Origin of the sequence: Bradyrhizobium sp. CCBAU 51627, assembly GCF_028128765.1 — a bacterium.
GTDB lineage: Bacteria > Pseudomonadota > Alphaproteobacteria > Rhizobiales > Xanthobacteraceae > Bradyrhizobium.
In genome coordinates, this window is sequence record NZ_LBJG01000088.1 from 1 (window position 1) to 55474 (window position 55474).

Sequence of the window (55474 nt, forward strand, 5' to 3'; positions counted from 1 at the left end):
CAGCCTTCCGGCTATCGCCAGCTGACCTGCCCGGCCCTGGCCGGTGAACGCGGTGACCCGCCGCCAGCTACACCATGCAAGGGGACACGATCTCCGGCGCCTCCACAACTGGGCATGCGCACCCTTTATATAATGAGCGCGAATCAAGCTGGGCTCAGCCGCGCGGGTTCTTGCGCCAGGCTTTCTCAGCCGCGCCTCAACCGCCTCCTGGGGGAGGGAACGCGCAGACCGTGATTCTGCTGGGTGGCGGAGAGAGAGGGATTCGAACCCTCGATACAGCTTGAGACCGTATGACGCTTTAGCAAAGCGTTGCCTTCAGCCACTCGGCCACCTCTCCGGTGCGAGCCTTATGCATCTAATTGCTTGGGCCGGTCAATTTGGAAGCGTGTGTTTTCGTTCAAATATTCCCAACGATTTCCGCCGGCAAGGACGTCCGCCCCCGATTCCCCGGTCTTCCCGGCGGCTTGAACCTTATAGAGTGTCTCTGCCACGCCGGCTGTGCAGCCGCGCGTATCGGCCACCGTTCACAGAGGGTTACCGGGCATTACACGTCCCGTCGAGCCGTCGTGCTGATTCCACGATTCGAGCAACTCGGAGCGGTCCATGCGCGTCAGTCCGCGCGCCGCCCGTCGGACCCGGAACCTCGGGGGCAAATGGAACCGGTCTGAAAAAACAAATGAAAACAATTGGTTGCGAGAGCCCTTCAATCACATCTGCGTGTTATTTGTGCAACACCCGTCGGAAAACACACGCCATCGGCCCGTTTCGGAGCGTTCTGTTGTTGTGTGTGCAAGGACGTTCGGTAATTGTGAACGGGCGACGGAGGGGGGCATCCCAAGGTCGTCCCGTTTAGGTCTTTCGCTTAAGTCCCTCGCGTTCATGCGGGTGTGTCCGAAGACGCGAAGGTGGCCAAGGCGGTGATTTAGAGGGGGTTGGGGAATTGGCCATTCGGGTCAGTGACCTTCCCTGAAGAGCAACTTGGAGGTTTAACATGAAGTTGGTTAAGAGCCTTTTGCTCGGCTCAGCGGCGGGTCTGATCGCCGTGGGCGGAGCTCAGGCAGCCGATCTCCCCGTGAAGGCCAAGGCGGTCGAATACGTGAAGATCTGCTCCCTGTACGGTGCGGGTTTCTACTACATCCCGGGCACCGACACCTGCATCAAGCTGGGTGGTTACCTGCGCGCTGACGCCGCGATCCATGCGACGGACTTCAACCCCTATGCCAGCGGCACGGGCGGTGCCGAAAACCGGCTGTCGAACTACTATTACTTCCGCGCTCGCGAAGACCTCAACATCGATACGCGTACCGCGACCGAATACGGCGTTGTGCGTACGTTCGCCGATCTGACCTTCTCGTGGACGACCGGCGGCTACAGCGGCACGGGGGCCGGCGCGACCGGCTATGACGTCATTTCCGGTACGACGTCGTCTGCGCCGGGCAATGCCTCCGGTGGCAACATCGCTGGCGGTGCGCTTGGCGTGTACTACGCCTTCATCCAGTTCGCTGGCTTCACGATGGGTAAGGCCGTCTCGCAGTTCAGCGCTCCCTGGACCAACTATCCGGCCAATAACTTCGATGGTCTGGTCGGCAACGGTGGTACGGTTACTGGTGTTACCCAGTTCACCTACACTGCGGACTTTGGCCAGGGCATGACCCTCGCGCTGTCGGCCCAGGATCCGACGGTTTATTACCAGGGTGGTGTTGTCAACGCTTCGCTTGCGACGTCGGCGGGCATCGTTGGTGGGTCGCTCGGCGGCTCCGCCTACGGTGGAACGAGATCCCCTGACCTCGTCGCGGCGTTCCGCGCCGATCAGGCTTGGGGTCTGTTCCAAGCGTCGGTTGCCGCCCATGACAACCACGTTGCCTACTACGGCGCTACCGAGACGTCGGGTCACCCCGATGACAAGTGGGGTTGGGCTGGGCAGTTGGCCTTGTCGATCAAGAACATTCCGACTGGTGCGGGCGATACGATCAACATGTCGGGCGTCTACACCAACGGTGCAAGCTTCTACAACTTCCAGGATCTAGCACCGCATGCCTGGTCGATGTTCGGAGGCACCGGCCTGGCTGGCGCATACCAGAGCGTCGGCTTTGCGACCCTGACCGACAGCGTGTTCATTCCCGGTTCCGGCCAGGAGCTGACCACGACCTACGGCTTCAGCGGTGGTTACACCCACAACTGGGATCCCTACTGGAACACGTCGCTCTACGGTTCGTACGGTGCGGTTCGCTACAACAGCACTGCCAAGGGCTTCATCTGCGGCACTGCTGCCATGGGAGCGCTGTTGACGGCGGGTTCGACCTGTAACCCGGACTTCAACTACTGGGTGATCGGCACGAAGACTGGCTGGACTCCGGTCAAGAACCTGACGTTCTCGGCCGACGTCAACTACTCGGAGATCGACACCAAGTATGCAGGCTCGGTCGCGTACGGTGGTTCTACCGTTACCGCCAAGCCGGCTGCGATCTACGAGATCAAGAACCAGGGCACCGTCTCGCTGCTGCTGCGCGCTCAGCGCAACTGGTAAGTTTGGTCTAACGACCTGACGAGAGAGCCCCGGCGGGAAACCGCCGGGGCTTTTCTTTGTGTTGCCCGGATACAGGCCGCGGACCTAGCGGCCGACATGCTCTCGGCTTCGGCAACGAAAGAGGCCGCACAAATGAGACGGCCTTTCGAATTCTCGGTCCCTCATTGTCCGTATCTCAGGTCCAGTGCCTGGCCGCTTTCGCGCCTGGTCCAGCTCTGCTCAATCCTGTTGCTGCGGCTGTCGTCGTCAGACTTGACGTTGAGGGCATTCCCGCGATTCTGCCCGGCGCTCCCGCACACGGGTCAACCGACATCCAGGCGATTGCTTGTCTTGGCGGCTGTCGTGACGGGCGCCGCGCCTGCCGGCGCGATCGACAGGGCGGCAAGCGCCAAAGCGGACGTCGCGAGGGGAGCAGGCATCTGCTGATGGAGAAGCGGCGCTATTCCACGCTGCCGGTGCCGCGGCGCAGATCGGCCTCGATCTGCAACCGCGTGCCGCCGCCGAAGCGGGCGCGGTAGACCTGAAGGTTCTCCATGATCCGCTGCACGTAGTTGCGCGTCTCGGAGAACGGGATCAGCTCCACCCAGTCGACCGCGTCGACTTTCGGATCACGTGGATCACCGTAGCGATCAATCCACTTCTTCACGCTGCCACGGCCCGCGTTGTAGGCGGCAAACGTCATGATGTAGGAGCCGCGATAGTCCTCGAGCAGCCCACCGAGCTCGGCCGCGCCGAGCGTGGCGTTGTAGGACGAATCGTTCTTCAGACGTGACAGGTCATAGGTCGCGCCGTGCCGCTTGCAGACATAGCGCGCGGCGTCGGGCGTCACCTGCATCAGGCCGTAGGCCTGTGCCGGAGAGACCACGGAGGGGTTGAATGCGCTTTCCTGTCGCGCGATCGCGTAGACGATGCTGCGCTCGACCTCGGGGCCGATCTGCTTGAACTGGGGAATGCCGTTGACGGGATAGGCGTAGAAATCGAACGGCAGACCGCGATTGAGCGCGGCCTTGCCGACCAGCAGCATGCCGCGCGCGTCGCTGTAGCGCTGGGTCAACTCGCCGAGGCCGGCAAGCGCTTCGGGATCGCCGTTCTCGCCCATGTCGGCAAGCATCGGCACGGCGAGTGCGCGCTCGTCGAGCTCATAGAGCAGTTGCGCCGCGCGCACGATTTCCAGCCGTTCGGCGCCGCGGCTGCGGGGCTGGCTGTTCAGGCCGATCTGCGGCAGGCCGAGCTTTGCGCGCGCGAGCTGGCCGTAATAGCTGGTCGACTGCTCGGCCGCGCGAGCATAGGCATTGTGCGCCTCCTGCTGGCGGCCGGCAGCCTCGGCCGCGCGGCCCTGCCAGTAACCCGCGCGTGCCAGCGTGGTCGGATTGACGCTGCCGACGCCGATGCGGGCAAAATGCTGGGCGGCCGCCGCGGGATCGCCCAGGAAGCGCAGCGCGATCCAGCCCGCCGTGAACTCCTGCTCGGTCTTGTAGATGTCGCGCGAGGGCAGAGCGGCATCCCGCGCGATCAGATAGGCGCTGCGGAAATCCTCGGTGTCGATCATCTTGCGCGCCAGGAGGCGCCGCTCGATCCACCATTCGTCGAGATTGTAGAGCCGGTTCGGGTCCTTCGGAGCCGACAGCATCAGCTGGGCCGCTTCCGAAAACTTCTCTTCGCGGCGCAGGAGCTGGATCTTGCTGAAGATGAAGCCGGGATCGCTGTGCAGCTCGCGCGGCACTTCTTCGAGCAGCGCGCGCGTGTTGGGCGCCTTCCTGAAGGAGGCAATGCGGGCCTTGGCGAGCGCGACATAGCCGGCACCGAGCCGCCTTGCCGCACGCAGCGCCGCCTCGTGCTCGCTGCCATAGAGCAGCGTGTCCATCCGCGCCTTCTGGTCGCCCGGTGTGAGCAGGGCCCCGAACTGATCGAGCGCGTTGTTCTCGGTCTCCTCCGACATCGGATCATTGCGCCAGGCCTCGCGCACCAGCCGCTCGGCATTGGCGCGGTCGCCACGCGCCAGCATCGCCTTGGCCAGCGCGAAGCGGCCCTTGGCCGAAACCGGCGATTCGTTCTCGAACCATGACCACGCAACGGAATCGTCGCGCCTGTCATCCCACATCGCGGCTTCAAGCCGCCTGCGCAGGAAGGTCTGCGACGGCCAGCTTGGATTGGCGGAGAGAAACGCGCGGTAGCGCTCGACGCTCGCGCCATTGTCCTCGCTGCGCAGGATGACCCATTCCGCGAGTTTTCGCGCAACGGGATCGGAAATCGAATCCGCGTAGCTCGTGGCATCGCCCGGCTTGTGCTTGCGCACGAGCTCGATGACGTTTTCCAGGGTGTCCTTGTCGGCTTGCGACGTCGACGAGGTCGCAGCGATTGCGGCCGGTGTGACGGGTTTGCGCGGCGCCGCGTGCTGGCGGGTCGCAGGCGCCAGCACCGGCGTCGCGACTGGTCTGGCGGCGGCCGGCGCGGAAGGTCTGATGGTGGCCGTCACCGCAGGCGCGGTGTGAGCGGCGCCGCCGGCCGGCGTTGATTTTGGCGCGGGAGCCGCAGCTGCCGGCTTCGCCTTGTCCTTCGCTGCGTCCTTGCCTGCGGGTTTCTTCGCCGTATCCTTGGTCGTGGCGGGAGCGGCTCCCTTACTCGTGCCTTTGCTCATGCCTTTGGCGGACTCTTTGCCCGTGCCCTTGGCTGCCTCCTTGGCCGATCCCTTCGTCGTCTCCTTCGCGGGCGGCTTGGCGGCTGGCTTGGCAGTTCCCTTGGCAGTTCCCTTGGCGGGTTCCTTCGCGGTGGCCTCGGTTGTCTCGTTGGACTTGGCCAAAGCGACGCAGCCGATCGACAGCCCGGCCATCAGGCACAGGGCCAGGCTGACGGATCGCCATGCGGCACGAGGAAAGCTGGTCACGGCGGTTCGTCGCCCCGAATCAGTCAATTGGCTCAAGACCTATCCGTACAAGATCTGGCTGTATTTGATTGAATATGCGGACAAAATACCAACAACCGCTTACCTTCGCCGGGTTTGCACCATCACCGCGGCAAAATCGCGGCTTAAACGGTGCGTCACACGGAAGCGGGTCTTTTACGGGCGGGATAGACCCGATATGAAGGGGGCTTGCTCGAGAGATAGCCGCGTACGGAGGAAGTCCATGGCAGCCAAGACGAAATTCCGGGGATCGTTCACCGCCTTGGTCACGCCGTTCAAGAACGGCTCGCTGGACGAGGCGGCGTTCCGGTCGCTGGTCAACTGGCAGATCTCCGAAGGCACCAACGGCCTGGTCCCGGTCGGCACCACCGGTGAGAGCCCGACGCTCAGTCATGACGAGCACAAGAAGGTCGTCGAGTGGTGCATCGAGGAGGCCAAGGGCCGCGTGCCCGTGATCGCCGGCGCCGGCTCGAATTCGACCAAGGAGGCTGTCGAACTGGCCCAGCACGCCGAGAAGGCGGGCGCCAACGCCGTGCTGGTGGTCACGCCCTACTACAACAAGCCGACCCAGGAGGGCATGTACCAGCACTTCAAGGCGATCAACGATGCGATCGGCATTCCGATCATCATCTACAACATTCCGCCGCGCTCGGTGATCGACATGTCGGTCGATACCATGAAGCGGCTGTGGGAGCTGAAGAACATCGCCGGCGTCAAGGACGCCACCGCCAGCATGGTTCGCGTGTCGCAGCAGCGCGCGGCGATGGGCGAGGATTTCAACCAGCTTTCGGGTGAGGACGCCACCATCATCGGCTATATGGCCCACGGCGGCCATGGCTGCATCTCGGTGACCTCGAATGTCGCTCCGCGCCTGTGCGCCGAGTTCCACGCCGCGTGGGCAAAGGGCGACACCAAAGCGGCGCTCGCGATCCACGACAAGCTGATGCCGCTGCACAACAACCTCTTCATCGAGAGCAATCCGGCGCCGATCAAGTACGCGATGTCGCTGCTCGGAAAGCTCGACGAGGCGCTGCGCCTGCCGATGGTTCCGGTCTCCGAGCCGACGCGGGCGGCCGTACGCAGCGCCATGGTGCACGCCGGCCTGATCAACTGATGGACTAGGCGATCGGGGGAGCCGCTCATGAGCGTCGAGGAGAAAGGCACGCGGATGCTCAGGGAGTTCCGCGAGTTCGCGATGAAGGGCAATGTCGTTGACCTCGCCGTCGGCGTGATCATCGGCGCGGCATTTGGTGCAATCGTCACGTCGCTGGTCGGCGACATCATCATGCCGATCATCGGCGCCGCGACTGGCGGCCTGGACTTCTCAAACTACTTCGTCCCCTTGTCGAAGACGGTCACCGCCACCAACTTAGCGGATGCGAAAAAGCAAGGTGCGGTGCTCGCTTACGGCAACTTCCTGACGCTGGCGATCAACTTTATCATCATCGCCTTCGTGCTGTTCCTGGTGATCCGCGCCATGAATGCGTTGAAGCGCAAGGAAGAGGTCAAGGCCGCGGAGCCGCCGAAGCCGTCGGCGGAGGTCGTGCTGCTGACCGAGATTCGCGATCTCCTCAAGAAGTGACGCGCGCGCTTCATCCAATCTGTTAGCTTACGCGCATCTCGATCAGGTTTCTCTGCCAGGTTCTGAAGATAGATGGCCGATAAGAACGAACGACCCATCAAGGTCATGGCGGAAAATCGCAAGGCCCGGTTCAACTACGCCATCGAGGATACCATCGAGGCGGGCATTGCCCTGACCGGCACCGAGGTGAAGTCGATCCGCAATGGCAAGAGCACGATTGCGGAGTCCTATGCCGACTCCAAGAATGGCGAGATCTGGCTGATCAACGCCACTATTCCCGAATACCTTCAGGGCAACCGCTTCAACCACGAGCCCAAGCGACCGCGAAAGTTGCTGCTGCACCGGCGCCAGATCAACAAGCTGATGGGCGCGGTCGACCGCGAAGGCATGACGCTGATTCCGCTCAAGCTCTATTTCAACGAGCGCGGTCGGGCCAAATTGCAGCTCGCGGTTGCGAAGGGCAAGAAGCTGCACGACAAACGCGAAAGCGAGAAGAAGCGCGACTGGAGCCGGGAGAAGGGCCGGCTGATGCGGGCGAGGGGATAGGGCTGATGTCTCAGAAAAACCTGCTCGAGGTCGATTGGAGCCAGATCCCGGCTCCCACCGATGACGGCGGCGCGGCCCATCTGAAGAGCCTGACGCTGCCCACGACCAGCCTGCGTGCGACCGATGACACCTCGGTCGACCTGTCGGCGCTGTCGGGGCGAACTGTCGTGTTCGCCTATCCGCGCACCGGCGAGCCCGGCAAGATTTCTCTGGTTGACGATTGGGACATGATTCCGGGGGCCCGCGGCTGTACGCCGCAGACCTGTGCGTTCCGCGACCTGTTCGCGGAGCTCAAGGCTGCCGGCGCTGCGCAGGTGTTCGGCCTGTCAACCCAGAGCAACGAATACCAGACCGAGATGGCCTCGCGGCTGCATCTGCCGTTTCCGGTGCTTTCGGACGAGAAGCTGGCGCTCACGCGCGCGCTCAATCTGCCCACCATGGAGGTCGCGGGCCTCACGCTGATCAAGCGCCTCGCGCTTGTTATCGACGATGCCAGGATCACGGATGTGTTCTACCCGGTGTTTCCGCCGGACCGGAACGCCGGCGACGTCCTTGACTGGCTGAAGGCCAATCCGGTCCGGAGATAGGGCGGCGCTAATCCAGATCCGCCTTCACCTTCGCGAACACGCTGCGGAACATGTCCGGCGTCAGCACCCCGGTGTTCGTGTTGTAGCGCGAGCAGTGATAGCTGTCGTAGAGCCTGAACGCACCGGCCTGATGCACCGCGCCGTGGCCGAAGGGCGCTTGCGAGGCCTTCAGCTTCAGCGGCTTGAGCACGCTGTCGTGCGCAATCCGGCCGAGCGCGATGATGGCGCGCAGCTTCGGCATCGTTTCGAGATTGGCGACCAGAAACTGGCGGCAGGTGTTGATCTCGACCGGCAGTGGCTTGTTCTGCGGCGGAACGCAATGCACGGCATTGGCGATCCGGCAGTCGATCAGCTTCAAACCGTCATCCGGCCGGGCCTGATAGCTACCCTTGGCAAACCCGTATTCGAGCAACGTGGCGTAGAGCAGGTCGCCGGCATAATCGCCGGTGAAGGGCCGGCCGGTGCGGTTAGCGCCCTGCATCCCCGGCGCCAGACCGACGATCAGGAGGCGGGCCGTGATGTCGCCAAAGGGCGCAACTGGTGCGTTGTGCCATGACGGCTCACGCGCGCGGTTCGCCTCGCGAAAGGCGACCAGGCGCGGACAGAGCGGGCAGTCACGGTCGGGGACGAGGGTGGGGGCCTGGCGGCTTGACCGGGCCGCCTCACTCCTCGAAGTCGTCATCGCCCCTCGGCGCCATCGTGGTTGCGCGCTGGAGGAACTGCGGGGCGTGGTGGCGCGCCTCGCGCTCGCCGCGATCACGCGGGGCGGGGCGCTCGGACGGGTCGCGGCCAAGCTTGGACTGCAGCTCGACGAGATCGGTGAAGACGTCGGCCTGGCGGCGCAGCTCGTCGGCGATCATCGGCGGCTGGCTGGCGATGGTGGAGACTACGGTCACCCTCACGCCACGGCGCTGCACGGCTTCGACCAGCGAGCGGAAGTCGCCGTCGCCGGAGAACAGCACCATCTGGTCGATGTGCTCGGCGAGCTCCATGGCGTCCACGGCGAGCTCGATGTCCATGTTGCCCTTGACCTTGCGCCGGCCGGAGGCGTCGATGAATTCCTTGGTCGCCTTGGTGACGACGGTGTAGCCGTTGTAGTCGAGCCAGTCGATCAAGGGGCGTATCGAGGAATATTCCTGATCCTCGATGATCGCTGTGTAATAGAACGCCCGCAGCAGCGTCCCGCGGCTCTGAAACTCCTTCAGAAGGCGCTTGTAGTCGATATCGAAGCCGAGAGTTTTCGCCGTCGCGTAAAGATTGGCCCCGTCGATGAAGAGCGCGATCTTGTTGGTAGGAGAAGGTGACATTCAGTTTGCTCGCGTAGTAGTCGTGATTGATCGTTTATTGTTGGCACGGCCACAATCAGCCGCGCAGTCCTAAATTGCCGCCGAAGCCCGTCGAAACCGCAAATCCGGAGAAGTCGGGGCAATCAAGGTATAGTTATGGCGGTCCTGCCTGCACCCCGCGCTACCCACAATGGCAGCCCGGAAAATCCACCCCATCCCAGCCCCAATGTGGGGGTAGCAGAGGCGTTTGGCGAGACCAAATCACAAATTTACCTTGCGAAATTGGCCCAGCCCCTATATCTAGCCCCGATCATCCACAAATTTCGTCCCACCCAAAACGGAGCGACGGTCCATGGCTCGCGTCACCGTAGAAGATTGTATCGACAAGGTCGACAACCGGTTTGACCTGGTCCTGCTGGCCGCCCACCGTGCCCGCATGATTTCGTCCGGTTCACAACTAACGGTTGACCGGGATAACGACAAGAACCCTGTTGTATCTTTGCGCGAGATCGCCGACACGACCATCTCGCCGGAAGATCTCCGCGAGGAGCTGGTGCATTCCCTCCAGAAGTTCGTCGAGGTGGACGAGCCCGAGCCCGACACCGTCCCGCTGATCGGTTCCGCCGGCGCCAGCGTCGATGCGGACGATACTGAAGTGGCCGTGGAGCGCATGACCGAAGAGGAGCTCCTGAAGGGCCTCGAAGGCCTCGCGCCGCCGGAAGAGCAGCCGGAGGAGGACGAGTAATCGTCTTACTCGCGATCGTCGACTTCTTGTGATCTTATCGAAGGCCCGAACCGTGTTCGGGCCTTTGCTTTTGTTGGCCTTTTCGTGGTTACCATAGCGTTGCCGGTTTGCGCCGCGCGCCCGTCATCGAATTGATCGGCGGCGTCCGTGACCGGAGCTTAAGATGTATACAACGGGCCGTTCATGGTCCGTTTGAAGGCAGGACCGCATGGTGTATCGACGCCGCAGACCCACGCAGATGCAGGCCGCAACCGAATCGGTTGCCGTGGCCCCGACTGCGCCGGTGGCACGGCCAGCGAAGCCTCGCGCGCGCATGATGCGGCAATACGACCTTGTCGAGCGCGTCCGGTCCTACAATCCGAACACCAACGAAGATCTGCTGAACCGAGCCTATGTCTACGCCATGAAGGCGCACGGCTCGCAGACCCGTGCCTCGGGCGACCCCTATTTTTCGCACCCGCTCGAAGTGGCGGCGATTCTCACCGACTTGAAGCTGGACGACGCCACCATCGTCGCCGCGTTGCTGCACGACACGATCGAAGATACCGAAGCGACGCGCGCCGAAATCGATCAGCTTTTTGGTCCCGAGATCGGCGCACTGGTCGAGGGCCTGACCAAGCTGAAGCGGCTGGAGTTGGTGTCGCGCGAGGCGAAGCAGGCCGAGAACCTGCGCAAACTGTTGCTCGCCATTGCAGACGATGTCCGTGTGCTCCTGGTCAAGCTCGCCGACCGCCTGCACAACATGCGCACGCTCGACTTTGTGCCGACAGAATCGCGCCGGCGCATCGCCGAGGAAACGCTCGACATCTACGCACCGCTGGCCGGGCGCATGGGCATGCAGGAAATGCGCGAGGAGCTGGAGGATCTGTCCTTCCGCACCCTCGATCCCGAAGCCTATGCGGTGGTGATGCAGCGGCTCGATGCGCTCGCCGAGCGCAACCGCAACCTGATCGGCGAGATCGAGGACCAGCTCTCCAACAATCTGCGCCACCGCGGCCTGGGAGCGCGGGTCTATGGCCGCCGCAAGAAGCCGTTCTCGATCTGGACCAAGATGGAGCGCAAGTCGGTCGGCTTCGAGCAATTGTCCGACATCTTCGGCTTCCGCGTCGTCGTCAACGACATCGAGGCATGCTATCGCGCGCTCGGCATCGTCCATACCACCTGGCCGGTCGTGCCGGGGCGTTTCAAGGACTACATCTCGACCCCGAAGCAGAACGACTATCGGTCGATCCACACCACCGTGATCGGCCCCGGCAACCAGCGCGTCGAGCTGCAGATTCGCACCGAGGCAATGGACCAGATCGCCGAGCGCGGCATTGCCGCGCATGTCTTTTACAAGGAGGGAGTGGGGTCGCCGACCGAATTCCTCAAGCGCGAGTCCAACGCGTTCGCCTGGCTGCGCCACACCATCGGCATTCTCTCGGAGAGCGCCAATCCCGAGGAGTTCCTCGAGCACACCAAGCTCGAGCTCTTCCACGACCAGGTTTTCTGCTTCACGCCGAAGGGCAAGCTGATCGCGCTGCCGCGCCACGCCAATGTGATCGACTTCGCCTATGCCGTGCATACCGACGTCGGCAACAGCGCTGTGGGGTGCAAGATCAACGGCAAGTTCGCGCCGCTGTCCTCGGAGCTCCAGAACGGCGACGAGGTCGAGGTGCTGACCTCGGAAGCGCAATCGGCGCCGCCATCGGCCTGGGAGACGCTCGCGGTCACCGGCAAGGCGCGCGCCGCGATCCGTCGCGCCACGCGCACCGCCGTGCGCGATCAATATGTCGGCCTCGGCCGGCGCATCGTCGAGCGCCTGTTCGAGCGGGCCAAGATCGAATATGCCGACGACAAGCTCAAGGGCGCGCTGCCGCGGCTTGCGCGCACCTCGATCGAGGACGTCATGGCGGCGGTCGGCCGTGGCGAGATCAAGGCGTCCCACGTCGCGCGCGCGATGTATCCCGACTACAAGGAGGAGCGCGTCGCGCGTTACGGCGTCAAGAAGGGGCTTACCGCCAAGCTCAAGGAGAAGTCGTCGGAGCCGTCGCGAAGCCCGGTCGCGATCCCGATCCGTGGCATCAATTCCGACCTGCCGGTGAAATTCGCGCCGAACGGCGGCGCGGTGCCCGGCGATCGCATCGTCGGCATCGTCACGCCGGGCGAGGGGATCACGATCTATCCGATCCAGTCGCCGGCCCTGAAGGATTTCGAAGAGGAGCCGGAGCGCTGGCTCGACGTCCGCTGGGACATCGAGGACTCCGCGCCGCAGCGCTTCCCGGCGCGCATCAAGGTCGAGAACGTCAACGAGCCCGGCGCGCTGGCGCAAATCGCGACCGTGATCGCCGAGCACGACGGCAACATCGATAACATCAGCATGCAGCGCCGCTCGCCCGACTTCACCGAGACCACGATCGATCTCGAAGTCTACGATCTCAAGCATTTGAGTGCGATTCTGGCTCAGCTGCGTGCCAAGGCCGTCGTTGCCAAAGTCGAACGTGTTAATGGATGAAGCATGTCGTTGCCGGGCTTGACGCGGCAACCCATCTCTTCGAAGAAGATGGATGTGCGGTCGAGCCCGCGCATGACGAGTTGAGAAACGTCACTTCGCGAGTCCTGAAATGTCCGCATCTCCGCTCCGCCTCGGCGTCAATATCGATCATGTCGCCACCGTCCGTAATGCGCGCGGTGGCCGCCATCCCGATCCGGTCCGCGCCGCGCTGCTGGCGATCGAGGCGGGTGCCGACGGCATCACTGCGCATTTGCGCGAAGACCGCCGGCACATCCGTGACGAGGACATGGCGCGGCTGAAGGCCGAGATTTCCAAGCCGCTGAATTTCGAGATGGCGGCGACCGACGACATGATGCGTATCTCGCTCGCCACCAAGCCGCATGCCGTGTGCCTGGTGCCGGAGCGGCGCCAGGAGGTGACGACAGAGGGCGGGCTCGACGTCGTCGGCCAGCACAACGTGCTGGCGCCCTATATCGCGCGGCTCAACGATGCCGGTATCCGCGTCTCGCTGTTCATTGCCGCCGACCCAGCGCAGATCGAGATGGCGGCGCAACTGCGCGCGCCGGTGATCGAGATCCACACCGGCGCCTGGTGCGACGCCGTGACCGACGGCCACACCGACAAGGCCGAGGCCGAGTGGCAGCGGATCCTTGCAGGAGTGAAGGTGGCGAAGGCCGCCGGGCTCGAGGTTCACGCCGGCCATGGGCTCGATTATGCGACGGCAGAGAAGATTGCGGCGCTGCCGGAGATCATGGAGCTCAACATCGGCTACTACATGATCGGCGAGGCACTGTTCGTCGGTCTTGCCGAGACGGTGCGCAAGATGCGCGCGGCGATGGACCGTGGCCGGAGCCGGGCATGATCATCGGCATCGGTTCCGACCTCATCGACATCACCCGCGTGGCCAAGGTGATCGAGCGCCACGGCGAGCGCTTCCTCGACCGCATCTTCACCGCGGCCGAACGGGCCAAGGCGGAGCGGCGCGCCCGGAACGAGAAGATGGTGGTTGCGACCTACGCCAAGCGCTTCGCCGCCAAGGAGGCCTGCTCGAAGGCGCTCGGCACCGGCATAAGGCAGGGCGTGTGGTGGCGCGACATGGGGGTGGTCAATCTGCCGGGAGGCCGGCCGTCCATGCGTTTGACCGGGGGAGCGCTGGCCCGGCTCCAGGCCCTGACGCCGGAGGGGTTCGAGCCGCAGATCGACCTTTCCATCACCGACGACTGGCCGCTCGCGCAGGCCTTCGTGATTATTTCCGCCGTCCCGCGGGCCAGGCCCTGACGGATCGGCGGTCGCTATATAATTTGCATTGAGAATCAATGCTTTGTGCAGTTTTGATGCGATCCTTGATTGCGTGACCTGCGACAACCGTCTAAAAGTCCGCGGACGCAAATCAGGCTGGGTGAATTCGGCTTTACGCCGGAATTGGCCCCACTATCAGAATCAGGACAATCTCCTTGGGCCGCGAACGGGTGGGCTGGACGCGGGAGGAGGGCGTTCTGTGATCGCCGGCCGGAATTGAGAGAGCAATGAGCGTGACTTCGGGAACGAAAACTGAAAGCGGCGTCGGCGAAACAGTCCGGGTCGTGATCCATGCTCTCCTGATCGCGCTGGTGATCCGCACCTTCCTGTTCCAGCCGTTCAACATCCCGTCCGGCTCGATGAAGGCCACGCTGCTGGTCGGCGACTATCTGTTCGTTTCGAAATATTCGTACGGCTATAGCCACTACTCGATCCCGTTCTCGCCGCCGCTGTTCTCGGGGCGAATCTGGGGTTCGGATCCGAACCGTGGCGATATCGTCGTGTTCCGCCTGCCCAAGGACGACACCACCGACTACATCAAGCGCGTGATCGGCCTTCCCGGCGACCACATCCAGATGAAGGACGGTCTGCTCTACATCAACGACGCCCCGGTCGAGCGCCAGCGCATGAGCGAGTATGTCGGCGAAGATCCGTGCGGCTCCGAAGGCGGCGGCATCTCGCGCGTCAAACGCTGGAAGGAAACGCTGCCGAACGGCGTCTCCTACGAGACGCTGGATTGCGCGGACAACGGCTACATGGACAACACCAACGTCTACACGGTGCCACCGGGCCATTTCTTCATGATGGGTGACAACCGCGACAACTCCACCGACAGCCGTTTCCTCGGTCAGGTCGGCTACGTGCCGCGTGAGAATTTGATCGGCCGCGCCCAGATGATCTTCTTCTCCATCGCCGAAGGCGAGCATGCCTGGATGTTCTGGCGCTGGCCGTGGTCGGTCCGCTGGAAGCGGTTCTTCAAAATCGTCCGATGAAAGACGAAGCCAAGGACATCACGACCCAACCGATCGAGGCGCAAGCCGCTCCCGAGGGCGAAGCTGCAACCAAGACGCTTGCGCCCAAGACTTCTGAAGCCAAGACTTCCGAAGCCAAGACTTCTGAAGCCAAGCCTCCTCAAACCAAGACTCCTGCGAAGAAGAAGCGGACGCGGAGCAGCAAGGCCAAGGACAAGGCAAGGGCTGCGGCGGACGCGAATGCGGCGCTCGAGGCGCGCATTGGCCACCGCTTCGCCGATCCAAATCTTCTGATACAGGCGATCACGCACGTCTCGGCGCTGAAGTCCGGGCGCAAGCGCGGCGACAGCTATCAGCGGCTGGAGTTCCTCGGCGACCACGTGCTCGGGCTCGTCGTCTCCGACATGCTCTACCACGCCTTCCCGAACGCCGATGAGGGCGAGCTGTCCAAGCGACTTGCCGAGCTCGTGCGCAAGGAGAGCTGCGCCGACGTCGCCAAGTCGCTCGGTCTGCTCGACGACATCAAGCTCGGTTCGGTCGGCTCCAGTGCCGATGCCCGCCTGCGCAAGTCCATCCTCGGTGACATCTGCGAAGCCGTGATCGGAGCGATCTTCCTCGACGGCGGCCATGCGGCGGCGGACGAGTTCGTCAAGCGCAACTGGACCGAGCGCATGCACAAGCCGCGCCGTCCCTTGCGCGATCCCAAGACCGTGCTGCAGGAATGGGCGCAAGGGAAGGGGCTGCCGACGCCAGTCTATCGCGAGGTCGAGCGCACCGGCCCGCATCACGATCCGCAATTCCGCGTCGCCGTGGACTTGCCGGGTCTCGCGCCGGCCGAAGGCATCGGCGGCAGCAAGCGTGCGGCGGAGAAAGTAGCAGCTTCAGTGATGATCGAACGTGAAGGCGTTGGCGGCGGCAATGACGGCTGAAGCAAGCGGCGAGGCGCCTGCCGCGACGCGCTGTGGCTTCGTTGCGCTGATCGGCGCCCCGAATGTCGGCAAGTCCACACTGGTCAATGCGCTGGTCGGGGCCAAGGTCACGATCGTCTCGCGCAAGGTGCAGACCACCCGCGCGCTGATCCGCGGCATCGTGATCGAGAACAATGCGCAGATCATCCTGGTCGACACGCCCGGTATCTTCCTGCCCAAGCGCCGGCTCGACCGCGCCATGGTTTCGACCGCATGGAGCGGGGCGCATGATGCCGATCTCGTCTGCGTGCTGCTCGATGCCAAGACCGGCATCGACGAGGAAGCCGAAGCGATCCTGGCCAAGGCCGCCAGTGTCAACCATGAGAAGATCCTGGTCATCAACAAGGTCGACCTGGTCCCGCGCGAGAAGCTCCTGGCGTTGGCGCAGGCCGCCAACGAGCGCATGAAGTTCGCAAGGACTTTCATGATCTCCGCGATCTCGGGCGACGGCGTCGACGACATCCGCACCACGCTGGCCGAAATGGTGCCGCCGGGCCCGTATCTCTATCCCGAGGACCAGATGTCGGACGCGCCGATGCGGCAGCTGGCGGCCGAGATCACGCGCGAAAAGATCTATCAGAAGCTGCACCAGGAATTGCCCTACCAGTCCACGGTCGAGACCGACAAGTGGGAGGAGCGCAAGGACAAGTCGGTGCGCATCGAGCAGACGATCTTCGTAGAGCGCGAGAGCCAGCGCAAGATCGTGCTCGGCAAGGGCGGCGCCACCATCAAGTCGATCGGTGCGGATTCGCGGAAGGAGCTGATGCAGATCCTGGACGTGCCGGTGCATCTGTTCCTGTTCGTGAAGGTGCGCGAGAACTGGGGGGACGACCCCGATCGCTACCGCGAGATGGGCCTGGAATTTCCCAGGGAATAACCAGGAAAAGATCAGTCGCCGATGAGTGTGCCCCGCAACGTCCAGCGTTTCGAAGCGCTGCTCTATGCCTCGCTGATGCTGGATGCGCTGTCGGTGGCGGTGCAGGATCGCACGCCGACGATCGAGATGACCGAGCAGATGATCATGACGGGGACGCTGCTCGCCGGTGGCATGATCCTGCTGCTGCTTTATTTCGTCTGGCTGGCCGCGCATTGGCGCAAGAACTGGCCGCGCTGGGTGCTCGCGGCGGCCCTGGTGCTGTCGGTGATCTCGCTCGGCCAGATCCTCGGTGAGCGGGGCCTCGAGCTCGACAGCGCCATCGAGATCGTCTCCTGCGTGCTGACCGCGTTCGGGCTGTATTTCTCGTTTACCGGCGACGCGCAGGGCTGGTTCAACGCGTGAGTTGGCATGCTCCGTCGTTCCGGGGCGATGCGTAGCATCGAGCCCCTGAATCTCGAGGTTCCGGGTTCGCCTCTTCGAGGCGCCCCGGAATGGCGGGAGAGGCGCTGCGCTCCTGATTGGAATCCTGTAAGCTTCCCCCCATGGAATGGACCGACGAAGGCATTGTATTGGGCGTGCGTCGGCATGGCGAGAGCAGCGCCATCGTCGAATTGCTGACGCGCCAGCACGGCCGGCATCTCGGTCTCGTGCGCGGCGGTGCCAGTTCGCGGCTGCGGCCGCTCTTGCAGCCCGGCAACAGCGTCAGCGCGGTGTGGCGGGCGCGGCTCGACGAGCATCTCGGCACTTACGCGATCGAGGGCCTGAAGCTGCGCGCCGCGACGCTGCTGGGATCGTCCCACGGGGTCTACGGCGTCACCCATCTGGCTTCGATTGCGCGGCTGCTTCCCGAGCGCGATCCGCACGAGGAGATCTTTGCGCTGCTCGAACATTCGCTCGACGATTTCGATGATATCGGCAGCGCCGCCGTGCATCTCATCCATTTCGAGCTGGCGATGCTCTCCGAGCTCGGCTTCGGGCTCGCGCTCGAAAACTGCGCAGTGACAGGGGAGACCACCGACTTGATTTATGTCTCGCCGAAATCCGGCGGTGCGGTGTCGCGCGGCGCGGGTGAGCCGTGGCGCGACCGGCTGTTGCGGCTGCCGCCGTTCCTGCGCCAGGGGGAGATGCATGACGACCTCACCGACGAGGATCTCCAGGACGGCTTCCGGCTGACCGGCCTGTTCCTGCTGCGTCATGTGCTGGAGCCACGAGGGCAGGGCCATTCTGACGCTCGCGCGGGCTTCATCAATGCCCTGCTCCGGCAGCAGGCCAAAGCGGCACTCCCGGCGCCATGAGCTAATCGCGTTGCTGCATTGCCACAGGGCATAGAGTTCCGCCGGAACGAAATTCGGCTCCTTGCGTTGGCGCGGCAGGTTCCACAATGGGGGACAGCCAACATGTTGATCCGGGGTTTTGCGCTGACCGCGGCGCTGCTCGCTTTTGTGCCTGACGCAATTGCCGGCGAGGCGCAACCCAGCGTCTTTCGTCGTGCCTCCTGCACTGTCGTCCGGTATTATGTTGCGAAATATTCCGCTGCGGCGGCCGAGACATGGGCGCGATCCCATGGGGCAACGGACGCCGAGATCGAGGCGGCCCGCCGCTGCATCGCCAATACGCCGGCGACGCCTCCTGCCAAGGTCCAGCCCACCGTGACGGCCGGCTGGGCAGGGCAGTAGAAGCCCACAGGGAACCAATCCATCCTTGCCCGATTCGCCTCCACGGTTTAACCGGGCGGCATGGGAAAACGAATCGTTCCGCCGGAAGAACCGGCCGAAATTCATGATGTGCCGCTGCGTGACGCGCTGGAAGAGCGCTACCTTGCCTATGCGCTTTCCACCATCATGCACCGTGCGCTGCCGGACGCGCGCGACGGCCTGAAGCCGGTACACCGGCGCATCCTCTATGGCATGCGCCTGCTCAGGCTCGACCCCGGCACGGCCTTCAAGAAATCCGCAAAAATCGTCGGCGACGTGATGGGCTCGTTCCATCCGCACGGCGATCAGGCGATCTACGACGCCATGGTGCGCCTCGCGCAGGATTTCTCCTCGCGCTATCCGCTGGTCGACGGCCAGGGCAATTTCGGCAATATCGACGGCGATAACCCTGCCGCCTATCGTTATACCGAAGCGCGCATGACCGACGTCGCGCGCCTTCTGCTCGAGGGTATCGACGAGGACGGCGTCGAGTTCCGCGCCAATTACGATGGCCAGTCGAAAGAGCCGGTGGTGCTGCCCGGCGGTTTCCCGAACCTGCTCGCCAACGGCGCACAGGGCATCGCGGTCGGCATGGCGACCTCGATCCCCCCGCACAACGCCGCCGAGCTGTGCGATGCCGCGCTGCATCTGATCGAGAAGCCCGACGCGAAGTCCAAGGCGCTCCTGAAGTGGGTGAAGGGCCCGGATTTTCCGACCGGCGGCATCTGCGTCGATTCCAAGCAGGCCATCGCCGAAGCCTACACCACCGGCCGCGGCTCGTTCCGTGTCCGTGCCAAGTGGCATCAGGAGGAGGGTGCCCGCGGCACGTGGGTGGTCGTCGTCACCGAGATTCCGTATCTGGTGCAGAAGTCGCGAATGGTCGAGAAGATCGCCGAACTGCTCGACCAGAAGAAGCTGCCGCTGGTGGGCGAGGTCAGGGACGAATCCGCCGAGGACGTCCGCCTCGTCATCGAGCCGAAGTCGAAGAACGTCGATCCCGCCTTGATGATGGAATCGCTGTTCCGTCTGACCGAGCTCGAGAGCAAGATTCCGCTGAATCTCAACGTCCTGATCAAGGGCCGCATTCCCAAGGTGGTGGGGCTTGCGGAGTGCTTGCGCGAATGGCTCGACCATTTGCGCGACGTGCTGATCCGCCGCAGCAATTTCCGCAAGGCGCAGATCGAGCACCGGCTGGAAGTCCTGGGCGGTCATCTGGTCGCCTATCTCAACCTCGACAGGGTGATCAAGATCATCCGCACCGAGGACGAGCCGAAGCCGGCCCTGATAAAGGCGTTCAAGCTCACCGAGATCCAGGCGGAAGCGATCCTCAATATGCGTTTGCGCAATCTGCGCCGGCTGGAGGAAATGGAGATCCGCAATGAGGACAGGGATCTGCGCAAGGAGCTGAAGGGCATCGAAGGCGTGCTCGCCTCCGAAGCCGAGCAGTGGAAGAAGGTCGGCGAGCAGGTCGGCAAGGTCCGTGACATGTTCGGACCGAAGACCTCGCTCGGCAAGCGCCGCACCACCTTTGCAGACGCCCCCGAGCACGATCTCGCCGCGATGGAGGAAGCGCTCGTCGAGCGAGAGCCGGTGACGGTTGTCGTCTCCGACAAGGGCTGGATCCGCACCATGAAGGGCCATGTCGAGGATCTCTCGGGCCTTGCCTTCAAGCAGGACGACAAGCTCGGCTTTGCCTTCTTCGCCGAGACGACCTCGAAGCTCCTGCTGTTCGCCACCAACGGCAAGTTCTACTCGCTGGATGTTGCGAAGCTGCCGGGTGGCCGCGGCCATGGCGAGCCGATCCGCCTGTTCATCGACCTCGAGCAGGAGGCAGCGCCCGTTGCGCTGTTCGTCCACAAGGGCGGTCGCAAATTCCTGGTCGCGAGCCACGAAGGCCAGGGCTTTGTCGTCAATGAGGACGATTGCGTCGGTACCACCAAGAAAGGCAAGCAGGTTCTCAACGTCGACATGCCGAACGAGGCGCGCGCGGTCACCGAAGTGCTCGGCGACACCGTCGCGGTCATCGGTGAGAACCGGAAGATGCTGATATTCCCGCTTGACCAGGTGCCGGAGATGGCGCGCGGTCGTGGCGTGCGCCTGCAGAAGTACAAGGACGGCGGTCTCTCCGACGTCGCTGTCTTCGAGGCCAAGGCAGGCTTGACCTGGAAGGACTCTGCGGGGCGCGAATTCTCCGCGACCATGAAGGAACTCGCGGAATGGCAGGGCACCCGTGCCGACGCCGGCCGCCTGCCACCCAAGGGTTTTCCGAAGTCGAACAAGTTCGGCAAGGTGATCGGGTAGTTGCGTTGTTGTCCCGGACGCGCTGCAACGCTCTTGCGTTGCTGCGCAGAGCCGGGGACCCACGCTGCACGGGGACTCTCGGAGACATGGGCCCCGGCTCAGCAGCGCACCGCTACGCGCTGCGCCGCGTCCGGGGCACCCGCGAGAAAGCGATAGGTCGATCAGGCGCAGGCTCATCTTTCCACGGCCAAGCCGAACAGCGGCCGGAGATGCGTTCCCAGGATGTTGCCTATGAAGGCCGCCACCAGCCAGCACCAGCCATGCAGGCTGCCGGACGCGATCCCGCTGAAATAGGCGCCGATGTTGCAGCCATAGGCGAGGCGCGCGCCATATCCGAGCAGCAGGCCGCCGACGATGGCGGCCAGCAGCGAGCGGAGAGAGAGGCGCCAGGTCGGATTGAATTTGCCGGCAAGCCCTGCCGCCAGCAACGCTCCGAGCATGATCCCCAAGTCCATGACGGAGGTGATGTCCGCGAAAGCGCTTTGATGCAGCGAGGCGGCGCGGGCGCCTTGCCAGTAGGGCCACGACGCCACGTCGACGCCAAGGCCCATCAGGATCTTCGATCCCCAGAGCGCGAAAGCCGAGGTGATGCCCCACGGCCGTCCCGCAAGATAAAGCGTTGCGAAGTTGCCTGCCGCCAGCAGGATCGCGCCCCACAGCAGAGGCCACGGCCCCTGCATGAAGCGGCGTGCGCCTTGCAACTTGGTCCGTGCTCCCGGCTCGAGCTCGCCGTGTCGCCGAAGCTCGGCCCTGATGCTGAGGAGACAGATCGCGGCCATCACCAGCCAGCAGAGCAGGAGCGCCGGAAGCCATCCGAAGCGTTCGATCAGTGACACCGCCCCGATGTTCGGCAGCGCGCTCCACCACGGCAGATGCAGCGCGCCAATTGTCGATCCCGCGATGAAGGCCGCCAGCGTCACCAGCATGCGGGTGTTGCCGCCGCCGGCGGTGTACAGCGTTCCCGACGCGCAGCCGCCGCCGAGCTGCATGCCGAGCCCAAACAGGAATGCACCCGTCAGCATGCCGACACCGACTGCTCCGAGCTCGCCATGCACGGCCTGTCCGAACAGCGTGCCCTGTGCCAGTGCCGGGAAGAACAGGGCCGTCGCCAGCGCAAGCATCACCATTTGCGCCCTCAGGCCGGCGCCCCTTCGCGCGACAATGAATACGCGCCAGGCGGAGGTGAACCCGAACAGCGCATGATACAGCGTCAAGCCGAGCGCGCCGCCGAGCAGAAACAATGGTCCCTGCCGCCACGAAATCGAAACCGACAGAGCCACTGCACCGGCAAGCAGAATGGCGGCAGCGAGAGCGACGATCTTGAAGTCGGCGCTTTGCCGGTCATTGTCAGGAGCAAGCAGTCGTGCATCGATGGACAGATCGGTCATGCTCTCATTCCAACTGGCCTCTGCCATGAGAGCTAACCTTGGCGAACAAGTGCCGTTCCAATCATTGCGCGGCGATGCACGAGAAGGCCAACTCAGGAACCGCGACCCTGCGCGACGAGGCGCCTCCAACGTGGGGGACGTGTGTCCGCGTTCTCGCGGCGCGTTCGCCCGAGTTTTGCTCGATCGCGTCACCCTCATCGGAACAAGGGCGCAGGGAAGGCCGGGCGCCGGCTGGCACCCGCAAGGTCCGTGCGCCATAGAAATGCACACGGGGTGGACCGCAGGTTCGCCGGATCGCCCGGCCTTCCCTGCGCGATGGTTTTAACGTGTCCTTCGTGCTCTCCTCGGGGAGCGCTGCACTGTTGCCCCCGTCGCTCCGGCGGTTGATCGATGCGCGGGCCGGTTGGCCTGCCGCATCACCGCAAGGCTTGACGCCAGCTTGCGGGCGTCAGGACCACACGACTTGTTCGTCCGCGCACGTCCTCGCATGTCGCTTCGGGAGCTGGCGTGTGCTCACGTCCGAAGTCATGCGAAGACGCTGTCAGCGTCGTGTCGTCGGCACGAGGCAATTGCTCACGGCAGGAAGCCGCCCTGCAACGCCGATCGCGCCCGACGCCGTCGCGTCCATCGCAGCCTGGCCCGCGGTTCGTGACGATCGCGATCCGCCCCTTGTCGAAGGTCAGGGTGTTTCGTCTATACGACAAATCCGAATTTCGGTAAAGTGGAATATTTTGCGCGCCCGGACTTGACTCAAGATGCGGTCCGATCGCGGCTGTTTTGCCCGACGGGTCACGGACGGCTGGATGCGCCAGGCGATCGCGGCTCTCGTTGGGTGTTGAGCGTTAAAAGGATATGCTGGTGTGGGCTATAGTGAGCAGAAGCGGAATTCTGCGGTAGGGGCGGGGTTAGTTCTCGGTCGTACCAAGAACGCGCAGCCAGGAGGGACCAAGGATGCCACGCAAGATCATGTCCGGGATCGCGTATGTGCTCGCCGTCGCGGCGCTCGCGCTGTCCGCTCATTCTGCATCCGCGCAGACGGGGGTCGAAAAGCTCTACATCCTCAACTGCGGGGAGGGTGTCGCCGGCGATATCTCGCGCTGGTCGCCCGGGGTGAATGAAGGCAAGTCGATGGATTTCGTCGACACCTGCTATCTCATCAAGCACGGCCAGAGCTGGTTCCTGTGGGACACCGGCATTCCCGACGCCGTCGCAGCGATGCCGAACGGGCTCGTGCCGGCCGATCCCAAGGCCGTCACCTGGCGGCGTCCAAAAACGCTTGCCGCGCAGCTCGAGCAGATCGGCGTGAAACCCGCCGACGTCAAGGCGATGGGCGTCTCGCATACGCATCCAGATCACATTGGAAATGTCGAGCTGTTCCCGCAGGCGACACTCTATGTGCAGAAGGCCGAATACGACTGGCCCGGCGCCAACAACCAGCCGCGCTTCAAGCTCTCGCATCCGGTCGAACTGCTCGCGGGCGACAGGGACGTGTTCGGCGACGGCAGCATCACCATCCTGTCGACGCCCGGCCACACGCCGGGACACCAGTCGCTGATGGTGAGACTGCCGAAGACCGGCGTGGTGGTGCTGTCAGGCGATGCCGCCCACTTCAGGGACAATTACGACAACCGGCGCGTCCCCACGATGAATGTCAGCAAAGAGCAGTCGGTCGCCTCGATGCAGAAGATCGCCGACATCGTTTCGAAGGAAAAGGCGCAGTTGTGGATCAATCACGACAAGGCGCAGCGCGACACCCAGAAGATGTCGCCGGAATTTTACGATTGAGGCGGGATCAGCTCTTCGGTGCTGTGACCGCCGGCGGGCTCGGGTCCTGAGTCTTCTTTGGCTTCAGCGTGCCGGCATAGAACGAGAGCAGCCACACCAGGAGCACGGCGAGGAGGTAGACACCCCAGGCCTGCGGCGGCGTCATGGCCCAGCGCAGCAGGTCTTTGAAGGTGCGGGGCGGGCGATTGTCGTCGGTCATGCTGCGCTTGTGCGCGAAAGCGGAGGCGCGGTCAATCCGGCCGCGACGTGGCGCGGATCAGAAACAGCGCAGCCAGCGCCGAGAGGCTGAGGGCGGACGAGACCATCAGCACCTTGGTGCCCATAACGTCGATCAAAAGGCCGAACGCCAGCGGCGCCACGGCCTGCGCCATGCGCGCCGGCGCGCCGATGATGCCGAGGCGATAGCCGAAATCCTTCGGGCCGAAGATCGCGAGCGGCAGCGTGCCGCGCGCGATGGTCAGGATGCCGTTGCCGGAGCCGTGCAGCAGCGCAAAGGCGCTTGCGGCTGGGGCGCCGAAGATGGCGACGACGGCGGCTCCGATCGGGTGGGTGAGGCAGGCGAGCCGGGTCGACCACAGCGGATGAAAGCGGCTCAGGATGCTCGCTTCGAGAATGCGCGCCACCACCTGCGCCGGGCCGATCAGGGCGCCGGCCGCGATCGCCTCGACATGCGTTGCTCCTGCTGCCTCGAGGATGCGCGGGAAATGCACGGCCATGGCCCCGGTCACCGTCCAGACCGCCGCGAAGACAAAGGCGAGCAGCACCATCGTGCGATCGAGCGGCAAATGCGGCTTCTCGGCGGTCGCGGCTGCCTGCTTGGCGCCCTTGATCGCGGGCAGCATGAAAAAATTCAGCGGCAGGCCGATCAGGATATTGGCCGCAGCCCAGGCGAAACACGTCTCGCGCCAGCCGACATGGGCCAATCCCCAGGCGGTGAGCGGCCAGCCGACGGTCGAGGCAAAGCCCGCCATCAGCGTGATGCCGGTGATCGAGCCGCGGGCTTCGGTGCCATAGATGCGGCCGAGCGCAGCGAAAGCGGCGTCATAGAGTCCCATCGCCATGCCGATGCCGAGCACGAGCCAGGCGAACGCCATCACCGGAACGGATTGCGAGAACCCAAGGAGCACGAGGCCCGCCGCGATGGTCAGGTTCGAGGCCGACAGCACCTGCCGTCCGCCGACGAGATCGATTTGCCGGCCGATGCGCGGCCCCAGCATCGCGGAGATCACGAGCGAAGCCGAGAACGCGCCAAAAATCCAGTTCGAGGAGACCCCAAGGTCCTGCGCCATGGGATCGGCGAGCAGGGCTGGCAGATAATAGCTGGAGGCCCAGGCCAGGGTCTGCGTCGTGCCGAGCGCGAGGATGATCGGAAGCTGGCGCTGGCTCATGTCCCCGTGTTTCTGGTCGGCAGTGTCATCGGTTCCATTTGCAGCCGGCAGTGCCAGCGCGTCAACCGCGTCCGAGACATATTCGATCTGCTTGTGGATGGGAGCCTGGATCGAAGCTGGTCTGCGGCCTTCCGCTCGTCACGAATGCACGCCATAATGGCGCATGCAATTGACCTCGCGCCTCGCGCTGACGAACTGGCTGGCCAGCCAGGGGCTCACCGGCCTTCCCGAACCCGAACTCCTGCGCGGCTTCTGCGAGCGCTGCCGCGCCGAGGGCCTGGAACTCTCGCGCGGCCTCGTCGTCATCGATACGCTGCATCCGATCTATGAGGGCCGCGCCTTTCGCTGGAGCGATACCCCGACCAACGAGAGCGACGTGATCGAATATGGCTCGACGGCGGAGGGCGATGCGGCCAAGAATTGGCGCCGCTCGGTGTTCTATCATTTGCTCGAGCATGGCCACGACGAGATGGTGATCGACCTCGCCGACGCGCCCTCGCTCGATTTCTCGCAGATCGGCGATCTCGCCGAAAACGGTCACCGCCATTTCCTGGCTTTCGTGCACCGCTTCGGAGAGACCGGAGCGCTCGGTCAGATGGACTGCCTCTATTCCTACTGGACGACACGGCGTGAGGATGGCTTTGCCGAAGCCGAGCTCGCCGCGCTGCGCGATCTCGTGCCGGTGCTGGGGCTTGCGATCAAATCGGCGCAGCAGGTCGACATCGTGCGGACGCTGGGGCGGGTCTATCTCGGACGCGATGCCTCGGAGCAGGTCTTGCGCGGACGCATCTCGCGCGGCGTCACCGAGCGGATCAATGCCGTGCTCTGGTACTCGGATCTGCGCGGCTCGACCGGGATCAGCGAGAGCATCGGGCCGGACGAGATCATCCCGTTCCTCAACGACTATGCGCAGGCCGTGATCGACGCGATCCATGAGGCCGGCGGCGACGTGCTGAAGCTGATCGGCGACGGCGTGCTTGCGATGTTCTGGGGTGAGGACATGGCGGACGCACGGCGGGCCGCGTTGCGGGCCGAACACCTGTTCCGCCAGAATGTCGCGGCACTGAATGCACGCCGGGCGGCCGAGGGCCGCCCGACCACGTCGGCCTATATCGGACTGCATGTCGGCGAGGTCTTTTACGGCAATATCGGCAGCGAGGACCGGCTCGATTTCACCGTGGTGGGACCGACCGTGAACGAGGTCAGCCGCATCGCCTCGATGAGCCGCTCGGTCGATCGCGAGCTGTTGGCTTCGGCGGAATTCTACAAGGGCCTGGACGCCGCCGGCCGCCGCTATCTCGTCTCCACCGGCCGCTACGCGCTCCGCGGCATCGGCCGCGCGCAGGATCTCTACACGCTCGATCCCGAGGTCGATGCGAGCGAGCCGGTGACCGGGAGCTACGAGCGGTATCTGGCGAACTAACACCGGGCCGCCGCTTCGTCCCCCACCATGGCCGGCTGCCGGTCCAGCGCCACGGCCGGCGACAGCCAGATCACCAGCGCCTGCGCACCGAAGACCGCGGCGGCGAGATAGAGGCACGCTTCCGCGCTCCAGAGGCCGCCGACAGTCGCGCCCAACGCCGAGCCGAGCGGGCGGGCACCGTAGCTCATGATGTTGATGGCGGAGACGCGGCCGAGCAGGCGTGGCGGCGTCACCGACTGGCGCAGCGTCGTGGTCGAGATCACCCACAAGATCGGACCGACGCCGAGCAGGAAGAAGCTCAAGGCCGCGAGCCAGGGAGAGGGTACCAGCACCGTCAGCGCCATCACGAGGGCCGCAATGAAGCCGGTGACCGGGCCGAGGCCGACGACCGTGCCGAAGGCAATGCGCTGCATCACGCGCGTGGCGACAAGCGCACCGATCACCATGCCGACGCCGTACATCGTCAGCACGGTGCCGACGCCGGCGGCGGTCAGACCGAGATGGCGCACGGCATAGGGCACGAACACCGCGATCTGCAGGAACCAGCCGGTATTGAAGATGAATTGGGTGATGAACACCGGCCGCAGCAGCGGATGGTGGAAGACGAAACCCGCGCCTTCGCGAATGTCCTGGAACGGATGGCGACGCGGCCCCGGGGTGCGCGCCGGCTCATAGAGGCCAGAGAGCAGCATCACGGCGATCGCCGAGAGCGCGGCGGCAAAGCTGAAGGCCGGGCTCGCGCCCCACCACCCCACCAGCGCGCCGCCGAGCGCAGGGCCGCTTGCGAAGGCGATGGTGCGGGCAAGCTCGATGCGGGCATTGGCCGCCGGCAGGAGCTCTGCGCTCACCAACGAAGGCACCAGGGCCGGCGCGGCCACGCTGTAGACGACGGTGCCGCACACGGCCGCAAAGCCGAGCAGCGCGAGCAGCGGCAGATTGAGCGCGCCGAATGCGAGCAGAAGGACGATGGCAGCCAGCGCTGCAGCGCGCAGGGCCTCGGCGCCTGCCATCAGCGCGCGGCGCGAGATGCGGTCCGCAAGCAGGCCGGCGGGGATGGCGAACAGGACGAAGGGCAAGGTGAGGGCGGTCTGGAGCAGGCCGGTCTGGCCCTCGGCCACCCCCAGCGTCAGCACCGCGACGATGGGGGCTGCGGCCAACGCAATCTGCTCGGCCGACTGGGCCGCGAGGTTGGACCAGGCGAGGCGGTTGAAGGTCTCAGGGAGATGGGACGGATTTGACATGGCGCATTTCCTGCAAACTCTTGATGGTGCCAGTATCGGGGCCTTGGGACGGCCAAACCCACCCGCTTCCCGACAGGGCCGGGGACGATGGTGGCAGCGGGAGCCGATGCGGCTAGATGCACTTGCAAATGAGTTGCAATAAAAGTCGAATTCGGTATTCTCGTCACATGGATGCCCGATCGCCCGAGCTGCCCCCCGACGCTGCCGGCTGGCGCGCCGACGCCCCGACCACGAAGAGCCTGGCTGAGGTGAATGCCAGCGTCTCCATCCCCACGACGGGGACGTGGTGGCGGCGGCTGCTGGCCTTCGTCGGCCCGGGTTACATGGTCTCGGTCGGCTACATGGACCCCGGCAATTGGGCGACCGACCTCGCCGGTGGATCGAGGTTCGGCTACACGCTGCTCGCGGTCATCCTGCTCTCGAACCTGATGGCGATCCTGCTGCAGTCGCTGGCGGCACGGCTCGGCATCGTCACGGACCGCGACCTCGCACAGGCCTGCCGCGCCAGCTATTCGCCGGCGGTGAATCTCCTGCTCTGGCTTGCCTGCGAAGCGGCGATCATCGCCTGCGATCTCGCCGAGGTGATCGGCACCGCAATCGCGCTGAAACTTCTGTTCGGCATTCCCCTGATCGGCGGCGCGCTGATCGCGGCCCTCGATGCGTTCCTGCTGCTCGTCCTGATGAACCGCGGCTTCCGCTTCCTCGAAGCATTCGTCATGGCGCTGCTGGCGGTGATTGCGGTCTGCTTCGCGGTCCAGATCGTCGCTGCCGCGCCGCCTGTCGCGGACGTGCTGCGCGGCTTTGCGCCGAAGAGCGAGATCTTCACCAACCCAGAGATGCTCTACATCGCGATCGGCATCATCGGCGCGACCGTGATGCCGCATAATCTCTACCTGCATTCTTCCATCGTGCAGACGCGCGCCTATGCGCGCAACGACGAGGGCCGGCGCGACGCCATCAAATGGGCGACGACGGATTCCACCATTGCGCTGATGCTGGCGTTGTTCATCAACGCCGCGATCCTGGTGGTGGCGGCCGCGACCTTCCACACCAGCGGTCATTCCGACGTTGCCGAGATCGGCCAGGCCTTTGAGCTGCTCTCGCCGCTGCTCGGTCTCGGCATCGCCTCGACGCTGTTCGCGGTGGCGCTGCTGGCCTCGGGCCTGAATTCAATCGTCACCGCGACGCTCGCCGGCCAGATCGTGATGGAAGGCTTTCTCGACCTGCGCCTGCCGAGCTGGGCGCGGCGCCTCGTCACGCGCGGCATCGCCATCGTTCCGGTGATCGTCGTCACCGCGATCTACGGCGAGCGTGGCACGGGAGATCTCTTGGTGTTCAGTCAGGTCGTGCTGTCGATGCAGCTGCCCTTCGCGGTGATCCCGCTGGTCCGCTTCGTCTCCGACCGCCGCAAGATGGGGCGGTTCGCGATCGCGCCCTATGTCGCCGCGATCGCGTGGATCGTCGCGGGCGTGATTGTGGTTTTGAACGTGAAGCTGCTGGTGGATGCGCTGTTCGGGTGACCGCGCTAATCCTGCGGCTCGGACGCCGCATCGCCCTGCGCGTCGATGCGCAGCCAGCCTGAGGGCGCGAGGCGCTGCTGCGGCAGGAAGCGGGCCTTGTAGTCCATCTTCTTGGAGCCCTCGATCCAGTAACCGAGATAGACGTAAGGCAAGCCTTGCCGCCGCGCACGGGCGATGTGGTCCAGGATCATGAAGGTGCCCATCGAGCGGCTGACCTGGTTCGGATCGAAGAACGAATAGACCATGGACAGGCCGTCGCTGAGCACGTCGGTGAGCGCGACCGCGATCAGCTCTTCGCCGCGGCCGGTGAGGCCGCTGTCGGGACCGCGTTTGCGGTACTCGATGATGCGGGTCTCGACATGGCTGTCCTCGACCATCATGGCGTAGTCGAGCACCGTCATGTCGGCCATTCCGCCATGGCGGTGTCGGGCGTCGAGATAGGCGCGGAATATTGAATATTGCTCGGAGGTCGGCACCGCGCTGCGCTGCTCGCCGATGATGTCGGCGTTGCGCGCCATCACCTTGCGGAAATTGCGGGACGGGCGGAACTCGTTGGCAATGACGCGGACCGAAACACAGGCGCGGCACTGGTCGCAGGCCGGCCGATAGGCGATGGACTGGCTACGGCGGAACCCGCCATGGGTCAGGAGGTCGTTGAGATCACCGGCGCGGTCACCCACGAGGTGCGTAAACACCTTGCGCTCATGCCGTCCCGGCAGATACGGGCAGGGAGAGGGCGCCGTGAGGTAAAACTGTGGGGTGTCGCGCGAGTGCTGGGTCAAGGGACGTCGTGGGCCTCCGAACTAGATCTCAGCATCGCGCTACGGAAGCCCTTGGTCAATCGGTCTGCTCGGCAGGTTTGATCAGTCAGCTTAGTCGATCCTGGTTGATAGGTCCTTGATCACCAGGTCCTGGCGGTCTGGGCCACGGGCGCCCGGACGGAATTGTTGACGACGACCGTTCCCAGCACGAAATCGTGCAGCAGACGGCGGCGTCCGTTGAACAGGCCGACCAGCACCACGAAGGGCGACAGGAACGAGACTGTCACCCAGAACAGCACGGCATGAGTGGCGCCGAGGACAAAGTAACCGGGCGCGCCGTACCAGGTACGCAGCTCCAGATCCATGATCCGCATCCCGATCGTCGCCGAGGAGGGACCGCCGATGCAGGCGCCGTAATAGACGATGGCCCAGACCACGGAGGCCGGCCAGGCCAGCCAGAACAGTGCCCAGCCGATGCCGAGCGTCACCACACCGAACAGGGCGATGAAGATGTAGCCGAGGATGACGGGGACGGAGATCACGACCATGTCGATCAGGAATGCAAACACCCGCCGCGTTGCGACACCGCGGAACAGTTCCGGATGCAGATAGGGATCATAGGCGTGCGGCTGCGCGGCACCGTCATTGCGCCAGGCATTGCCCGAATCCGAATACGACATGTCCGTTCTCCCAGCGAAAACTCCGCAAGGCAGGACATGGGAACAGGCTCTTCCCCTGCCAAGGGCGCAGCCAGCTTAACAAGCCGAAATATTCCGGCGATTCGGGGGCGGGGGAGCGCTTGCGCGGTCCGTGATTTGCATCATGCCGCGACGGGTTGAGCCCGCACAGGGACATTTCGATGGCTCGTCAGGTCGAACTACGTTGCCGGTGCGGCGAGGTCCGTGCCGTGGTCACGAGCGTGTCGCCGCGGACGGTCAATCGCGTGGTCTGCTACTGCGACGACTGCCAGGCCTTCGCACATCAGCTCGGCGGCGCCGATCTGCTGAATGCGAACGGCGGCAGCGACATTGTCCAGGTCGCGCCATCGACGCTGACGTTCGTGCAGGGACAGAGCCGGATCGTGGGGGTGCGACTGAGCCCGAAGGGTCTCTATCGGTGGTATGCAAACTGCTGCAACACGCCTGTTGGCAACACGCTTTCCCCGAGCGTTCCCTTCGTGGGGATCCTCGCGCAGGCGTTCGAGGGCGGCGCGCCGGCGGTCGACGAGATCGCCGGACGGCCGATCGGCGCGATTCTCGGCAAGTACGCCGTTGGCGAGCCACCAGCGGGCTCAACGGGCCTTAATCTGTCCCTCGTGCTGCGCGCCGTAGGCAAGGTGCTTGTCTGGAAGGTGCGGGGCAAGGCATGGCCGCATCCGTTCTTCAAGCGGCAGACGCGCGAGCCGATCTATCCAATCACCGTGCTATCGCGCGAGCAACGCGATGCGTTACGCCCCTTATGTGGACCTCAGTCGAACGCGCAAGCAACGGGGCGAGTCTAGCAGCGGTCGGCGACTCTGCGCTCGTGTCCCGGACAAGCGCCGCAAAGCAGCGCGCACAGCCGGGACCAGAAGGCACTAGCGAGATCGCGGTGAGATGGGCCCCGGATCTGCAACGCATCACGTCGCAAGTGCGCCGTGCCGCATTGCGTCCGGGGCACGAGCTTACCCTTGGGCCCGCAGCTTCTCCGCCGCCTTCGGCGCAAAATAGCTGAGCACGCCGTCGGCGCCGGCGCGCTTGAAGGCGAGCAGGCTTTCCATCATCGCGCGGTCGCCGTCGAGCCAGCCGTTGCCCGCGGCGGCTGCGATCATCGCGTATTCGCCGGAGACCTGGTAGGCGAAGGTCGGCATCGCGAACGTGTCCTTCACGCGGCGGACCACGTCGAGATAGGGCATGCCGGGCTTGACCATCACCATGTCGGCGCCCTCCGCGATGTCGAGTTCGACCTCGCGCAGCGCCTCGTCGGTGTTGGCGCTGTCCATCTGGTAGGTGCGCTTGTCGCCGGTGAGCGTCTTGGCCGAGCCGATGGCATCACGGAACGGGCCGTAGAAGGCCGAGGCGTATTTCGCGGCGTAGGCCATGATCTGAACGTCGAGCAGGCCGGTGCGGTCCAGCGCCTCGCGGATCGCGGCGACGCGGCCGTCCATCATGTCGGAGGGCGCGATGATGTCGCAGCCGGCTTCGGCCTGCACCAGCGCCTGGCGCACCAGCACGGCGACCGTCTCGTCGTTCAAGATCTTGCCGTCGGAGATCAGGCCGTCATGGCCGTGGCTGGTGAAAGGATCGAGCGCGACGTCGCAGAGGAGGCCGATGTCGGGAAACTCCTTCTTGATTGCGCGCACCGCCCGGCAGACCAGATTGTTCGGGTTGGTCGCTTCCGAACCTTCCTCGTCGCGCAAGGACGGATCGGTGTAGGGAAACAGCGCGATGCAGGGGATGGTGAGTTTCATGGCGCGCTCGGCCTCGCGCACTGCCTGGTCGACGCTGAGGCGCTCGACGCCGGGCATCGAGGCAACCGGCTCGCGCTTGTTGTCGCCGTCGATCAGGAACAGCGGCCAGATCAGATCGTCAGTGGTGAGCACGTTCTCGCGCACCATGCGCCTGGCCCATTCGGCCTTGCGGTTGCGGCGCGGGCGAACGGTCAGATCGAGGGCATGGGGCACCGCTGCACCCGTCCCGCGCGCGACCTCGCGCAATTCGATCGGACGTCCGTATTTGATCGCCATGACTCTTCTCCCGGCTGGAATTATTCTTATACCAGCTCGCATGGTTCCCGTCACCGCGGCTTGACCTCCCGCAAGGTGATGGCAGCCGATTGATTTTGCGAGGCGAAACAGCCAGAAGGGGGCCATGTCCGAGATCTCCACCCGCGATGCGGCCCGCGACAGCGCCAATACCAGGGACGCCATCAGAGACAATGCGCGAGACAGCGCGATGTCGGTGGCGGCAATCTCGTCGGAGCGGGCCGCGTCCGACGACAGCGTCTGGACCCGCCGGCTGGTGCTGTTCCTGCGGGTGATGGCGCTGCTGTCTATTCTCAAGGGCCTCTATCACTGGGCGCAGGTCACCGGCTTCGTCGGCGGCGAGGACGAGGCGTTCGAGAACCAGTCGATGGCCTGGCAGGCCTCGACCATCTACTTCGCGGTCATCGAGCTCGTCGCTGCGGTCGGTCTCTGGCTTGCCACGCCCTGGGGCGCGGTGGTGTGGCTCACCACCGTGGTCTCGATGGCGGTGATCGAATTGATGTTCCCGGGCATCTACGGCGGCAGTCTGGTCGTCGTGGGCGTCGAGGCCTTCATGCTCGCCGCTTACCTGGCGCTCGCCTGGATGGCCGCGCGCGAACGGCCGCCGTAGCGCGCGCTTCTTGCAGGACGGGTAGAGCGCAGCGAAACCCATCGATAACATCCAAGGTCAGACATGGTGGTTTCGCAAGGGCTCAACCCATCCTGCGGTCTGTTCAGATCCGGGACGTGAGGGCGAACTTCGCGACGTCGCGGTGACTTGGTTGACCGCTGGTTGCCTCAAATTCGAGGTAAGTTTTCGTTGACCTGGCGATTTCGGCCACAGCTCTTACGCGTGCGTTTCGAAACGGGGCGGGGCTGTTCTGGAATGTGACAGCAGGGGCGGACGGAGGGTGAACAAGACCTTGCGACGGTCAACAGACGGTTGCGAAAAGTGCTTCTGGCACAGGCTTAATCCGCAATTCACTGTCTTAAATTCATGATCTCTTTATTCTCTTATTTAAGCCGATCTTCAAACGCCCCCCTTAAGTTGCGCCTATCAGACGGGACACAAGTTTCGTCGAATAAGTGTCGATAAAAACGACAACAGGGGAAGTGTCATGATGAAAGCCGTCGCAACTGCGGCAGATACCGCAGAGCGCGTTTCGGGCCCGCAGGGTTCGGTGCAGTCGCTCTATCTGGAAGCATTGACTCTGGTGGAGCGGCTGCATCGCCGGCTCCTCGACGTGATCAAGGACGAGTTCGATCGTCGTGGCCGCGCCGACATCAATTCCGTGCAGGCACTCCTGCTCTATAACATCGGCGACAAGGAGCTGACCGCGGGCGAGCTGCGCACGCGCGGTTACTATCTCGGCTCCAACGTCTCCTACAATCTGAAGAAGCTCGTCGAGCTCGGCTTCCTCGATCATCAGCGTTCGCGCGTTGACCGCCGCTCGGTGCGCATCCGCCTGACGCCGCAGGGCCAGGAAGTCCGCCGCATCGTCGACGCGCTCTACCAGAAGCACGTCAAGACGGTGGAGCAGGTCGGCGGCATCTCCGGCGAGGAGTTCTCGACCCTCAACAAGTCGCTGCACCGCCTCGAGCGGTTCTGGACCGACCAGATCCTGTACCGCCTCTGAGTTTAGAGGGATCAAGGCCAAGCCGGCCCGCAACAAGACCGGCAAGCCTCCCTGATGTGCCTGACTTCCCCAAGCGCGCCGGCCCGGCTTTGCCCGGACCGGTGCGTTTTGATGTCCTTTCGCGCTTGCAAAAAAATCCGCCCGATAGGTGGAACCGGTCCCTCGCGTCGCAGTTGTCTTTCTGGATCGGAGGATGCGATGCTGGTCGAACGCGGGTTGCAGGCAATGAACGTCGAACTCGTGAGCGATGCCTATGCCATCGCCGCGAATTACCTGCGCCGCTCCGGTGCGATCCCCGATACGCTCGCTACCAACGAACGCCTGCTCGAGATCATCATCAAGCTGCTCCAGCACGGTGAATTCAACAAGATCAGGCTCGCCAACAAGGCGATTGCTCGCTTTGAAGCGTCGCCCGAGGCCAGAGCGGTTGCCTGATCAAGACTCCAAAAATTCAAGAGAGCCAGAGGGTGCCATGGAAGCTGCCATCGACCGCATCATGAAGACCTATGACCTGCTCGCCAATCGCACGGCGGCAGCGAGCGAGGAGGCGCGGGAAAAGGTGACGCAGTACATCCACACCCTGATGGAAGCAGGCGAGAAGGACACGCACAGGTTGACGGTTTGCGGCCTGACTTATCTGCGCCAGCTCGACGGCAGCATTGACCCGGTGAAGGCGGGGTATACCGGGCTGTAGACGGGAAGGCCCGAAGGCCGGCAGGTCCGGGGCCAATTTGGTTTCCAAGGGGCCATCGGGCCCGTTCGCAGGGAATTTGGGCCCTGACCGGCCAGTCCGCGTCTCAATGCCGGGCTGTCCCGTAAGCTTCCGGGGCTCAAGATCCCGGCGATCTCCACCATATCTGGCATAATTCCCCCGCCCGACCCGCAAATGCTTGGCCGGGGGCGGGCGATGTGGTAGATCGCGCTCGCCGCTTCCGATCGCCACACCAAGACCCCCGTAGCCCACCAAGAGGCTGCGGCGGTGGAGATATTCCACGATGACGTCAGCCAAGACCGCCAACGCGCCCGATTCGTTTTTCACCGCCTCCCTCGAGCAGGCCGACCCGGAGATCGCCGCCGCCATCAAGGGCGAACTCGGCCGGCAACGTCACGAGGTCGAGCTGATCGCCTCCGAGAACATCGTCAGCCGGGCCGTGCTGGAAGCGCAGGGTTCGGTGATGACTAACAAATACGCAGAAGGTTATCCGGGCGCGCGCTATTACGGCGGTTGTGAGTGGGTCGACGTCGCCGAGAACCTCGCGATCGATCGCGCCAAGAAGCTGTTCGGCGCGAACTTTGCCAATGTGCAGCCGAACTCTGGCAGCCAGATGAACCAGGCGGCATTTCTGGCGCTGCTCCAGCCCGGCGACACCTTCATGGGGCTCGACCTCGCGGCCGGCGGCCATCTCACCCACGGTTCGCCCGTCAACATGAGCGGCAAGTGGTTCAAGGCCGCGCACTACACCGTGCGCCGCGAGGACCAGATCATCGACATGGATGCGGTCGCCAAGCAGGCCGAGGAGGTCAAGCCGAAGCTGATCATCGCCGGCGGCTCGGCTTATTCCCGCGCCTGGGACTTCAAGCGCTTCCGCGAGATCGCCGACGCGGTCGGAGCGTATCTCTTGGTCGACATGGCGCATTTCGCCGGCCTCGTTGCCGGCGGCGTGCATGCCTCGCCCGTGCCCTATGCCCACGTCACCACGACCACCACGCACAAGTCGCTGCGCGGTCCTCGTGGCGGCTTGATCCTCACCAATGACGAGGTGCTCGCCAAGAAGCTCAACTCGGCGATCTTCCCGGGTCTGCAGGGCGGCCCGCTGATGCATGTGATCGCGGCGAAGGCGGTTGCCTTCGGCGAGGCGCTGCGTCCCGACTTCAAGGTTTATGCGAAGAACGTCGTCGAGAACGCCAAGGCGCTGGCCGAGGCGATGAAGAGCCATGGCTTCGATATTGTCTCGGGCGGCACCGATAACCATCTGATGCTGGTTGACCTCCGGCCGAAGGGCCTGAAGGGCAATGTCTCGGAGAAGGCGCTGGTTCGCGCCGCCATCACCTGCAACAAGAACGGCATTCCGTTCGACCCCGAAAAGCCGTTCGTCACCTCGGGCCTGCGTCTCGGCACGCCCGCGGCGACGACCCGCGGCTTCGGCGTCGCCGAATTCCAGCAGGTCGGCGGCATGATCGCCGAGGTCCTCAACGCGATTGCGCAGTCCGACGACGGCAAGGCGCCGCTGGTGGAAGCCGCGATCAAGGAACGGGTCAAGGCGCTCACCGACCGGTTCCCGATCTATCAGTAACCAGGGTACTCGGATGCGCTGCCCGAACTGCAACAGTCTCGATACGCAGGTAAAGGACTCGCGTCCGACCGAGGACTCGTCCGTCATCCGCAGGCGGCGCGTATGCGTCGCCTGCAATTTCCGCTTCACCACCTTCGAGCGCGTGCAGCTTCGCGAACTCACGGTGATCAAACGGAACGGCCGCCGCGTGCCGTTCGACCGCGACAAGCTGATGCGCTCGGTGCAGATCTCGCTTCGCAAGCGCCAGGTCGAGCCAGAGCGGGTTGAGAAGATGGTCTCCACCATCGTGCGCGAGCTCGAGACCGGGGGCGAGGCCGAGATATCTTCGGAGGTGATCGGCGAGACCGTGATGGAGCATCTGCGCACGCTCGACGACGTCGCCTACGTGCGCTTCGCCTCGGTCTACCGCAATTTCCGTGAGGCCAAGGATTTCGCCGAGGTGCTCGGCGAGCTCTCCGGTGAGGAGGAAGCGCGGCTCGCCGCGATCCGCAAATGATCTTCCGTATCCTGGAGGATCAGTTCGCCGCGCGGATCCGCGAGTCCAAGGACGCCGATCGCCGCTTCATGCAGCTGGCGCGGGCGCTCGGCCGGCGCGGGCAGGGGCGCACCTGGCCCAATCCAGCCGTAGGCGCCGTTATCGTCAAGGACGGCGTCATCGTTGGCCGTGGCTGGACGCAAGCAGGCGGACGGCCGCACGCCGAGCCTGAAGCGTTGCGGCGCGCAGGCGAGGCGGCGCGCGGCGCAACGCTCTATGTCACGCTCGAACCCTGCTCGCATTTCGGCAAGTCGCCGCCGTGCGCCGACGCGGTGATCGCGGCCGGCATCAAGCGGGTGGTGGCGGCGATCGAGGATCCCAATCCTGAAGTTGCGGGGCAGGGCCATGCGCGCTTGCGTGCCGCTGGCATCACCGTGGATGTGGGCCTCTGCGCTACGGAGGCTGCGTTCGACCACGCCGGTCATTTCCGCCGCATCCGTGACGAGCGTCCGCATGTCATCCTGAAGCTCGCGGTCTCGCCCGATGGCAAGATCGGCGCGGCCGGTGGCAAGCCGCTCGCGATCACCGGCGAGGCCGTGCGCGATCGGGTGCATCTGTTGCGCGCGCAGAGCGATGCCATCCTGGTCGGGATCGGCACGGTGCTGGCGGACGATCCCCAGCTCAACTGCCGCCTGCCGGGCATGGCAGCGCGCTCGCCGGTGCGCGTGGTGCTCGACCATAGCCTGCGGATTCCCGCCTCGAGCCAGCTGGTGCGCTCCGCACGGGAGACGCCGCTTTGGGTGATCGCTTCCGAGCTTGCGGAAGCAGCCGCGGCGACGCGCCTCGGCGCGGCTGGTGCGCAAATCATGCGCATGCCACCGAACGGTGCATCCGGGCTCGATCTTCCAGCCGTGCTGCATGCGCTGGCCGGGAAGGGCATCACGCGGCTGATGGTCGAAGGTGGCAGCCGCGTTGCGGCCTCGTTCGTGTCCGCCGACCTCGTCGACGAAATCTGGCTGTTCCGCGGCGCTGAAGAGGTGGGCCCGGACGGGGTCGATGCGCTCGATGCATTGCCCCTGTCGAAAATCACGCAGTCGCCGGCCTACAAGGTTCATGCTAGCGAGACATTCGGTCACGATACTCTCACCATCTACGAGCGCGCTTAACATGTTCACCGGCATTGTCACCGATATCGGCGAGATCGTCAGTTTCAAGCCTGTGGCTCAGGGGCAATTGCACCGGCTGCGCATCGCTTGCAGCTACGATCAGACCACCATCGCGGATGGTGCCTCGATCGCCTGCAACGGCGTCTGCCTCACCGTGGTTTCTTCGGGCGTCGCCGATGGCAAAACCTGGTTCGAGGTCGATGCTGCCGCCGAGACCCTGGCGCTGACGACGGCCAAGCACTGGAAGCTGGGCACGCGGCTCAATCTCGAGCGTGCGCTCAAAATCGGCGATGAGCTCGGCGGCCATATCGTCGCCGGCCATGCCGACGGCATCGCCACCATCGTCAGCCGTGAGGACCTGCCCGACATGGCGCGGTTCGAGCTCACCACTACGCGCGAGCTGGCGAGGTTTATCGCCACCAAGGGGTCGATCACGCTCGACGGCGTCTCCTTGACGATCAATACGGTTGAGGACGTCGCCTTTTCGGTTCTGATCATCCCGCATACGCTGACGGTGACAACGATCGGCGGCTGGAAGGCGGGGGCCGAGGTCAATATCGAGGTCGATCTGATGGCCCGCTACGCGGCGCGGCTGACGGAAATGACGGCATAGCCGTGATTCCGGGTCCGGCTCTTCGAGCCGTCCCGGAATGACAGTTTCTAACTTGGCTTATACGCCTGCGGCGACTACATAACGCGCCGACCCAAGAGACGACTTGCTGAAACGGATTAAATGATGGCAGACGCGCGGCGCGCACCCCTGAAGGACCAGACCGACATTTCCGGCGCGCGGGCGCTTGTCGTCGAGGCGCGGTTCTATGACGATCTCCAGGACGCGCTGCTGGACGGCGCGGTCGCCGAGCTGAAGGCGGCGGGTTTGAGCCACGACGTCATCACGGTTCCCGGCGCCCTGGAGATCCCGTCGGCTGTGGCAATCGCGGTCGACGCGGCTGCGGCGAATGGGAAGCCTTATGACGCGGTGATCGCGCTCGGCTGCGTCATCCGCGGCGACACCATCCATTTCGAGATCGTCTCGCAGGAATCCTCGCGGGCGCTGATGGATCTTGCGGTGGCGCGCAAACTGCCGCTCGGTAACGGCATCCTCACCGTCAACAATGAGGATCAGGCCTGGGCGCGGGCGCGCGCCAGCGAGCTCAACAAGGGTGGCGATGCCGCGCGCGCGGCGCTCGCGATGCTGCGCATCAAGCGCCGGCTGGCGCGGGCCTGAGCCATGGCTGACACCAAGAAACCGGCGACTGCGGAGAAGAAGGCGAACCGCCGTGGTGCGGCGCGGCTCGCGGCCGTCCAGGCGCTGTACCAGATGGATATCGCGGGTGCCGGCATCAACGACATCTTTGCCGAGTTCGAAAGCCACTGGCTCGGCAACGAGGTCGAGGGTGACACCTATCTGCCGGCGGAAGCTGCGTTCTTCCGCGATGTCGTCTCCGGCGTCGTGCGCGACCAGAAGAAGCTCGATCCCTTGATCGACGAAGCGCTGTCGAAGGGCTGGCCGTTGAAGCGGATCGAAGCGATCTTGCGCGCGGTGTTGCGGGCAGGGGCCTATGAACTCCAGCACCGCAAAGACGTGCCGGGCCGTGTCGTCGTCTCCGAATACGTGGACGTCGCCAATGCCTTCGTCGACCGCGAGGAGACCGGTATGGTCAACGCCGTGCTCGACCAGATCGGCCGCCTGTTTCGCGGTGACGAGTTCGGGCGGGGGTAGGTCGTCCGTAGGGCGGTGAATTGATGCGATGCTGCTGCCCCATACTCCGGTGTCATGCCCCGCGAAGGCGGGGCATCCAGTACGCCGCGGGCTATCGATTTCACATGACTGCCTCTGGAATACTGGATCGCCCGGTCCTCGTGCGCATTGCGCACTGGCCGGGCGATGACAGTTGTGTGGGGGGCTGACTTCGATGACCACTCCGCACACCCCTTCCGGCGAAGACTCCCTCATCGCGCGCTACTTCAAGCCGTTGGCGACTGATCCGGGTTCGTTCGGTTTGGTCGATGACGCAGCGATCCTGTCCGCATCCAGCGAGGATATCGTCGTGACCACCGATGCGGTGGTCGAGGGCGTGCATTATCTTGCCACGGATCCCCCCGACACCATCGCGCGCAAGGCGCTGCGGGTGAACCTGTCGGATCTCGCCGCCAAGGGCGCGGCGCCTGCGGGCTTCGTGCTGACGCTGGCGCTGCGCAGCAAGGAGGATGCCTGGCTGAGGCCGTTCGCGGACGCGCTCGGCGAGGACGCAAACGCTTTCGCATGCCCGCTGCTTGGCGGCGACACGGTGTCGACGCCGGGGCCGCAGATGATTTCGATCACCGCCTTCGGCCGCGTGCCGAAGGGGCGGATGGTCGGCCGCACCGGTGCGCGGCCGGGTGACCGCATCCTGGTGACGGGAACGATTGGCGATGCCGCGCTCGGCCTCGATGTGCTGACCGGCGGCGCGGCCGCCGCGGCGCTCGCGGCTGATATCGCCGCAAAAGACGCTCTCATCTCGCGCTATCGGATCCCGCAGCCACGCAATCTGCTGGCACAGGCCGTGCGCGACCACGCGACGGCCGCGATGGACGTCTCCGATGGGCTCGCCGGTGACCTGACCAAACTCTGTGCAGCGTCCGGCGTCTCGGCCACGATCGATGTGGCGAGCGTGCCTCTCTCTGCCGCTGCGGCCGGCCTGGTCGCGCGCAATGCCATTTGCGTTGAGACGCTGCTTGCGGGGGGGGACGATTACGAAGTCTTGTGCACGGTCCCGCCTGCACAGAGCGATGCGCTGATCGCCGCGGGGCGAACGGTGGGTCTCGCGGTCACGGCGATCGGCACGATCGTCGCCGGCCATGAGCGGCCACGTTTTTTGGACGGGAAGGGCCAGGAACTCGCCTTGAAGCGCCTGTCCTACAGCCACTTCTAAAGTCAGCCCCGCCTCCGACCCGATCTGTCCCTGGCACGTCCGAGGCGCAACCCTCGCGATAGCCAACGGCTGTATCCGCATCCGTTGGTGCAAAAGCAGCCAATGGATCTGATTCGATGACGGCGACCGTTGCGGGTTTGAGCGAGACGCTGGCAGCTGGCGGGAGGGAGTGCGGAGGCTGCACGCTCTGCTGCAAGGTCTACAACGTGGTCGCTTTCGGCAAACCCGCCGGCAAATGGTGCTCGCATTGCAAGCCCGGCCAGGGCTGCAAGATCCACGACGATCTGCCGAGCGAGTGCGCGGCATTCGATTGTCTCTGGAAGACCATGCCGGCGCTGCCCGTGCACTGGAAGCCTGATCTGGCGAAGATGGTGCTTACCCTGCATCCCCAAACCAACAATATCCAGGTCGTTGTCGATCCCGGCCTGCCGTCGGCCTGGACCCGGCAGCCTTATCACGGTCAGTTGCGCCTGCTTGCGAAGAGCAATATGGCGAAAGGCCATCTGGTGATCGTGTTCGTTGGCGAACTGGCCACGCTGATTCTGCCTGACCAGGATGTCCCGCTTGGCGTCCTCACGCTCGACCAGGTCGTTTCGGTTTCGCTGGAGGCCGGCGCGAGCGGCAGCGTCTACGAGGTCAAGATCTTCAACCGACGCACGATGGCCGATGGCCCGATCTTGGAATTGGTCTCGTCTTCCCGGCATCCCGTGAGGGCAGTGGCTTGAGGCGCAGCCGAGGCCAAGCCGCGGCCGGTTCGAACCTGTCTGTACTGCGCCGGCGGGCACGCGCTCAGGATTAGGTCTAAATACCTGCCGAGATCGGCTTTTTCGGCCTGATCCGGCGTTGCACCCTCAATTTGATTTTGGCAAGCTTGCGAACGACTGGAGCCGCCTCTTCGGGAAAGGGGCGGCTTTGTTCAAAATCAAGGCGCTGCACCGCAAGACGGACAACAAAGGCGCCGGGGGTACATCAAGGATCTGAGGCAAAAAATCACATGACAGCATTATGGTTGATAGTGCTCTGCGGAGTGCTTTCCGTCGTCTACGCGATTTGGGCGACGTCTTCGGTGTTGGGCGCGGATGCGGGGTCGCCGCGCATGCAGGAAATTGCAGGTGCGGTGCGCGAAGGCGCACAGGCTTATCTGCGCCGACAATACACCACGATCGGTATCGTCGGCATCGTCATCTTCGTGCTGCTTGCCTATTTCCTTGGGCTCTATGTCGCGATCGGTTTCGCCATCGGCGCCATTCTGTCGGGGGCGGCCGGTTTCATCGGCATGAACGTCTCGGTCCGCGCCAATGTGCGCACCGCCCAGGCCGCAACGACCTCGCTCGCCGGCGGCCTCGAGCTCGCCTTCAAGGCGGGTGCGATCACCGGACTGCTGGTGGCTGGTCTCGCCCTGCTGGGGGTGACGCTCTATTTCGGCTTCCTGGTCCATTCCCTGAAGCTCGCGCCCGACAGCCGCACCGTGGTCGATGCCATGGTGGCGCTCGGCTTCGGCGCCTCGCTGATCTCGATCTTCGCCCGTCTCGGCGGCGGCATCTTCACCAAGGGTGCTGACGTCGGCGGCGATCTCGTCGGCAAGGTCGAAGCGGGCATCCCGGAGGATGATCCGCGCAACCCGGCCACGATTGCCGATAACGTCGGCGACAATGTCGGCGATTGCGCCGGCATGGCGGCCGACCTATTCGAGACCTATGCGGTGACCGCGGTCGCCACCATGGTGCTGGCGGCGATCTTCTTCGCCAAGACGCCGATCCTCGCCAACATGATGACGCTGCCGCTCGCGATCGGCGGCATCTGCATCATCACCTCGATCATCGGCACCTTCTTCGTGAAACTCGGGCCGAGCCAGTCGATCATGGGCGCGCTCTACAAGGGCCTGATCGCAACCGGCATCCTGTCGCTGATCGGCATCGCGCTGGTGATCTACTACCTGATCGGCTTCGGCAAGCTCGAGGGCGTCGACTACACCGGCATGGCGCTGTTCGAATGCGGCGTGGTCGGCCTCGTCGTCACCGCGCTGATCATCTGGATCACCGAATACTACACCGGCACCGACTATCGCCCGGTGAAGTCGATTGCCCAGGCTTCAGTGACCGGCCACGGCACCAACGTGATCCAGGGTCTCGCCGTCTCGATGGAAGCGACCGCGCTGCCCGCGATCGTCATCATCGCCGGCATCCTGATCACCTATAGCCTCGCAGGCCTGTTCGGCATCGCGATCGCGACAGCCACCATGCTGGCGCTGGCCGGCATGGTCGTCGCGCTCGACGCCTTCGGTCCGGTGACTGATAACGCCGGCGGCATCGCCGAGATGGCGGGTCTGCCGAAGGAGGTGCGCAAGTCGACCGACGCGCTCGACGCGGTCGGCAACACGACCAAGGCGGTGACGAAGGGCTACGCGATCGGCTCTGCCGGTCTTGGTGCCCTCGTGCTGTTCGCGGCCTACAACCAGGACCTCAAGTTCTTCGTTGGAGACAGCGCACATCACGCCTATTTCGCCGGCGTCAATCCGGACTTCTCGCTCAATAACCCCTACGTGGTTGTTGGCCTGCTGTTCGGCGGTCTGTTGCCGTATCTGTTCGGCGCGCTGGGCATGACGGCGGTGGGCCGTGCGGCCGGCGCGATCGTCGAGGAGGTCCGGCGTCAGTTCCGCGAGAAGCCGGGCATCATGCAGGGCACCGACAAGCCTGATTACGGCAAGGCGGTCGACCTGCTGACCCGCGCGGCGATCAAGGAGATGATCATCCCCTCGCTGCTTCCGGTGCTGTCGCCGATCGTCGTCTATTTCGCGATGTACGCGATCGCGGGCGGCGGGGCGGCCGGCAAGTCGGCGGCGTTCTCTGCTGTCGGCGCCATGCTGCTCGGCGTGATCGTGACGGGCCTCTTCGTCGCGATCTCCATGACCTCGGGCGGCGGCGCCTGGGATAACGCCAAGAAGTACATCGAGGACGGCCACTTCGGCGGCAAGGGCTCTGATGCCCACAAGTCCGCCGTAACCGGCGACACCGTCGGTGATCCCTACAAGGACACGGCCGGCCCCGCGGTGAACCCGATGATCAAGATCACCAACATCGTGGCCTTGCTGCTGCTGGCGATCCTGGCGCACTGAGCGGCGCAAGCGATGCACGACAAAACCCCGCGGCGCGAGCCGTGGGGTTTTTGTTTGGTGGACCTCGCTCTACTCGCGTTCCCCGGACGCCGCGCAGCACGAAGTGGTGCGCTGCAGATCCGGGCTCCAGTTTCACGCGGTTGGGGCCCGGCTCAGCGGAGCAGCGTTACACGCTGCACCGCGTCCGGGACACGGGGCTGATGCACATCCGTCTGCAATGCCTCCTCCGGATGATGCCGACGAACTTCTTGGTCATGGCATCCACGAAGTCGACTCGCCCGGCGCCGGGATACAGCGAGCGCACGCCACGCCATTCAGGCTCGGCTTGACACGTACAAACCCGCTGTTGACAATAGCTCGCACAGGTGCCGTCAGTCCGCGACGTTGGAAAATCCCATGGCACTGCTCATTCGACCCGATGAACTGCCGCGCTTTGTACCGGGCGAGTTGCTGCGCTGCAGTGCCGGTCAAGGCTGGAAGGGCGTGGAGCTGCGGACCTACCGCTATCATGGTCTGGACGTCCCAGTGCCCGCGATGGCCGATTTCATGATCGTCTCATACAAGCGCGGCAGCACGATGATGGAGCGGCGTTTCGAGGGGCGCTGGACCCGGACCGAGTGTCATCCGGGCGATGTTTCGCTATTGACCCGTTCGCAGGCCTCGCACTGGCACTGGACCGAGCAGATCGAGGTCTCGCATGTTTATCTTTCGGACGCCGTGGTGTCCCGCGTGGCCGCCGACGTCCTCGAGCGGCCGATCGCCGCGGTGCGGCTGCACGACATATTGCGCACGCAAAGCCCGATCCTGACCGACGCCGTGGAGGCCATATCTCGCGAAGCCAGCGGCAACGGCATCGGCGGAGCGTTATACGTCGACGCGTTGAGCACACAGCTCGTCGTCAATCTGCTTCGCAACTTTGCATCCGTTCAGTTCATCGACAAGTCCGGGAGGGGCGAACTGCCCCCGGCAATACGCAAACGCATTGTCGAGTACATCGAAGCCCGGATCGATCAGGCGCTCTCGCTTGAGGAGCTCGCCGAAGTCGCCTCGATGGGCGTATGGACCTTCGGAAAGCGCTTCCGCGCCTCGTTTCAGACCAGCCCTCACCAGTACGTCGTCGACCGTCGGCTCGAAAAAGCGCAGCAAATGCTGGCTCTTGGTCGCCAGCCGCTGAAAGCGATTGCGTCGGAATGCGGCTTCGCGGATCAGGCCCATCTGACGCGCGTCATGCGCGCGCGGCTGGGCCGGACGCCGGCCGCCCTGAGGGACGATAGCTCTCGCTAGCGCGCCTTCACCTGATCCTTCAACAAACTCACTGGTTCATTCAAGACGGCCCTTCAGCTCGCTTCTAACGTTCCCCCACGGCCGAATGGCCATTCGGTCGCTCAAGCGACCGGTACAAAAGAGGGGAAACGTTATGGGCACCTTGTTGGAGCCGACACATGCGTCGCGTGCGGATGCACCGACAACACGGCTGGACGCGCTGGTCATCGGCGCCGGGATCGCCGGTCTCTATCAATTGTATCGCCTGCGCGAGATGGGACTGAACGTCCGCGCCTACGATACGGCATCGGGGGTGGGAGGCACCTGGTATTGGAATCGCTATCCGGGGGCGCGCTTCGACTCCCAGGCCGAGGTCTACCAGTATTGGTTTTCGGAAGAGCTGTACAAGGCCTGGAAGCCGAGCGAGCGGTTTCCCGCGCAGCCGGAGACCGAGCGCTGGCTGAACTTCGTCGCGGATCACCTCGACCTGAAAAAGGACATTCAATTCAATAGCCGCATCGCCTCAGCCCACTATCGAGAGAAGGACGGCCGCTGGACGGTCACGACGGACGCTGGCGAGAAGATCGACGCGCAGTACGTCCTCGCCTGTTGCGGCATGCTGTCGGCCCCGCTCGTCGACCGCTTTCCCGGCCAGTCGACGTTCCGAGGCGAGATCCACCATACCGGACGATGGCCGAAGACCGGCGTCGATCTCAAAGGCAAACGCGTCGCGGTGGTCGGCACCGGCGCGACCGGCATCCAGGTCATCCAGACCATCGCTCCCGACGTGGCCGAAATGAAGATCTTCGTGCGGACGCCGCAATACGTGGTGCCGATGAAGAACCCGCAATACAGCCAAGCCGAATGGGACGTCTGGGCCAGTCAATTCCACGAGCTGAAGAAGCGCGTCCGTTCGACCTTCGCCGGCTTCCATTACGACTTCGAGAACCGTCCCTGGGCAGAGCTGACGCCTGGAGAGCGCACGGACGTGCTGGAAAAGTTCTGGAAAGAAGGCTCGCTGTCGATGTGGCTCGCGACCTTCCCGGAGATGTTCTTCGACGAATCGGTCAGCGCCGTCGTGTCCGACTTCGTGCGGGGCAAGATGCGTGAGCGCCTGCGCAACGATCCGAAACTGTGCAACCTCCTGATCCCGTCCGATTATGGCTTCGGCACGCACCGCGTGCCGCTCGAGAACGGCTATCTCGAGGTCTATCTGCAGGACAACGTCGAAGCAATCGACTGCCGGTCCACGCCGATCGAGCGCATCGTACCGGAGGGTATCCAAACCTCCGACGGCAAGGTTCACGAGGTCGATGTCATTATCCTCGCTGTCGGCTTCGACGCCGGGTCCGGTGCGCTGAGCCGGATCGACTTCCGCGGCCGTGACGGTCGTTCGCTGAAAGAGCAATGGAAGCAGGAGATTCGTACCGCCATGGGCCTCCAGGTCCATGGCTATCCGAACCTGTTCACGACCGGCGCGCCGCTCGCACCTTCGGCCGCACTCTGCAACATGACCACTTGCCTGCAGCAGCAAGTCGACTGGATCACCGACTGCATCGGCTACGCGCGGATGCAAGGCAAGCAAACGATCGAGGCCACCCGGGAGTTCGAGGACGCCTGGGTGAAGCACCATGACGACACCGCTGCGGCGACGCTCGTGGTCAAAACCGACTCTTGGTACATGGGCTCCAACGTCGACGGCAAGCCGCGTCGGCTGTTGTCCTATATCGGCGGCGTCGGCAACTACAACAGACAATGCGACGAGCTCGCCGCCAGCGGCTATCCCGGTCTCGCGATGAACTGACTCTGGTCCGAAGGAAAATTCAAATGAGCACCAATCCTTATTACGGGCCTGAAGGTCACGGCCCCTACGAGATGATCGACATCGGCGACCTGCCGCTCGAGGATGGCGGCACCATTCCCGGCTGCAAGCTCGCCGTCGCCGCACACGGTGCGCTCAACGCGGCGAAGGACAACGCCATTCTCGTCCCCACCTGGTATTCGGGCACGAGCAAGATCATGGAGCAGGTCTATATCGGCACAGGCCGGGCGCTCGATCCTGCGAAATACTTCATCATCGTGGTCAACCAGATCGGCAGTGGATTGTCGACATCGCCGCACAATGCCAGTGCGGCGATAGCCGGACCAAATTTCCCAAAGGTTCGCATCGGCGACGACGTTCGCGCCCAGCACCGGCTGTTGACCGAAAAGTTCGGGCTCAAGAGCCTGGCGCTCATGGTCGGGGGCTCGATGGGCGCGCAGCAGACCTACGAGTGGGCCGTGCGCTATCCGGATTTCGTCAAGCGGGCGGCGCCGATCGCCGGTACGGCGAGGAATACCGAGCACGACTTCCTCTTTGCGGAGACGCTGAATGAGGCCATCACGAGCGATCCCGGCTTCCGCGAAGGACGCTATGGCTCGCCGACCGACGTCGCCGCGGGCCTCAAGCGACAGGCGAAGCTCTGGACCGTGATGGGTTGGAGCACCGACTTTTTCCGCGCCAACAGGCACAAGGCGCTCGGTTTCGAAACCGTGCAGGCATTTGTCGACACCTTCATGACCGGCTACTTCGCGCCGATGGATCCGAACAATCTGCTGTCCATGGCGTGGAAGTGGCAGCGCGGCGATGTCAGCCGCAACGCCGACGGCGACCTTGCCGCGGCTCTCGGGCGTATCAAGGCGAAGACATTTGTGATGCCGATCAGTCATGACATGTTCTTCCCGCCAGCCGATTGCGAGGCCGAGCAGCGGCTCATTCCGGGAAGCGAGTTCCGTCCGCTGGCCAGCATCGACGGGCATCTGGGTCTGTTCGGCACCGATCCGCAGATGCTCGCACAGCTCGATGCCAACCTGTCCGAGTTGCTCGCCACACCTGTCAACTGAACGAGCCAAGGCGCGACGATGGCCCAATGGGAATTCGTCGCGCCTCAACCAGGTTGCTGACGCCGATGCTCGATCGATGCCCACCCGGCGTTGTAGCCGTCGAGACGAAAGCGTCTTCCGCCGCGGGTGCGGCGGCGGAGCTGGCAAGCGTTCTCCCGGCCAGCGGGCTTGCGGCGGTGCTCGTGTTTGTTTCACCCTGTTACGATCCGCACCGGTTTGCGGCCGAAATGACGGCGCGCTTCACGGGCGCGCCCGTCTTCGGCTGCACGACCGCCGGCGAGATTGCGCTCAACGGATGGGACGAAAATAGCATCGTCGCGCTCGCCTTTAGCGCTGCCGACTTCGACGTGACGGCTCATCCCATCTCCGGACTCTCGAATTTTCGCATCGAAGACTTTCGCGCGATTGGCGCTGATATTCGCGATCGCTCCGTCCGACACGGCGGCAACGGCGATGGCGGGCGCTGCTTCGGACTGTTGCTGATCGATGGCATGTGCCAGCGGGAAGAGGTCGTTTTGGCCGCGATTCATGCCTCCCTTGGTCACCTGCCGCTGGTCGGCGGCTCGGCCGCGGATGGTCTGCGATTTGAGCGCAGCTGGGTCTATTTCGGGGGCCGCGCCCATACGGATGCGGCGGTGCTCCTCGTGTTCAGGACGTCATTGCCGTTCCTCATCTTTTCTTGCGACACTTGCGAGCCTTGCACGGAAAAAATGGTGGTGACGGAGGCCGATCCGGATCGGCGTACTGTCAGCGAGTTGAACGCCGAGCCCGCAGCAGCCGAGTATTCACGCATGGCGGGCATCGCCGGCGGTGAACTCGATGTGACGGCGTTTGCATCCCATCCTGTGCTCGTACGGATCGGCGATGCGTATTACGCACGCTCGATACGCCGCGTCGATGCGGACGGCACGCTACATTTTTCCTCCGCCATTGACAAAGGCCTCGTGTTTACGGTGGCCACGCTGCGTGACCCGGTCGACCCCACCAGCGATCTTTTCGCGCAAATCCAGGAAGAAATCGGGGAGGTCTCAATCTATATCGGATTCGAGTCCGTTCAGAGGCGTATGGGTGTCGAGCACCAATGCGACCGCGACATGTCGGACCTGTACCGAACCCATTGTGTGTTTGGGTGCAATACCTACGGCGAGCTGTATGGTCCGATGCACATCAACGGAACGCTCACCGGTGTGGCGATCGGCGCGTCCCGTGCCACGAGAGCTACTGCACGTCCATCTGCAGCCCTTCCTTCTGGATGATGCCAGCGAATTTCTTCGTCTCGGCGTCCACGAACTCGGCGAACTGCTGCGGGGTGCCGTAGTCGGCGCGAGCGCCCATGGCGGCGATCTGCTTCTTGATAGCGTCGCGCTCCAGCATCGCCTTGACCTGGAGATTGAGCGCCTCGAGCACGGGGGCGGGGACGCCCTTCGGCAGAAACACCGAGAACCAGGACGACACGTCGAAATTCGCAAGCTCCGGTGCGCTCTCGCGCATGGTCGGCAGGTTCGGTGCGAGCTCGCTGCGCTCGGTGGTGGTGACGCAAAGGCCGTTGAGCGTGCCGTTCTGGACCTGCGGCAGGCTCGGGTAGAGATTGTCGAACAGGATCTGGATGTCGCCGGCGAGCGCGGCCTGGAGCGCGGGGCCGGCGCCGCGGAACGGGATATGCGTCATCTTCAGCCCGGTGAGCTGGAGGAACCAGGCGCCCGTGAGATGCGGGCTCTGGCCGACGCCTGATGAGGCGTAGCTCAGCTTGTCCGGATTGGCTTTCAGATACGCGATCAGCTCGGCGACGGACTTGATGCCGGTCTTCGGATGCGCCGACACGATGTTCGGGATCCGGATCATGTTCGAGACGGGCTGGAGCTGGTCCGGCTTGTAGGTGAGGTTCTTGAAGATGCTGTAGGCGATCGCGTTCGGCCCCGGATTGCCGATCAGGATGGTGTGGCCGTCGGGCTTGGAGCGCACGACCTCGGCTGTCCCGATCGTGCCGCCGCCGCCCGAGCGATTCTCCACGACCGCCGTCTGGCCCCAGGCGGATTGGAGATGGGCAGCAAGCAGGCGGCCCATCACGTCAGTCGAGCCGCCTGCCGCGGCCGGCACGATGAGGCGGATGTTCTCGGTCGGCTTCCAGTCCGCAAGGCTCGATCGCGGCAGGATGGTTGCGGCCGAGAGGCCGGCGGCACCCGCGAGCACGCGACGGCGGGACAACAAGTCGTTCAGAGGTTTGTTTTGAGGTGTCTTGGCCACGAATCCACTCCCAGCTTCTTGTTTTGCAGGAAGCGTAGGGAACCGCGCGCACGACGGCAAGGCGCGCGCGAAGAGATGCGCCGTGCAGAGAGCGGCACGACGCCGCAGGCAGGTGAGGTCAGATCACGATCTCAGTTGAAGCTCAGCAGCTTGAACAGCGGCGCGAGGTAGCTCATCTCCTGACCCGACGTCGGCGTGGACCGGCTGATGAAGTCGAAGATCTTGCCGTCCTGCAGGCCGTAATTCGCAAGCCGGCGCACGCGCCGGTTCTTGTCGAAATAGATGGCGATCACGCGCTGGTCGACCACCTTCTGGTTCATGAAGGCGACAGGACGCTCCGAGCGCTGCGAGATGTAATAGAACACCTCGCCGTCCAGCGTGGCGACGGTGGACGGCGTACCCATCACGATCAGCACCTGGTCCTGGCTCGCGCCGATCGGAATCTGCTCGAGCGCGCCGGGCGGCAGGATGTAGCCTTTCTGGAATTGCTCGCCGGTGCAGCCCGCGAGCGCCGCACCGACCAGAGTCACGGCCGCGAGCAGGCGCAGGCCGCGCCAGCGCGCATGAAGGCCGCGCCGCTTGTCCGCGGGCAGGCTGGTCTGGTTCGTTATCGTCATAGCGGAACTGATTCCGTCCCCTTGCGTCGCGCGAGGCGCTGAAGTACCGGGCAGGGCGTCTGAATGCAACTCGCGCGCCCCCGCTTGCGGAAACCACAATGCTTTGGCCGTTCAATCACTTCAGGAAACCCCGGCTAGCCCCGGCCGGCACCATTGAGGCCATCTATGGCATGATCGTGACGCAGGCGCGAGAACCCATATTTTACCGGGACTTGGGCGTGCCGGATACGGTTAATGGCCGTTTCGACCTGTTGCTCCTGCACCTCTGGCTGTTGCTGCGGCGGCTGCGGACGGCCCAAGGCGGGGGGGAGCTGTCGCAAGCCCTGTTCGACCGCTTCTGCGAGGATATGGATGACAATCTCCGCGAGATGGGCGTGGGCGACCAGACCGTCCCGAAGCGGATGCGGGCCTTCGGCGAGGCCTTTTACGGCCGCGTCCAGGCCTACGACCAGGCGATCGATAGCGGTGCAGAGGCGCTGGCGCAGGCGATCTGCAAGAATATCTTGAATGGGGCAGGGATGGAGCACGCACGACGGCTGGCTGCTTATGCAGAGGCCGCGAATGCGGATCTCGGCGAGACCGGCGATCCGGCGCCGCTGCTCGGATCCTTCAAATTTCCTGCACTGCTTCGGGAGGGTGAGACATCATGAACCGACCGATGACCGGCTCCCAATCCGATCCCTGGCGCTCGCCCGTGACGGTGGCGCAGATTCCCGATACCGGCCTGCACCGCGCGTTCGAAGCATCGGTGGCCGAGCGCCAGGCCATGGCTGATCTTGCAGGCCTGCGCGACATCCTGTTTGCCCATGCCGACTTCGACGTCGTGCCGAAGAGCGGCGGCCGGGTCCAGGTCACCGGCCGCGTCCAGGCCCGGATCGGCCAGACCTGCGTGGTCACGCTCGATCCGATCGAGAGCGAGATCGACGAGGAGGTCGACCTGACCTTCGCGCCCGAGGCCGAAACGCGGCGGCTGGAGGACCTGATCGAGCAAGGGCAGGACGACGAGGAGCCGCCGGAGGTCGCCGATCCGCCGGAGGCCATCGTCAACGGGATCATCGATCTCGGCCGGATCGCGACCGATGCGCTGTTCCTGGCGATCGATCCATATCCTCGCAAGCCCGGGGCCGTGTTTGAGACCGAAGTCATCGCACCCGATCCCGAGGACCATCCGTTCGCGGCGCTGAAGGCACTTCAGGACAACAAGCAGGGTAACAAGAAGGGCAAATAGCCCGGCATTCCCCGCAAGACCGCTTTGCCAAGGGGGCGAAGTGTTTACCGGGCTGGTTTCAAACTTTGGTATATCTAGCTGATTTTAAGTCATTATTTCGAACTTCGGCGGTCTGTCGGCGGATCGTCCTCAATCCAAAAGACTGGGGGCAAGAGGTTGTTTCAGGATAACAAAACGCTATTGTCCGCCCCGGTCCGGGTGCGGCGTGGCGCTTGGCCGGTCGCCATGTCCATGGCGAACCCATTTTGCGGCCCCGCTAATTCAAGACCGCACCAGACCAGGTTTCCGGGACTTCTATGCCAAGCAAGGTTCGCATCGCGCTGGACGCCATGGGGGGCGATGACGGCGCTGCCGTGGTCATTCCAGGCGCGGCCATCTCGCTTCAGAGGCACCACGATACTGAATTCCTGCTGGTCGGGGACCGTGCCAAGATCGAGCCTGAGCTCGACCGGCACCCCCAGTTGAAGGCTGCCTCGAGGATCATCCATACCGACGTCGCCGTCAGCGGCTCGGACAAGCCCAGCCAGGCCCTGCGGCGCGGCCGCAAGACCTCCTCGATGTGGCTTGCCATCGATGCGGTGAAGAAGGGCGAGGCCGACGTCGCGGTCTCCGCCGGCAATACCGGCGCGCTGATGGCGATGGCCCGGTTCCATCTGCGTACGCTGCCGGGCATTGACCGTCCTGCCATCAGCGCGATCTGGCCGACCCGGCGTGGCGAGTCCGTTGTGCTCGATCTCGGTGCCACGATCGGCGGCGATGCGCGCCATCTGGTGGCGCTTGCGATCATGGGCGCGGCCATGATGAGCGTGGTGTTCGACAAGAAGCGCCCTACGGTCGGCCTGCTCAACATCGGCACCGAGGAAATCAAGGGGCACGAGGAGATCCGCGAGGCCGGCGAGATGCTGCGCGCCATGAACCTGCCGGAACTCGAATATATCGGCTTCGTCGAGGGTGACGGCATCGGCAAGGGGATGGCCGATGTGATCGTGACCGAAGGATATAGCGGCAACATCGCGCTCAAGGCTGCCGAAGGAACCGCACGTCAGATGGCGGACTTGCTCCGCAACGAGATTCAGCGGAGCTGGCTGTCCAAGCTCGGCTATGTCTTTGCCCGCAAGGCCTTCCAGGCCCTGCGCGACAAGATGGACCCGAACAAGTCGAACGGTGGCGTGTTGCTGGGGCTCAATGGACTGGTCGTCAAGAGCCATGGCGGAATCAACGCCGAAGGCTTTGCCTATGCGATCGATGTTGGCTATGAGATGGCTCACTACGATCTCCTGAACAAGATCAATCAGATGCTCAACCGCGAGGGTGGTGCGCTCAGTTCCGTGCAGACCGCGCCGGAGGATGTTTCGTGACACAAATTCGTTCGGTCGTGCTCGGCTGCGGCTCCTATCTGCCGGAGCAGGTGGTGACCAACGCCCAATTGGCGGCCCGTATCGACACGTCCGACGAGTGGATCGTGCAGCGGACCGGCATTCGCGAACGACACATTGCCGCCGAGGGCGAATTCACCTCGCATCTGGCGATCAAGGCGGCGCAGGCCGCGCTCGCTGACGCCGGCGTGGACGCGCAGTCGATCGAACTGATCGTGCTCGCGACCTCGACGCCCGATAACACGTTTCCGGCGACCGCGGTCGCCGTGCAGCACGCGCTCGGCATCAACCATGGCGCGGCCTTCGATCTCCAGGCGGTGTGCTCGGGTTTCGTCTTCGCGCTGGCGACCGCCAACAATTTCCTGCGCACCGGCGCCTACAAGCGCGCACTGGTGATCGGCGCCGAGACCTTCTCGCGCATCCTCGATTGGAACGACCGCGGCACCTGTGTGCTGTTCGGCGACGGGGCCGGCGCAGTGGTGCTGGAGGCGCAGGAGCAGCCGGGCAATGCCGCGACCGACCGTGGCATCGTGACCACGCATTTGCGCTCCGACGGCCGCCACAAGGCGAAACTGTTTGTCGACGGCGGACCATCCTCGACCCAGACCGTCGGCCATCTGCGCATGGAGGGCCGCGAAGTATTCAAGCATGCGGTCGGCATGATTACCGACGTGATCGTCGACGCCTTCCAGGCGACCGGGCTCAATGCCGACAGCATCGACTGGTTCGTGCCCCACCAGGCCAACAAGCGAATCATCGACGCATCCGCCCATAAGCTGCATATCGCGCCGGAGAAGGTGGTGCTGACGGTCGACCGTCACGGCAACACCTCGGCGGCCTCGATCCCGCTGGCGCTGACGGTGGCGCGCAAGGACGGCCGCATCAAGCGCGGCGACATGGTTCTGCTGGAGGCCATGGGCGGCGGCTTCACCTGGGGCTCCGCGCTGGTGCGCTGGTAAAGCCACATCAGATAAAATTTTGCCGGAATCAGCCTCGATTATCGATGCGTCTGCATTGATGAGCGCTGTTGACCGCCGTATCGTAAGCTCATAATTTCAGACAACAATTGTTCGCCGTGATGTGGGGCAGGGCGATGACCGAGACCAGCAAAACCGTAACGCGAGTTGATTTGTGCGAAGCCGTCTACCAAAAGGTGGGCCTGTCGCGCACGGAATCGTCCGCCTTCGTGGAACTCGTGCTGAAGGAGATTACCGATTGCCTGGAGAAGGGCGAGACGGTGAAGCTGTCCTCGTT

General features: G+C 64.2%; 54 protein-coding genes and 1 tRNA gene (1 of these 55 cut by a window edge). 42 read left to right on the forward strand and 13 right to left on the reverse strand.

The window, feature by feature from the left end; translation table 11 throughout:
- Window positions 1–244: 244 nt before the first annotated feature.
- Window positions 245–337: transfer RNA gene (locus XH88_RS32315), tRNA-Ser, on the reverse strand.
- A 654-nt stretch (window positions 338–991) separates the two neighbouring features.
- Here XH88_RS32315 and XH88_RS32320 point away from each other — a divergent pair.
- Window positions 992–2527 carry a porin gene (locus XH88_RS32320; RefSeq protein WP_271672264.1) on the forward strand — a complete coding sequence of 512 codons (1536 nt, stop codon included), beginning with the start codon at window positions 992–994 and terminating at the stop codon, window positions 2525–2527.
- 439 nt (window positions 2528–2966) lie between these two features.
- On the opposite strand, the gene XH88_RS32325 is transcribed toward XH88_RS32320, so the two are convergent.
- Window positions 2967–5357 (reverse strand): transglycosylase SLT domain-containing protein, encoded by a 2391-nt coding sequence (locus XH88_RS32325; RefSeq protein WP_271672431.1) that lies wholly within the window; start codon window positions 5355–5357, stop codon window positions 2967–2969.
- 295 nt (window positions 5358–5652) lie between these two features.
- On the opposite strand from XH88_RS32325, the gene dapA reads away from it, so the two are divergent.
- The 4 genes from dapA (at window position 5653) to XH88_RS32345 (ending at window position 8144) form a co-directional block, all read left to right on the forward strand.
- Entirely contained in the window at window positions 5653–6543 is an 891-nt protein-coding gene (dapA, locus tag XH88_RS32330) for a 4-hydroxy-tetrahydrodipicolinate synthase (RefSeq protein ID WP_271672265.1), read from the forward strand.
- 27 nt (window positions 6544–6570) lie between these two features.
- Entirely contained in the window at window positions 6571–7011 is a 441-nt protein-coding gene (gene mscL / locus XH88_RS32335; protein ID WP_271672266.1) for a large conductance mechanosensitive channel protein MscL, read from the forward strand.
- A gap of 72 nt (window positions 7012–7083) precedes the next feature.
- Window positions 7084–7557, forward strand: a complete 474-nt coding sequence (gene smpB / locus XH88_RS32340) for an SsrA-binding protein SmpB (RefSeq protein ID WP_024341117.1) — start codon at window positions 7084–7086, stop codon at window positions 7555–7557.
- Window positions 7558–7562: 5 nt separating this feature from the next.
- Window positions 7563–8144, forward strand: a complete 582-nt coding sequence (locus XH88_RS32345) for a peroxiredoxin (protein WP_271672267.1) — start codon at window positions 7563–7565, stop codon at window positions 8142–8144.
- A 7-nt stretch (window positions 8145–8151) separates the two neighbouring features.
- On the opposite strand, the gene XH88_RS32350 is transcribed toward XH88_RS32345, so the two are convergent.
- Together XH88_RS32350 and XH88_RS32355 are read right to left on the reverse strand one after the other, a co-directional pair.
- Window positions 8152–8826: a uracil-DNA glycosylase gene (locus XH88_RS32350; protein WP_271672268.1), complete on the reverse strand. Its 675-nt coding sequence runs from the start codon at window positions 8824–8826 to the stop codon at window positions 8152–8154.
- Window positions 8807–9451 carry a LabA-like NYN domain-containing protein gene (locus tag XH88_RS32355; protein ID WP_011087827.1) on the reverse strand — a complete coding sequence of 215 codons (645 nt, stop codon included), beginning with the start codon at window positions 9449–9451 and terminating at the stop codon, window positions 8807–8809. The genes XH88_RS32350 and XH88_RS32355 overlap by 20 nt, the downstream gene beginning before the upstream one ends.
- 331 nt (window positions 9452–9782) lie before the next feature.
- Here XH88_RS32355 and rpoZ point away from each other — a divergent pair, with 331 nt between their 5' ends.
- The 11 genes from rpoZ to parC all read left to right on the forward strand — a co-directional run bounded on the left by rpoZ (window position 9783) and on the right by parC (window position 20779).
- The gene (rpoZ, locus tag XH88_RS32360; protein ID WP_008133017.1) at window positions 9783–10175 is read left to right on the forward strand and encodes a DNA-directed RNA polymerase subunit omega; all 393 of its coding nucleotides are present in this window, start codon (window positions 9783–9785) and stop codon (window positions 10173–10175) included.
- 208 nt (window positions 10176–10383) lie between these two features.
- Entirely contained in the window at window positions 10384–12669 is a 2286-nt protein-coding gene (locus tag XH88_RS32365; RefSeq protein WP_271672269.1) for a RelA/SpoT family protein, read from the forward strand.
- A 109-nt stretch (window positions 12670–12778) separates the two neighbouring features.
- A complete protein-coding gene (locus XH88_RS32370) occupies window positions 12779–13531 on the forward strand; it encodes a pyridoxine 5'-phosphate synthase (protein ID WP_271672270.1) in 753 nt (250 codons plus the stop codon).
- Window positions 13528–13947 (forward strand): holo-ACP synthase, encoded by a 420-nt coding sequence (gene acpS, locus XH88_RS32375; RefSeq protein WP_271672271.1) that lies wholly within the window; start codon window positions 13528–13530, stop codon window positions 13945–13947. Before XH88_RS32370 ends, acpS begins: the two co-directional genes overlap by 4 nt.
- Window positions 13948–14195: 248 nt before the next feature.
- The gene (gene lepB, locus XH88_RS32380; RefSeq protein ID WP_271672272.1) at window positions 14196–14960 is read left to right on the forward strand and encodes a signal peptidase I; all 765 of its coding nucleotides are present in this window, start codon (window positions 14196–14198) and stop codon (window positions 14958–14960) included.
- Window positions 14957–15868: a ribonuclease III gene (gene rnc, locus XH88_RS32385; RefSeq protein WP_271672273.1), complete on the forward strand. Its 912-nt coding sequence runs from the start codon at window positions 14957–14959 to the stop codon at window positions 15866–15868. The genes lepB and rnc overlap by 4 nt, the downstream gene beginning before the upstream one ends.
- Window positions 15858–16784, forward strand: a complete 927-nt coding sequence (gene era / locus XH88_RS32390; RefSeq protein ID WP_271672274.1) for a GTPase Era — start codon at window positions 15858–15860, stop codon at window positions 16782–16784. The genes rnc and era overlap by 11 nt, the downstream gene beginning before the upstream one ends.
- Window positions 16785–16805: 21 nt before the next feature.
- On the forward strand, window positions 16806–17186 hold the full coding sequence (locus XH88_RS32395) for a hypothetical protein (protein ID WP_271672275.1): 381 nt from the start codon (window positions 16806–16808) through the stop codon (window positions 17184–17186).
- A gap of 140 nt (window positions 17187–17326) precedes the next feature.
- Entirely contained in the window at window positions 17327–18079 is a 753-nt protein-coding gene (gene recO, locus XH88_RS32400; RefSeq protein WP_271672276.1) for a DNA repair protein RecO, read from the forward strand.
- A gap of 102 nt (window positions 18080–18181) precedes the next feature.
- Window positions 18182–18460: a hypothetical protein gene (locus tag XH88_RS32405; protein ID WP_271672277.1), complete on the forward strand. Its 279-nt coding sequence runs from the start codon at window positions 18182–18184 to the stop codon at window positions 18458–18460.
- 60 nt (window positions 18461–18520) lie between these two features.
- Window positions 18521–20779 carry a DNA topoisomerase IV subunit A gene (gene parC, locus XH88_RS32410; RefSeq protein ID WP_271672278.1) on the forward strand — a complete coding sequence of 753 codons (2259 nt, stop codon included), beginning with the start codon at window positions 18521–18523 and terminating at the stop codon, window positions 20777–20779.
- 173 nt (window positions 20780–20952) lie between these two features.
- On the opposite strand, the gene XH88_RS32415 is transcribed toward parC, so the two are convergent.
- Entirely contained in the window at window positions 20953–22167 is a 1215-nt protein-coding gene (locus tag XH88_RS32415; protein WP_271672279.1) for a YeeE/YedE family protein, read from the reverse strand.
- Between the two features lie 951 nt (window positions 22168–23118).
- Here XH88_RS32415 and XH88_RS32420 point away from each other — a divergent pair.
- Entirely contained in the window at window positions 23119–23952 is an 834-nt protein-coding gene (locus tag XH88_RS32420) for an N-acyl homoserine lactonase family protein (RefSeq protein ID WP_271672280.1), read from the forward strand.
- Window positions 23953–23959: 7 nt separating this feature from the next.
- Here XH88_RS32420 and XH88_RS32425 read toward each other — a convergent pair whose 3' ends face one another.
- Window positions 23960–24151: a hypothetical protein gene (locus XH88_RS32425; RefSeq protein ID WP_271672281.1), complete on the reverse strand. Its 192-nt coding sequence runs from the start codon at window positions 24149–24151 to the stop codon at window positions 23960–23962.
- Window positions 24152–24182: 31 nt separating this feature from the next.
- Window positions 24183–25340 carry an MFS transporter gene (locus XH88_RS32430; RefSeq protein ID WP_271672282.1) on the reverse strand — a complete coding sequence of 386 codons (1158 nt, stop codon included), beginning with the start codon at window positions 25338–25340 and terminating at the stop codon, window positions 24183–24185.
- Between the two features lie 163 nt (window positions 25341–25503).
- Between XH88_RS32430 and XH88_RS32435 the strand changes: the two genes are divergently transcribed.
- Window positions 25504–26763 (forward strand): adenylate/guanylate cyclase domain-containing protein, encoded by a 1260-nt coding sequence (locus XH88_RS32435; RefSeq protein WP_271672283.1) that lies wholly within the window; start codon window positions 25504–25506, stop codon window positions 26761–26763.
- Here XH88_RS32435 and XH88_RS32440 read toward each other — a convergent pair.
- Window positions 26760–28004 carry an MFS transporter gene (locus tag XH88_RS32440; protein WP_271672284.1) on the reverse strand — a complete coding sequence of 415 codons (1245 nt, stop codon included), beginning with the start codon at window positions 28002–28004 and terminating at the stop codon, window positions 26760–26762. The two genes, XH88_RS32435 and XH88_RS32440, sit on opposite strands and share 4 nt — an antisense overlap.
- A 167-nt stretch (window positions 28005–28171) precedes the next feature.
- On the opposite strand from XH88_RS32440, the gene XH88_RS32445 reads away from it, so the two are divergent.
- Window positions 28172–29524 carry an Nramp family divalent metal transporter gene (locus tag XH88_RS32445; RefSeq protein WP_271672285.1) on the forward strand — a complete coding sequence of 451 codons (1353 nt, stop codon included), beginning with the start codon at window positions 28172–28174 and terminating at the stop codon, window positions 29522–29524.
- A gap of 5 nt (window positions 29525–29529) precedes the next feature.
- Here the strand turns inward: XH88_RS32445 and XH88_RS32450 are convergent, their stop codons facing one another.
- Both XH88_RS32450 and XH88_RS32455 read right to left on the reverse strand, forming a co-directional pair.
- Entirely contained in the window at window positions 29530–30306 is a 777-nt protein-coding gene (locus XH88_RS32450; protein WP_271672286.1) for an arginyltransferase, read from the reverse strand.
- Window positions 30307–30425: 119 nt separating this feature from the next.
- Window positions 30426–30965: an RDD family protein gene (locus XH88_RS32455; RefSeq protein ID WP_271672287.1), complete on the reverse strand. Its 540-nt coding sequence runs from the start codon at window positions 30963–30965 to the stop codon at window positions 30426–30428.
- Between the two features lie 179 nt (window positions 30966–31144).
- Between XH88_RS32455 and XH88_RS32460 the strand changes: the two genes are divergently transcribed.
- The gene (locus tag XH88_RS32460; protein ID WP_271672288.1) at window positions 31145–31786 is read left to right on the forward strand and encodes a DUF6151 family protein; all 642 of its coding nucleotides are present in this window, start codon (window positions 31145–31147) and stop codon (window positions 31784–31786) included.
- 162 nt (window positions 31787–31948) lie between these two features.
- Here the strand turns inward: XH88_RS32460 and hemB are convergent, their stop codons facing one another.
- Window positions 31949–33010: a porphobilinogen synthase gene (hemB, locus tag XH88_RS32465; RefSeq protein ID WP_271672289.1), complete on the reverse strand. Its 1062-nt coding sequence runs from the start codon at window positions 33008–33010 to the stop codon at window positions 31949–31951.
- Between the two features lie 124 nt (window positions 33011–33134).
- Between hemB and XH88_RS32470 the strand changes: the two genes are divergently transcribed.
- From XH88_RS32470 to XH88_RS32550, 17 genes are all read left to right on the forward strand, one after another.
- Entirely contained in the window at window positions 33135–33638 is a 504-nt protein-coding gene (locus tag XH88_RS32470) for a DUF6163 family protein (RefSeq protein ID WP_271672290.1), read from the forward strand.
- 487 nt (window positions 33639–34125) lie between these two features.
- The gene (ldtR, locus tag XH88_RS32475; RefSeq protein WP_128966623.1) at window positions 34126–34644 is read left to right on the forward strand and encodes a transcriptional regulator LdtR; all 519 of its coding nucleotides are present in this window, start codon (window positions 34126–34128) and stop codon (window positions 34642–34644) included.
- 198 nt (window positions 34645–34842) lie between these two features.
- The gene (locus XH88_RS32480) at window positions 34843–35079 is read left to right on the forward strand and encodes a hypothetical protein (RefSeq protein WP_271672291.1); all 237 of its coding nucleotides are present in this window, start codon (window positions 34843–34845) and stop codon (window positions 35077–35079) included.
- Between the two features lie 37 nt (window positions 35080–35116).
- Complete coding sequence (locus XH88_RS32485; protein WP_271672292.1) at window positions 35117–35338, forward strand: hypothetical protein; 222 nt, start codon at window positions 35117–35119, stop codon at window positions 35336–35338.
- A gap of 301 nt (window positions 35339–35639) precedes the next feature.
- Window positions 35640–36938 (forward strand): serine hydroxymethyltransferase, encoded by a 1299-nt coding sequence (gene glyA, locus XH88_RS32490; RefSeq protein WP_271672293.1) that lies wholly within the window; start codon window positions 35640–35642, stop codon window positions 36936–36938.
- 13 nt (window positions 36939–36951) lie between these two features.
- A complete protein-coding gene (gene nrdR, locus XH88_RS32495; RefSeq protein WP_028135990.1) occupies window positions 36952–37434 on the forward strand; it encodes a transcriptional regulator NrdR in 483 nt (160 codons plus the stop codon).
- The gene (gene ribD / locus XH88_RS32500; RefSeq protein ID WP_271672294.1) at window positions 37431–38579 is read left to right on the forward strand and encodes a bifunctional diaminohydroxyphosphoribosylaminopyrimidine deaminase/5-amino-6-(5-phosphoribosylamino)uracil reductase RibD; all 1149 of its coding nucleotides are present in this window, start codon (window positions 37431–37433) and stop codon (window positions 38577–38579) included. Before nrdR ends, ribD begins: the two co-directional genes overlap by 4 nt.
- A gap of 1 nt (window position 38580) precedes the next feature.
- Window positions 38581–39192, forward strand: coding sequence for a riboflavin synthase (locus XH88_RS32505; RefSeq protein ID WP_271672295.1), 612 nt, complete (start codon window positions 38581–38583; stop codon window positions 39190–39192).
- A gap of 123 nt (window positions 39193–39315) precedes the next feature.
- Window positions 39316–39807, forward strand: coding sequence for a 6,7-dimethyl-8-ribityllumazine synthase (gene ribH / locus XH88_RS32510; protein ID WP_271672296.1), 492 nt, complete (start codon window positions 39316–39318; stop codon window positions 39805–39807).
- A gap of 3 nt (window positions 39808–39810) precedes the next feature.
- Window positions 39811–40302 (forward strand): transcription antitermination factor NusB, encoded by a 492-nt coding sequence (gene nusB, locus XH88_RS32515; RefSeq protein WP_271672297.1) that lies wholly within the window; start codon window positions 39811–39813, stop codon window positions 40300–40302.
- Between the two features lie 193 nt (window positions 40303–40495).
- Window positions 40496–41494, forward strand: coding sequence for a thiamine-phosphate kinase (gene thiL / locus XH88_RS32520; RefSeq protein WP_271672298.1), 999 nt, complete (start codon window positions 40496–40498; stop codon window positions 41492–41494).
- 116 nt (window positions 41495–41610) lie between these two features.
- Complete coding sequence (locus tag XH88_RS32525) at window positions 41611–42219, forward strand: hypothetical protein (RefSeq protein ID WP_271672299.1); 609 nt, start codon at window positions 41611–41613, stop codon at window positions 42217–42219.
- Between the two features lie 269 nt (window positions 42220–42488).
- On the forward strand, window positions 42489–44609 hold the full coding sequence (locus tag XH88_RS32530; RefSeq protein WP_271672300.1) for a sodium-translocating pyrophosphatase: 2121 nt from the start codon (window positions 42489–42491) through the stop codon (window positions 44607–44609).
- A 396-nt stretch (window positions 44610–45005) separates the two neighbouring features.
- Window positions 45006–45893 (forward strand): helix-turn-helix domain-containing protein, encoded by an 888-nt coding sequence (locus tag XH88_RS32535; protein WP_271672301.1) that lies wholly within the window; start codon window positions 45006–45008, stop codon window positions 45891–45893.
- Between the two features lie 133 nt (window positions 45894–46026).
- Window positions 46027–47676 carry a flavin-containing monooxygenase gene (locus XH88_RS32540; RefSeq protein WP_271672302.1) on the forward strand — a complete coding sequence of 550 codons (1650 nt, stop codon included), beginning with the start codon at window positions 46027–46029 and terminating at the stop codon, window positions 47674–47676.
- Window positions 47677–47699: 23 nt separating this feature from the next.
- Window positions 47700–48755 carry an alpha/beta fold hydrolase gene (locus XH88_RS32545; RefSeq protein ID WP_271672303.1) on the forward strand — a complete coding sequence of 352 codons (1056 nt, stop codon included), beginning with the start codon at window positions 47700–47702 and terminating at the stop codon, window positions 48753–48755.
- Between the two features lie 26 nt (window positions 48756–48781).
- A complete protein-coding gene (locus XH88_RS32550) occupies window positions 48782–50011 on the forward strand; it encodes an FIST N-terminal domain-containing protein (protein WP_271672304.1) in 1230 nt (409 codons plus the stop codon).
- Here the strand turns inward: XH88_RS32550 and XH88_RS32555 are convergent.
- Entirely contained in the window at window positions 49974–50972 is a 999-nt protein-coding gene (locus XH88_RS32555; RefSeq protein ID WP_271672432.1) for a Bug family tripartite tricarboxylate transporter substrate binding protein, read from the reverse strand. The two genes, XH88_RS32550 and XH88_RS32555, sit on opposite strands and share 38 nt — an antisense overlap.
- 158 nt (window positions 50973–51130) lie before the next feature.
- Window positions 51131–51616 (reverse strand): outer membrane protein assembly factor BamE, encoded by a 486-nt coding sequence (locus XH88_RS32560; RefSeq protein ID WP_271672305.1) that lies wholly within the window; start codon window positions 51614–51616, stop codon window positions 51131–51133.
- 98 nt (window positions 51617–51714) lie between these two features.
- On the opposite strand from XH88_RS32560, the gene XH88_RS32565 reads away from it, so the two are divergent.
- From XH88_RS32565 to XH88_RS32585, 5 genes are all read left to right on the forward strand, one after another.
- A complete protein-coding gene (locus tag XH88_RS32565) occupies window positions 51715–52266 on the forward strand; it encodes a ubiquinol-cytochrome C chaperone family protein (protein WP_271672306.1) in 552 nt (183 codons plus the stop codon).
- Window positions 52263–52844 carry a YceD family protein gene (locus XH88_RS32570; RefSeq protein ID WP_271672307.1) on the forward strand — a complete coding sequence of 194 codons (582 nt, stop codon included), beginning with the start codon at window positions 52263–52265 and terminating at the stop codon, window positions 52842–52844. Before XH88_RS32565 ends, XH88_RS32570 begins: the two co-directional genes overlap by 4 nt.
- 296 nt (window positions 52845–53140) lie before the next feature.
- Window positions 53141–54202, forward strand: a complete 1062-nt coding sequence (gene plsX / locus XH88_RS32575; protein ID WP_271672308.1) for a phosphate acyltransferase PlsX — start codon at window positions 53141–53143, stop codon at window positions 54200–54202.
- Window positions 54199–55179 (forward strand): beta-ketoacyl-ACP synthase III, encoded by a 981-nt coding sequence (locus XH88_RS32580; protein WP_271672309.1) that lies wholly within the window; start codon window positions 54199–54201, stop codon window positions 55177–55179. The genes plsX and XH88_RS32580 overlap by 4 nt, the downstream gene beginning before the upstream one ends.
- A 134-nt stretch (window positions 55180–55313) precedes the next feature.
- Window positions 55314–55474, forward strand: the 5' portion of a protein-coding gene (locus XH88_RS32585) for an integration host factor subunit alpha (protein WP_271672310.1). Its footprint extends 181 nt past the window's final position; 161 of the gene's 342 nt are visible here — the first part of the coding sequence; the start codon lies at window positions 55314–55316; its stop codon lies off the right edge, out of view.

What these genes read in the sequence shown, in the direction of transcription:
- XH88_RS32320 (WP_271672264.1), top strand. Translation starts at nt 992, where the DNA reads ATGAAGTTGGTTAAGAGCCTTTTGCTCGGCTCAGCGGCGGGTCTGATC.
- XH88_RS32325 (WP_271672431.1), bottom strand. Translation starts at nt 5,357, where the DNA reads ATGGCCGGGCTGTCGATCGGCTGCGTCGCTTTGGCCAAGTCCAACGAG.
- dapA (WP_271672265.1), top strand. Translation starts at nt 5,653, where the DNA reads ATGGCAGCCAAGACGAAATTCCGGGGATCGTTCACCGCCTTGGTCACG.
- mscL (WP_271672266.1), top strand. Translation starts at nt 6,571, where the DNA reads ATGAGCGTCGAGGAGAAAGGCACGCGGATGCTCAGGGAGTTCCGCGAG.
- smpB (WP_024341117.1), top strand. Translation starts at nt 7,084, where the DNA reads ATGGCCGATAAGAACGAACGACCCATCAAGGTCATGGCGGAAAATCGC.
- XH88_RS32345 (WP_271672267.1), top strand. Translation starts at nt 7,563, where the DNA reads ATGTCTCAGAAAAACCTGCTCGAGGTCGATTGGAGCCAGATCCCGGCT.
- XH88_RS32350 (WP_271672268.1), bottom strand. Translation starts at nt 8,826, where the DNA reads ATGACGACTTCGAGGAGTGAGGCGGCCCGGTCAAGCCGCCAGGCCCCC.
- XH88_RS32355 (WP_011087827.1), bottom strand. Translation starts at nt 9,451, where the DNA reads ATGTCACCTTCTCCTACCAACAAGATCGCGCTCTTCATCGACGGGGCC.
- rpoZ (WP_008133017.1), top strand. Translation starts at nt 9,783, where the DNA reads ATGGCTCGCGTCACCGTAGAAGATTGTATCGACAAGGTCGACAACCGG.
- XH88_RS32365 (WP_271672269.1), top strand. Translation starts at nt 10,384, where the DNA reads ATGGTGTATCGACGCCGCAGACCCACGCAGATGCAGGCCGCAACCGAA.
- XH88_RS32370 (WP_271672270.1), top strand. Translation starts at nt 12,779, where the DNA reads ATGTCCGCATCTCCGCTCCGCCTCGGCGTCAATATCGATCATGTCGCC.
- acpS (WP_271672271.1), top strand. Translation starts at nt 13,528, where the DNA reads ATGATCATCGGCATCGGTTCCGACCTCATCGACATCACCCGCGTGGCC.
- lepB (WP_271672272.1), top strand. Translation starts at nt 14,196, where the DNA reads ATGAGCGTGACTTCGGGAACGAAAACTGAAAGCGGCGTCGGCGAAACA.
- rnc (WP_271672273.1), top strand. Translation starts at nt 14,957, where the DNA reads ATGAAAGACGAAGCCAAGGACATCACGACCCAACCGATCGAGGCGCAA.
- era (WP_271672274.1), top strand. Translation starts at nt 15,858, where the DNA reads ATGACGGCTGAAGCAAGCGGCGAGGCGCCTGCCGCGACGCGCTGTGGC.
- XH88_RS32395 (WP_271672275.1), top strand. Translation starts at nt 16,806, where the DNA reads ATGAGTGTGCCCCGCAACGTCCAGCGTTTCGAAGCGCTGCTCTATGCC.
- recO (WP_271672276.1), top strand. Translation starts at nt 17,327, where the DNA reads ATGGAATGGACCGACGAAGGCATTGTATTGGGCGTGCGTCGGCATGGC.
- XH88_RS32405 (WP_271672277.1), top strand. Translation starts at nt 18,182, where the DNA reads ATGTTGATCCGGGGTTTTGCGCTGACCGCGGCGCTGCTCGCTTTTGTG.
- parC (WP_271672278.1), top strand. Translation starts at nt 18,521, where the DNA reads ATGGGAAAACGAATCGTTCCGCCGGAAGAACCGGCCGAAATTCATGAT.
- XH88_RS32415 (WP_271672279.1), bottom strand. Translation starts at nt 22,167, where the DNA reads ATGACCGATCTGTCCATCGATGCACGACTGCTTGCTCCTGACAATGAC.
- XH88_RS32420 (WP_271672280.1), top strand. Translation starts at nt 23,119, where the DNA reads ATGCCACGCAAGATCATGTCCGGGATCGCGTATGTGCTCGCCGTCGCG.
- XH88_RS32425 (WP_271672281.1), bottom strand. Translation starts at nt 24,151, where the DNA reads ATGACCGACGACAATCGCCCGCCCCGCACCTTCAAAGACCTGCTGCGC.
- XH88_RS32430 (WP_271672282.1), bottom strand. Translation starts at nt 25,340, where the DNA reads ATGAGCCAGCGCCAGCTTCCGATCATCCTCGCGCTCGGCACGACGCAG.
- XH88_RS32435 (WP_271672283.1), top strand. Translation starts at nt 25,504, where the DNA reads ATGCAATTGACCTCGCGCCTCGCGCTGACGAACTGGCTGGCCAGCCAG.
- XH88_RS32440 (WP_271672284.1), bottom strand. Translation starts at nt 28,004, where the DNA reads ATGTCAAATCCGTCCCATCTCCCTGAGACCTTCAACCGCCTCGCCTGG.
- XH88_RS32445 (WP_271672285.1), top strand. Translation starts at nt 28,172, where the DNA reads ATGGATGCCCGATCGCCCGAGCTGCCCCCCGACGCTGCCGGCTGGCGC.
- XH88_RS32455 (WP_271672287.1), bottom strand. Translation starts at nt 30,965, where the DNA reads ATGTCGTATTCGGATTCGGGCAATGCCTGGCGCAATGACGGTGCCGCG.
- XH88_RS32460 (WP_271672288.1), top strand. Translation starts at nt 31,145, where the DNA reads ATGGCTCGTCAGGTCGAACTACGTTGCCGGTGCGGCGAGGTCCGTGCC.
- hemB (WP_271672289.1), bottom strand. Translation starts at nt 33,010, where the DNA reads ATGGCGATCAAATACGGACGTCCGATCGAATTGCGCGAGGTCGCGCGC.
- XH88_RS32470 (WP_271672290.1), top strand. Translation starts at nt 33,135, where the DNA reads ATGTCCGAGATCTCCACCCGCGATGCGGCCCGCGACAGCGCCAATACC.
- ldtR (WP_128966623.1), top strand. Translation starts at nt 34,126, where the DNA reads ATGATGAAAGCCGTCGCAACTGCGGCAGATACCGCAGAGCGCGTTTCG.
- XH88_RS32480 (WP_271672291.1), top strand. Translation starts at nt 34,843, where the DNA reads ATGCTGGTCGAACGCGGGTTGCAGGCAATGAACGTCGAACTCGTGAGC.
- XH88_RS32485 (WP_271672292.1), top strand. Translation starts at nt 35,117, where the DNA reads ATGGAAGCTGCCATCGACCGCATCATGAAGACCTATGACCTGCTCGCC.
- glyA (WP_271672293.1), top strand. Translation starts at nt 35,640, where the DNA reads ATGACGTCAGCCAAGACCGCCAACGCGCCCGATTCGTTTTTCACCGCC.
- nrdR (WP_028135990.1), top strand. Translation starts at nt 36,952, where the DNA reads ATGCGCTGCCCGAACTGCAACAGTCTCGATACGCAGGTAAAGGACTCG.
- ribD (WP_271672294.1), top strand. Translation starts at nt 37,431, where the DNA reads ATGATCTTCCGTATCCTGGAGGATCAGTTCGCCGCGCGGATCCGCGAG.
- XH88_RS32505 (WP_271672295.1), top strand. Translation starts at nt 38,581, where the DNA reads ATGTTCACCGGCATTGTCACCGATATCGGCGAGATCGTCAGTTTCAAG.
- ribH (WP_271672296.1), top strand. Translation starts at nt 39,316, where the DNA reads ATGGCAGACGCGCGGCGCGCACCCCTGAAGGACCAGACCGACATTTCC.
- nusB (WP_271672297.1), top strand. Translation starts at nt 39,811, where the DNA reads ATGGCTGACACCAAGAAACCGGCGACTGCGGAGAAGAAGGCGAACCGC.
- thiL (WP_271672298.1), top strand. Translation starts at nt 40,496, where the DNA reads ATGACCACTCCGCACACCCCTTCCGGCGAAGACTCCCTCATCGCGCGC.
- XH88_RS32525 (WP_271672299.1), top strand. Translation starts at nt 41,611, where the DNA reads ATGACGGCGACCGTTGCGGGTTTGAGCGAGACGCTGGCAGCTGGCGGG.
- XH88_RS32530 (WP_271672300.1), top strand. Translation starts at nt 42,489, where the DNA reads ATGACAGCATTATGGTTGATAGTGCTCTGCGGAGTGCTTTCCGTCGTC.
- XH88_RS32535 (WP_271672301.1), top strand. Translation starts at nt 45,006, where the DNA reads ATGGCACTGCTCATTCGACCCGATGAACTGCCGCGCTTTGTACCGGGC.
- XH88_RS32540 (WP_271672302.1), top strand. Translation starts at nt 46,027, where the DNA reads ATGGGCACCTTGTTGGAGCCGACACATGCGTCGCGTGCGGATGCACCG.
- XH88_RS32545 (WP_271672303.1), top strand. Translation starts at nt 47,700, where the DNA reads ATGAGCACCAATCCTTATTACGGGCCTGAAGGTCACGGCCCCTACGAG.
- XH88_RS32550 (WP_271672304.1), top strand. Translation starts at nt 48,782, where the DNA reads ATGGGAATTCGTCGCGCCTCAACCAGGTTGCTGACGCCGATGCTCGAT.
- XH88_RS32560 (WP_271672305.1), bottom strand. Translation starts at nt 51,616, where the DNA reads ATGACGATAACGAACCAGACCAGCCTGCCCGCGGACAAGCGGCGCGGC.
- XH88_RS32565 (WP_271672306.1), top strand. Translation starts at nt 51,715, where the DNA reads ATGCTTTGGCCGTTCAATCACTTCAGGAAACCCCGGCTAGCCCCGGCC.
- XH88_RS32570 (WP_271672307.1), top strand. Translation starts at nt 52,263, where the DNA reads ATGAACCGACCGATGACCGGCTCCCAATCCGATCCCTGGCGCTCGCCC.
- plsX (WP_271672308.1), top strand. Translation starts at nt 53,141, where the DNA reads ATGCCAAGCAAGGTTCGCATCGCGCTGGACGCCATGGGGGGCGATGAC.